The sequence below is a fragment of the Pseudomonas mandelii genome (assembly GCF_024138395.1).
GTDB lineage: Bacteria > Pseudomonadota > Gammaproteobacteria > Pseudomonadales > Pseudomonadaceae > Aquipseudomonas > Aquipseudomonas mandelii_E.
This window is the reverse complement of the sequence record NZ_JAMYDU010000025.1, coordinates 1-57,671: the sequence shown is the minus strand read 5'-3', so window position 1 is coordinate 57,671 and position 57,671 is coordinate 1. Positions and strand designations below refer to the sequence as shown.

Sequence of the window (57,671 nt, the reverse complement as noted above, 5' to 3'; positions counted from 1 at the left end):
TGACGAAGGCATGAATCGGCAGCAATTCCACGGTCGACACGCCGAGCTTGCGGATATGTTCCAGCACGTCATCGACCATCAACCCGGCGAAGGTGCCGCGCAGGTTCTCGGGAACGGCGGGGTGACGCATGCTGATACCGCGTACGTGTGTCTCATAAATGATGGTTTTGTCCCACGGCACACTGACCCTGTGGTCGTGGCCCCAGGTATGGGCCGGGTCGATCACTTTGCATTTGGGGACGAAGGGAGCGCTGTCTCGTTCATCGAAACTGAGGTCGGCGTCGGGGTGGCCGATGGTGAACCCGAACAACGCTTCGGACCATTTCAATTGGCCGACCAATTGTTTGGCATAGGGGTCGATCAGCAGTTTGTTGGGGTTGAAGCGGTGGCCGTTGGCCGGGTCGTACGGACCGTAGACGCGATAACCGTAGATCAACCCGGGATGGGCGTCGGGCAAGTAGCCGTGGTAGATCTCGTCGGTGTATTCCGGTAACTCGATACGCTCCAGTTCCACCTCGCCGGCATCGTCGAAGATGCACAGTTCAACCTTGGTCGCGTTAGCCGAAAACAGCGCGAAATTGACCCCCAGGCCATCCCAGGTCGCGCCTAGCGGGAAGGGCAAGCCTTCACGGATTCGCGAGGCCTCGGCACGAGGTTCGGGCGCGGTTTTCTTTGGGCTGCTCATAGATGCTCCTGCATGGGGTGACGGTACTCGACTGCGATGAACCGTGGCTCTGGTTTTTTATGAGGGCGAGCGCGCCCTCGGTGGCGCGGGATACGCCACAAATCAAGCGAGGCAAGGCGATAAACGCGTCAGGTCGTTGGCGGTTTACGCGCGGCGCGTGGCTTTTTCTCGACGTTTTTTTCGCCAAGCGGGGTCACTGTCGAAGCAGAGGGTTTGGCTTTGGCCCTGGTTTTGGGTTCGACGCCTTTGGCATTGAGCTTGCCGTCGGGCTTGCCGACCGTGGACTTGGCGCCGAGGCTTTTGCTACCAGTCGTTTTCGATGATTTGCCGGGCGCCAGCGCTTTGGCTTGGGCTTCAGCTTCGGCCAGTTTGCGGGCCATCTCCCAATGGCGCTCTTCCTGACCCTCGGGTTTTCCTTCGGATTCCCAGATTTGATAGGCAAATTCGCGGATGCGTTTATCGTCGGTACTCATCGCAATGCTCCTGAACTGAACTCAAGCTTGGGTAGTTTGGATAAAGAGATTGACCGGGAAATCCCCCAGCGCGGCGCTGACCATCAGTTCCCTGTGTTTTGTGACTGCGACGCTTGCGAAAAGTCCCTTCAGATTTTCTTCAGCGGTGGCAAACGGCAATTTGACTCGTGTATCGCCCCAAAGCGGCGCTTCAACCTGTGGTTCGGCACTGTCTTCCAGCAGTTCGGCACAACGTATCGGTACTATCACGATAGCCCGCTTTTCCTGCCATTCGCGAACAAATGCCAGTACCCGGTGAGCCTGGCTGCCGAGGATTTCCAAGGCTTGATACGTCCCTTTTTGAAACACCTCGGCATGCTCGGCACGCCGGTTTAACGCTTGGGCGATCAGGGTTTGCTTGATACGCCCGTCACGCCAGTTCGCCAACAGATCGGGCAGGTCCAACCGTAGGTGCATGGCCTGCTGACGGCTGGTGTAATCCACCGGCCGGCGATTGTCCGGATCGACCAGCGTGAAGTCCCAGAACTCGTTGCCCTGATAAAGATCCGGTACCCCCGGCACGGTCATTCGCAGCAAGGTTTGCGCCAAACCATTCAACGCGCCCGGTGCGGCGATGCTCTGCGCCGCCGCACCGATGGCCGCGCGCAGCCGCTCGCCTTCGGGGCTGAGCAGCAGGCGTTCGAGAAACCCATGGATGGCCTGTTCATACCCCTCGTTTGGCGCGCTCCAGCTGCTTTGCAACTTGGCTTCGCGCAGGGCTTTGCGTTGCCACTGCCAGAGGCGTTTGGCATAGTCCTGGAGCGCCACCTGATCATTGCTGCGCAGCTCCAGCGGCCAGCTGCCGAGGATCGCTTGATAAAGAATCAGCTCGTCGCCCGCCGAAGGCGCGCCGGGTTCGATGCGCAATTCATCGGCCAGGGTTTGCCAGTGTTCGACCTGTTCGGCGTACCAAGCGCTACGCTCGCTCAACACCGCCAGCCGCGCGCGGGTGTCTTCGCCGCGTTTGTGGTCGTGGGTCGCGGTGGCGAGCAGGTTGTCGGGGAATTCGGCGAGGCGATTGACGCAGGCAGCATGGAAGTCCGCCACCGGGGCACTGAACTGCTCGGTGTTGTAGCCGACATCGTTGCGCGACAGCAGCACCGCTGAGCGATAAAGCGCGGTGTCTTCCACTGCCTTGGCCGCCGCCGGTGAAGTCAGTTGCTGGAAGCGCACGCACGCATGCTTGAGCAGTTTGCGTGGGCGTCCCACCGGGAGCTTGCACCAGGGCTGGCCACCGAGCCAGCGAGCCAGGCAATCGAGCACTGGCCAGTCCGCCTCGCCAAGGGTTTGCCGGGCACCGTCCATGGCCTGCTGGAAAAACACTTCGTCCTGAGCGGCGCGGCCCAGCGCGCTGATGTAAGTGCGGTACACGGGGAAGTGCACGATCAGTTCCTGCAAGGCCCGACGGATTGCGCCGAGGGTCAGGTCCCGGGTCATCAGGTTGTCCCGGGCCACTTGCAACAACGCGTGGGCGACACTTTCGAAGTCCCCGGCGAGGGAGCCGTTGAGAATCTGCTGGCGCGCCAGTTGTGCTTCCTGACGAAAATCGGCGGGCCGCTCGCTGTGCCGGCTCCAGAGTTCACCCAAGGACTGGGCGCCTTCGGGGTCGTGTTGCAGCAACGACAACTGGTTCATGAATTCGTAACCGGTGCTGCCATCGACAGACCAGTCACGGTGCAGGGTTTCGCCGGCGCCGAGGATCTTTTCAACGTAGATCGGCAGGTGCCGCTGCGGTGCCAGGCTAGCGACTCGGCGGCGCAATTTGCGGCAGTAACCACGCGGGTCGGCGAGGCCATCGATGTGATCGATGCGCAGCCCGTCGACAAGACCTTCGGCCACCAGTTCGAAGATTTTTGCATGGGTCGCCTCGAACACCGCCGGGCGTTCGACCCGCAGGCCGCCGAGTTCGTTGATATCGAAAAAGCGCCGCCAGTTGATGTCGTCCGCCGCGGTGCGCCAACTGGCCAGGCGATAACTCTGGCGCTCCAGCAGGTTATGCAGACGCTGGAAACCTTCGGGGGTGAGCGAGTCGTAGGTGCCGAGCGTGTGCTCGATGGCGTGAAGAATGGCCGGATCGCTGGCGAGTTCATGCAGTTCCGTTTTCAGCGGAATCGCCAGGTTGTAAACGTCGGTCTGATAACTCAAGGTATTGAATCGGTCTGCCAGGGATTTGAGTTGCTCGACCTGCTCGGCATTCAATTGATCATCGGCCTTGAGCAGTTCGCCGTAGTCTGTGGGGCAAATTGGGAAGTGATGTTCGTAGTGCTCGACATAAAAGGCGCCGCGCCGGGCATCGAAACGCAAGGGCAGGGTGCCGTCCTGCAAGGCGATGCCGTAATCACTGCCCAAAAACGGCAGCAGCAATTGGCCTTCCATCAACGGGTCGGGCGAGTGCCATTGAATGTCGAAGAATTCGCCGTAAGGGCTTAGTCGCCCCCATTCCAGCAAATCGAGCCACCAAGGGTTGTCGCTACCGCCGACGGCCATATGGTTGGAGACAATGTCGAGGATCAGCCCCATGTTCTGTTCGCGCAACGCACCGACCAAACGACGCAAGGCAGCTTCGCCGCCCAGTTCAGGGTTGACCGTGGTCGGGTCCACCACGTCGTAGCCATGCATGGAACCTGCGCGGGCGGCGAGCAGCGGCGAGGCATAGACGTGGCTGATGCCCAGACTGGCGAAGTACGGCACCAGCGGCACCGCCTGATCCAGAGTGAACCCTTTATGAAATTGCAGCCGCAGAGTCGCCCGCAGCGGTTGGATGAACGGTTGATTCATTGGTCACGCTCGGCCGCCTGAAGTCGCGCACAGGCGAGCAGTTCCAGGCGTCGGGCGGCGTCCGGGTCGTCGAGCAAGGCTTCGCTGACGCCGGGCAGCCTGCGCGACCAGTTGGGATGGGTGTCGGTGGTGCCGGGCAGGTTGGCCTGCTGTTCGATACCCAAGGCATCTTCCATGGGCAGCAATACCAGCGGCGCGCGGGTATGGCCGAGGAACCGGATCGCGGCGTCGAGTACCTGATCGGTTTCGTGGGACTCTTCACGGAAATTCTGCGGGTCCTGGCTCAGCACACGGCGCAAGCCTTCGCGCTCGCGCTCACGATGCTGGCGCCATTCGATTTCACCCGGGGCGTCGACCAGATTCAAGCGCGCGCTCCAGTCGATATCGCGGCCATGCCACCAGCCATTGAGCGTCGGCAAGTCATGGGTGCTGGTGGTTGCCAGGGCGTTGTCCGGCCATTCGAGAATCGACTTGAAGTGAGTATTGTCCTGTTCGAACAGCAGCACGCGCATGCCGAGAATCGAGCGCGCGATAAGTTTCTCACGCAGCCCCTCGGGCACGGTGCCGAGGTCTTCGCCGAGGACAATGGCCTGATGCCGATGGGATTCGAGGGTCAGCAGGCGCAACAGGTCGTCCACCGGGTAATAAAGGTAGGCTCCGTCGCTAGGTGGCGCGTCGTTGGGGATCACCCAAAGCCGTTGCAGGCCCATGACGTGATCGATGCGCAGGCCACCGGCATGGGCGAAGTTGGCCCGCAGCATTTCGATGAATGCGCGAAAGCCGTTACGCACCAGACCTTCGGGGGAGAACGCGGAAATGCCCCAGCCCTGGCCGGAACGGTTGAGGATGTCCGGTGGCGCACCCACGGTCAGTGAGGCGAGCAATTCGTCCTGGCGACTCCAGGCCTGGCTGCCGCCACCATCGGCGCCCACCGCCAGGTCGGCGATCAGGCCAATGCCCATGCCGGAACTGCGAGCGGCGGTCTGAGCGCGCTCCAGGCTGCGCGCAATCAGCCATTGGCAGAACGCGTAGTAGCCGATGCGAGTCGAGTTTTCTTCGGCAAAATGCGCCAGAGCGGTGCTGCGCGGGTCACGCCATTGTTCGGGCCACTCGCGCCAGTCGAGGCTTTCACCGCGCCGCGAACGGGCCTCCTGGATCGCTTCGAAGCGGCAATGATTTTCCAGCGCTTCGCCACCGGCATGGCGGAAACTGCTGAAGTCTGGGTGCAAGGGATGTTCACCGTGGGTGAACCCTTCGTACAAGGCTTCGAGCAAGCGGTGCTTGGCTTCGGCGGCGGCGGGCCAGTCGATCAGTGGCAATGCCTCGAGGTGCTTGAGATCAGCGGCAAGACCGGTGGCGTCGATCGCGGTGCGCAGGGCACGTTCACCGAGAATCGCACCGGGCGCCGCGTACAGGCTGTTGAGGAACAAACGGCTGGAGGGCGAGTAAGGGCTGTAACGCTGGGTGTCGCCGCTGAACATCGCGTGTAGCGGGCTGATCGCCAACGCTTCGGCACCCCGTTCGCCAGCCACCCGGGCCAGATCTTCGAGGGCCTGGGTATCGCCGAAACCGCCATCGCCGGGACGGCGCAGCGAGTACAACTGCACGCTCAGGCCCCAGGCACGCGGGTTTTGACTGTCAACGGCATCGCCGACGCTGTAGCAGCGCTGGGGTGCCACCGCCAGGGTGAAGGATTGATCCTCGATGCTGACGTGCTGATAACCCACCGGCACCAGGCCGGGCAACACAGCGTTGTCATCGAGCTTCACGTTAATCCGTGAGCCGTCTTCGAGATGGATTTCACACGGGGTTTGCGGTTCGAAGTAGTGGGCCAGGTCAAGGCCGACGCCCACGTCGCAAGTCAGCAGCGGCGGCAGGTGCCGGGTTTGTTGCACTTCCTGCAATTGCAGCAGGCTGGCGTCGATCTCCTGGGCGGTATTGGCGGGATGGCCAAGTCCGCTGAGCACCGAGCGCAACACCGCCGGGGTCACTTTCTGTGGACGGCCATTGGCGTCGATCCAGTCGACGGCCAGGCCTGCTCGGTTAGCCAGTATTTCCAGTTGCGCATTGCTCATGGGCGCTCTCCATCCGGGGGTAGCAAAGGGGCTGCGGCCGTGAGGCTGACGAGCGCGCAATACGGGGCAAGTGTGCCCTGATTCAACAGACCGGCCGATTGTGGCGGGTGTTCGAACAGCAATGTCGCGTCGGCCTGTGGGGTGTGGACCACGGGCGCATCGCTGAGGTTCAGGTCAATGCGCAACTGACTGCCATTGCCCAGCCGCCAGCGCGCCGTCACCGCGCCCTCGGCCAGTACCTGCGCGCCCAGGGCATTGGCGCCGGGCAGGTGCGGGATGATGTGTCGATGGCGGATCTGCAGCAGTTGGCGATACAGGTCATAAATCGGTGATTGGCGGCTGGCGGTCAGTGTCGGCCGTGAAGCTTCGAAGGTCTGCGTCGCGTTCGGGTCGGGAATCTGCTCGCGTTTGTGCGGGTCGGCGAAGGCGCTGAACGCCGCGAACTCATTGCGTCGTCCTTCGCGCACCAGTTCCGCCAATTCACCGTGGTGGCTGGTGAAAAACAGGAACGGTTGCTCGGCGGCGAATTCGTCGCCCATGAACATCAGCGGGATCATCGGCGACAACAGCAGCAACGCGGTGGCGGCGTAAAGGGCATCAGGATGGGCCAGTTGATGCAGGCGCTCGCCAAAGGCGCGGTTGCCGATCTGGTCGTGGTTCTGCAGAAAAAGCACGAAAGCCGTGGGCGGCAAGTGACCGCTCGGCTCACCGCGCGGTGTTCCGTGGCGGGTGATGTGGCCCTGAAACACAAAGCCCTGGCCCAGGCAGCGGGCGAGCTTTTCGGTGGGCTGCTCGGCATAGTCGGCGTAATAGGCGTCGGTTTCACCCGTGAGCAGAACGTGCAGGGCGTTATGGCCATCGTCGTTCCACTGCGCGTCGAAACCTTGCCCCAGCAGGCTGGCCTGGTTGTGCTCGTTTTCCGCCACGAGCCACACGTGCCGCGCCGGATCGGTTTGCCGCCGCACCCGTTGCGCCAACTCTTGAAGAAAGTCCGGGTCTTCGATGGCATGCACTGCGTCCAGGCGCAGACCGTCGAAGCGGTATTCCAGCAACCACATCAGTGCATTGTCGATAAAGAAGTCGCGCACCTCGCGCCGCCGGAAGTCGATCGCCGCACCCCACGGGGTATGTTTGTCTTCGCGGAAAAAGCCTTTGGCGTAGCGATGCAGGTAATTGCCGTCCGGGCCGAAGTGGTTGTAGACCACGTCGAGAATCACCGCCAAACCATGGCCGTGGGCCGTGTCGATCAGGTGTTTGAGTTGTTCGGGCGAACCGTAGGAAGCTTGGGGCGCGTAAAGCAAAACCCCGTCATAGCCCCAGTTACGCTCGCCGGGGAATTGCGCCAGCGGCATCAGTTCGATGGCGGTGATACCCAGTTCGACCAGGTGCGCCAAGTGCTGCTCGACCTCGCTGAAGCCGCCGAGTGCACCGACGTGCAGTTCGTAGATCACCGCCTCATTCCACGGCCGACCCTGCCACGCGCTCTGTTGCCACCGATAGGCGAGGGGATCGACCACCATGCTGTGGCTGTCGATATCGCCCGCCTGGGCGCGGGAGGCCGGGTCTGGCACCGTAAGCTCGCCATCGATGTTGTAGCGGTAGCGGGTACCGGCGCGGCAGCGGGTCTTGATTACAAACCAGCCATCGGCCTGAGGCAACAGCGGCAGGGAGTGTCCATCTTCCAGTTCGAGACTGACGAAAAACGCATCTGGCGCCCACAAGGCAAAACGCGTGTGTTCTGCGTCCAGCATGATTGCGCCGTGGGGCCAGGTCTCAAGGGTCCGTAACGGCATCGTTGAAAGCCTCTTACTGTTTGCCCGATTTTCCCAGCGCTTTAGCCACCAGTTGTTCGTAGAGTTCGGCGTAGGGTTCGACGGCCTTGCACCAGTTGAAAGGCGCCGCCATGGCCCGGCAACGCATGGCGTTGAGCAGACCGGGGAAGGCGAACACCTTGAATGCGCGGCTCAGGGCTTCGCGATAACTTTCCACCGTGGATTCGTCGAAGAGAAAACCGGTCACGCCATTTTCAATGGTGTCCGCCAGACCGCCGGTATTGCGGGCCACCGGCAACGAACCGAAGCGCTGGGCGTACATCTGGCTCAAGCCGCAAGGCTCATAACGCGAAGGCATCAGCAGGAAATCACTGCCGGCAAACATCCTGCGGGCGTCGGTTTCATTGAAGCCGATGCGCACGCCGATTTGCCCGGGGAAGCGCAACGCCAGTTCACGCATGGCTTGTTCTTCTTCCGGTTCGCCACGGCCGATGATCGCGATCTGCCCGCCGTTGGCAACAATGTAATCGGCCACCGCTTCGGTCAGGTCCAGGCCTTTCTGGTAGACCAGTCGCGAGACCACGGCGAACAGCGGACCTTCGGAGTCTTCGAGGTCGAACAGCCTGCGAACGTGCGCGGCATTCACCGCTTTACCGTCCCAGTCGCCGATGCCGAACGGGTGGAACAGGTGCGGATCGGTGGCCGCGTCCCAGCTTTCATCGATGCCATTGGGAATCCCGCTGAGCAGCCCTTGCTGGGTCTTGGCGGCGAGAAAACCGTCGAGCCCGCAGCCGAAGGCCGGCGTGGTGATTTCCTGGGCATAGGTCGCGCTGACCGTGGTGATGTGGCTTGCGTAGGCCATGCCGGCCTTGAGGAACGACATCTTGCCGTAAAATTCCATGCCTTCCTGTTGCAAGGCATGCAGGGGGATACCGAGTTCGGGGCACGAGCCGAGGCTGGTAACGCCTTGGTACGCCAGGTTGTGGATGGTGAACAGGGTCGGGGTGCGTTGGCCACGCCAGTGCATATAGGCGGGAGCCAGGCCCGCCGGCCAGTCATGGGCGTGCACCAGGTCCGGGCACCAGTGAATTTGGGCGAGATTGGCGGCGATATCGGCTGCAGCGAGGCCGAGGCGGGCGAAACGAATATGGTTGTCGGGCCAGTCGCGGCCGTTGTTGGCGCCGTAGGGCGAACCTTCGCGCTCGTACAATTCAGGGCAGATCAACACGTAAATGACCAGGCCGTCGGGCATGTCCATGCGCCCGATCTTGCAGGGCGGCAACGCTGCGTGCCCGCCCAGTTCACCGATGATATGAATCGGGTTCTCGCTGTTCATCACTTGCGGATAACCGGGGATCAGCACACGCACATCATGCAGATGCGCCATGGCTCGCGGCAGTGCGGCGGAAACGTCGCCAAGACCTCCGGTCTTCACCAGATCGGCAATTTCCGACGTCACGAACAGAACTTTCTTTTTATTGGGATTCTGACTGACTACCGGTGCCAGTGGCTTGGGGATCGGCGCGTTGACCGATTTGGCGCTGAGGATACCGACGGTGCTCGTTTCCCCGACCTGCTGATGAGCACGTTCTCCCTGAATGTCTAAAGCCGCACTGATCATATGAATCTCCCGTGTTGTTGATCTAATTCTAGGTCTGGCACAAACGGTGTTCGTGGCCAAATCCTGTGGCCGGGCGCAAACGCGCTACGCATCGGTGAGCAAGTGCTGCCCATGCGCTGAAGCAGAATGGGTGAAGTGGCTGTTGCAAGGAATGCACCAGTCGCTGTGGCCCTACCTTTAACCTGACACGAGGCCAGCGCCGAAAGTTTCGATTATTTTCACCGAATGACCAGCCGGTTTTACTCCGCGAAAAGGAGTCTAGGCCAGAACCCAGAGCGGGGATGGTCAAGTGGGTAAATTGTTCGACAATCGGTTAGGAGGAGCCTACAAACACGAGGCTTTGTGGGGAAGATTGCACCGACGAAGGGCAGGTCTGTGTTCGAGGGTGGTTCAAATCGGGACCGGGAAGTCACGATAATCGGGCGTGATGGGAGATTGTGTGCGCCATATTGGTGCGCAGAATTTGGGGAGGTGTGGTGAGTTTTAGGGCCTCTTCGCGGGCAAGCCTCGCTCCTACAGGATTTGTGTCGTACGCCGGCAATGAGCACGACACAAATCCTGTAGGAGCGAGGCTTGCCCGCGAAGAACGATAACGCGGTCTTTAGGTGAGAACCCGAACCGGCTCCCCAGCCGCCCAGGCCTGTATGTCCTCGATCATCTGCGAAAAGAACAGGTGGTAATTCTGCCGCTGACATACCCGACATGAGGCGTGGCCAGCACATTGTCCAGCGTTCTGAAAGGATGATGGTGGGGCAACGGCTCGTGCTCGAACACGTCCAGCGCGGCACCCGCCAGGCGTTTTTTCTGAAGCGCCTTGATCAACGCCGACTCATCGACAATCGGCCCGCGAGCGGTATTGATCAGCCATGCCGTGGGTTTCATCCAGTCCAGTGCCTGAGCGTCCACCAGCCCTCGACTGCGCTCGCTGAGCACCAAATGGACCGACAACACATCGGCCTGCTCGAACAGTTCCTGCTTGCTGACATAGGTGACGTCGACTTCGGCTGCCCGTTCGGCGGTCAGATTCTCGCTCCAGGCAATCACCCGCATGCCGAATACCTGGCCGAACCGGGCAACCCGTTGACCGATGCTGCCCAGACCGAGGATCGCCAAGGTTTTGCCCTGCAGGTCGCCGCCCAACCCTTGTTGCCAAAAACCTGCGCGCAAGGCGTTGGCTTCGGCCACCAGGTTACGGGTCGCGGCCATGATCAGCGCCCAGGTCAGCTCGGGGGCTGCATATTTGTAACTGTCGGTGCCGCACACCTGAATGCCCAGCGCGGTGGCGGCTTTCAGGTCCAGGGCGGCGTTGCGCATGCCGCCGGTGACCAGCAGTTTGAGTGCGGGCAAGCGGCGCAGCAGGTCTTCGTCGAACCGGGTGCGTTCGCGCATCACGCAGATCACTTCGAATGCGCCAAGCCGTTCGGCCAGGGTTTCGTTGTCGGCAGGGTAGTCATGGATAAAACTCACCTGACCGATGCTGTCCAGCACCGACCAGTCCTCCACGTTGCGAGCCACGTCCTGCCAGTCATCGATCACCGCAATCTGCATCAGCCTTACCTCATCAAGGAACGGGATTGGTTTTGTTCAGCCAGTCGAGCAACGCCTGATGGAATTTCGCCGGTTCTTCCATTTGCGGCGCGTGGCCAAGGCCCGGGAATTCAACCAGCGTCGACCGGGGAATCAGTTTCGCCACTTGCTTGCCGAGTACGTCGTAACGACCGATTTTCGCCTTGACCTCGGGCGGTGCGATGTTCTTGTTGATGGCCGTGGTGTCGGAGGTGCCGATCAGTAGCAGGGTCGGCACTTTCAGGTCCTTGAACTCGTAGTACACCGGTTGGGTGAAGATCATGTCGTAAATCAGCGCCGAGTTCCAAGCCACCGCTGTTTTACCCGGCCCTTGGGCCAGGCCTGCGTACATGTTCACCCAACGGTCAAACTCGGGCTTCCAGCGGCCATCGTAATAGGTACTGCGTTGGTAATCGTGGATACCTTGCGCCGTGACTTTCAGCTCGCGCTCATACCATTGATCAACCGTGAGATAGGGCACGCCAAGGGCTTTCCAGTCTTCCAGGCCGATGGGATTGACCAGCGCCAGTTGTTCGACTTGATCGGGGTATTGCAGTGCATAGCGCGTGGCGAGCATGCCGCCGGTAGAGTGACCGAGCAGGGTGGCTTTCTGGATGCCCAGCGCCTTGAGCAGTTGCTGGGTGTTAGCCGCCAGCTGCTGGAAACTGTATTGATAGTGGTCCGGTTTGCTTGAAGTGCAGAAGCCGATCTGGTCGGGAGCGATGACCCGGTAACCGGCCTCGCTCAGCGCCTTGATCGAGCTGTCCCAGGTTGCGCCGCAGAAGTTCTTGCCGTGCATCAGCACCACGCTGCGTCCATTGACCTTGCCTTGGGCGGCAACGTCCATGTAACCCATCTGCAGGGATTTGCCCTGGGACTCAAAGGCGAAGTGCTTGACCGTGTAGGGGTACTCGAAGCCCTCAAGTTGCGGACCGTATTCCGGCGTTTCGGCCTGGTTCGGGTCCTGGGCGTGGACGAGTATGGGCAAAGCTGCCGTCAGCAGCAGGCCGGGTAACCAGCGGGAGAGGATGGGCGACATGGGTAAACTCCACAGGAAATCCGCCGATGCTGGATCGGCATGATTAGGGCGACATTACCATGCCGGTCAGTAAAGCGATTTCAGCGACGACGCTTTCTTTGTAGCAGCAGTCGAGCCTGCGTTCGCCTGTAGCAGCTGTCGAGCCTGCGAGGCTGCGTTCGGCTGCGCAGCAGTCGTGAATGCGGCTGGCGCGGTCTGCCTGATGCACCGCAATCTCTGGTTTTACGACTGCTGCGCAGCCGAACGCAGCCTCGCAGGCTCGACAGCTGCTACAGCTGCTACAGCCGAATGCAGTCTCGGCAGCTCGACGCCGATCGGTTAACCGCTTAGAACCAAAAATTCAGGCCGAGCATTAATGACTGGGCGCTGTAGTCCGTGCGCACATCGCCTTGGGGCAGGCCTTGAATGTCGCCGAAGTGCGCCTCGCGAGTTTTGAGGTATCGATAATCCAGGGACATGGACCATTGATCGGTGAGTTCGAAACTTACCCCGGCGCCGAGTTGGTAGGCCGATACGGTGTCGCGATGAGTATCGCCGAACTGCACGCCGCCGGCTTCCAGGCCACTGACCGACAGGGTGGTGTAGCCCAGGCCGCCGCCAATGTAGGGGGTGAACCGACTGAAAGGGGCGGGCAGGTTCAAGACGTCATACCAGAGGTTGGCCATCAGGCTGGTGGCTTCCTCTTCGCCTTTGCCGTCGATGCTCCCGCCGCCTTCGTAGACCCGGTTATTGAACTGGGTCAGGGAGTTTTTGCGGTAGCTGAGTTCCACTTCAGGTCTGAGCCCGATGGGAAATCGCCAGCCCAATGCCAACCCCGTGGCGTAGCCGGAGTCTAACGGTTGATTGAACTCCATCTCGACAAAATCGAGGTTGTTCTGGTTAAGGTCCTGCGGAGCAACCCAGTTCAGGCCGCCCATGACACTGATGTAGGGGCCGAGCGTGCCGGCGGAACTGGACTCTGGGGCGATAAAGCCCATGCCAATGACGCCCATCACGAGATACTGAGGTTTTTTTAGTAGGTTCATGCTCGGTCCGAAGTGTGCCGTTATCAATAAGTAAGCGAAGGGTTCGGAAGCGAGCGTTCAACACGCTCCCTCCCGAGGTATTTCATACACGGTGCAAATGTGTTCCAGGTTTTTCGAGCCTTTGGGTGCTGATGGCATTCGCTCGTTGTTCAGCCAACGCGCACAGGTTGTCCAGTGCGGTGCTCATTGCTGCGGTGAGCATTTTGCGTAGCAGCCCACGGTATAAAAAACTCAAGGGGCCAGCGATTTTGGCGGTATGGATCACATGGGTTTCATTCGGGGAAAGCCTGCGCATCTGGTGATCGAACTCAAGGTCGATCCAAAGCAGTCTTGCCGTGTTCCGATAACTTTCATGCATCCTCACCTCTTCCAGTTTCAGCGGCATGTTCAGGCCATTTTTGAGGATGCATTTGCCTTGGGTTCCCGATTGAAACGGGCCATTGAGTTCACAATGGCTGACGTCGGTATCCCATAACGGCGCTTCGGAAAAATTGCTCCAGATCTTCCATATTTCTGAAGGCGGCGATTTGACTACGACTTGCACTTTGACATCGTTCACGGCGTCACCTGGGTTGTTGAGGGCACGGTCATGCTGGAAAGGGAGATCAATTCAATGCCTCAGGCAGCGGGAGCGGATTGACTCAGCACTTGAGCCGTAATATTGGCTTGGCCAATTTTTTCGCCCCGGTTGAACAGATCGATATAGACACGGTTGGTTTTGAATGGCTGATCCTGCGCGTCAAAACCGGTTTGCGGTGCCAATGACAGCGGGCTGTTCCTGGGGATTGGCCGATCCAGGGTGAAACTCAAGGCCAGCAGATTCATCGGGGTGTTGAGTGGAATCCGCAGATAGCTGTGGGCAATCTGCATGTAGCACTGGCGGGCGACTTCGAGGAAATACACCATCGAATAGTGCTCGGGGTCGCCCTCCTGGAAGAAGTGCTCATCCGGCAACTTGAGCGTGTCCACGCTCAAGCCCTGAGCAATGCCGCTCATCTCACTGACGATGACGTTTTCTTCTCTGGCCTTGTGCAACAGGGCCTTGTCGCGGCAACGAGTGGCAGTGAACTCGCCGGCGGGCGATGTCTCGAACGCCGAGCTGTAGGCCATCCCAAGGACACAGGTGCACATCAGCTTTCCGGCCTGCATCACCTTCGCATTGAATACCTGGGGGTCTTGGCCTTGTTCCACATGCAGATCAATCACACCCTGCTTTTGTACGTATTGCTGGAACTTGATAGTCAGGGTTTTGACATAGGCGACTCGCCCGCTCAGTGGGGGCATGGCGAGTTCAATCAGTTGCAACACGCCCTCAAGCAATAAAATGCCGGGGATGTGATCAAGAGGGTGATCGAAGAAATAAGGGTGCGCTTCATTCACCACGAGCTGGGCGTGCAGTGACTGGGGGCTGCGCTGGACGTTGGCGATCACGATGTTTTCCGGGCAACGTTGCCAGTGCGCCGGGCGCTGGATTTCAGCGCCACGGTGCAGGGCAAAAAGGCTCTCCATCGCGCGAACCCGGACACGCAGCCCGGAGAGCAGGGTGTTGGTCAGCGTGTCGCTGAGTTGCAGCACGTCGACGCCGTCGTTTTGCGGTTCACGGACAACGCTGACAGGACGGGCAGGCGGGATGACCTGTTGCAGTTCGTGGGGAGCCGAGTGAGCAAAACGCAACGTGAAGGGATGCTTGATGGCAGGGGCGGGCTCGGCCGCCGGGCTCCATTCCTGAAGCTTTTCAGTGAATAACCACATCACTGCCTTGCCGGCTTCGCGCACCTCGATCACCGTGTGAGCCGACGCACTCAGCATCACCGCCAGCAGGGTTTCGACACCACTGGCTTCTGCCAGAAAGCCGGTCATCTCCTGCAGTGATCCGCTTGCAGGAGTCGCATCAGGCCGCAGCTCGCAGACTTCAATGTTCTGGTAATGACGGCGCTCTTTGCCCAGCAGTTGGCAAGCCTCATCCAGCGAGTTCGCGGCATGGGCGAGGACCGCCGCGCGGATCACCAGCAAAGGTTTGTCGCTGGAATCCGGTTGATAAGGACGCAGCGCAATCAGCCCCAGTCCTTCACCTTGCGTGGTGGCGGAATGTCGGGCGCGTTCGATCTCGATTTCAGCACTGATAAAGCGCCCGGCACCGAGCAAGAGCGTGGTAATGCCCTCCTTGAACCATTGCTGCGATGCCAACAAGGTCTGCCAGAACAAGCCTGGGGTGCCGACCAGTGTTTGATGGAAACCCTTGAAGTCAAAAATCTGCGCCGGGTAGCCGGATAACATATTCGGCAACATGGTTGCCACGTCCGCCACCTCCACGCCCGGTGGCATGCCTTGAGCCCGGCCGTAAAAGTTGTGAGCGCTGCTATACGCATTGCTGAAGCGTTCCCCACCCATGTTGCAGCACATGACCATCGCCGTGCCGGATGAGCCGGCTACACCCGGCAGGCGTCGCAGTAAATGGTTGACGCGATCGGTGATCAACAGCTTGAACGGATCGACATGGGCCAGCGGTTTGGGGCCCATGCCGAAACCGTCGATATCAATGACGCGATCCTGCGCCAGGAATTTTCCCAGTAACGGCTGAGCTGGAGCCGCGGTGTAATCAACGAAGCGCCCATAAGGGAAAATGACTGAAGGTGCTGCTGGCTGATCGAGCTGTTGCTTGAATGACTGCAATGAGCAATGACTGCCGATCGCCGCTTCAGCCTCGACAATGGCCAGGTCCAGCATCAGCACGCCGGGGGTGGTTAAAGGACCGGCCAGCTTGGCGGCGGGGCGGCTGTCGGGAATGTACTCATCCACCACCAGATGCGCATTGGCGCCACCAAAACCAAAACTGGAGATGCCGATCCGGATTGCCGACTGACGATCAGCAAGGGGCTGTACCTGCTCTGTGGCGAGCTTCAGGCAGGTCTCGTCGACTTTTGCGCTGGGACGGTAGTCGGGCTGAGGCGGAATACCTTTGTGCCGCAAGATCATCAACGCCTTGGCGAGCGAAGCGCCTCCGGCGGCGGCCAGTGGGTGACCAATGACGGACTTGATCGAACCGATGGTAATTTTTTTGCCGTCTGTGCGGTGTGGGGCAAAGAAGCTGTTCAACGAGCCCAGCTCTGTCGCATCACCCAGCGGTGTGCCGGTGCCATGGGTCTCGATGTAATCCACATCATTGGGATCAAGACCAATATAGGCACGCTGGTAAGCCGTGTACTGGGCCTGTTTGCCAGGGGCAAACACGGAGCCTTCGGCGCCGTCGGCGGAAAGTCCCAATGCCCGCAAAACCCCCAGGGGGCGGCGCTGCGCAATCAGGGCCTGGGATAGGGGTTCGACCAGAAAGGCGACTGCACATTCGCCCGGCACAATGCCGTCAGCGTCCTGGCCGAACGCCTGCATTTGGGCCCGGGAGGAAAAGGCGGTCAACTGCGAGAACCCCAGGAACAACGCCGGTGGCAGCACGGTGTTCAATGCCATGACAATCGCGTTATCCGCCTGTCCGCTCTTGACCAAGGCTTGAGCCATATCGATTGCATAGGGGAACGAACTGCAGGCGGTGTCTACCGATAACGCCGGACCACCGAAGGCAAACGCCGCTGCCAGCTCAGCCACTTGTTCACCCGGCGTATAGCCTGGGGATGAAGAGCTCCTTGGGGCATCGGCTTTCGCGGACATGCCTATGACGAAATAACTCTCGTCACTCCAGGACGTCGCGACCACCAAGGCGGTGCGTTCCTTGATCAGTGCCGAGCCTTGTCCGGCAAGCTGGGTGAGGAGCGCCTGGAGTACTTTCTTGCCGATGGCGACTTGCCGTCCTTCATGCCGTGAAGGAATTGATACGTCATCGGTCAGGCAAAAAGCACTGTCCAGGTAAACGCGATCCTTTTCACCTGTTTTTGCTGAATAGATCGACGCCTTGTTCAGTTCCCAGCGTGTCAGCATCGAATGGATGGGCGCTATCTGCCCTTGCGAAAGCAAGTGCCAAAGCGCATCCGTTGACGGTGCCCCAGGAAACTCGCCAGCCATTGCGCTGAAGCAAAAATCGCCCTCTGTTGTTACCGCGCCACTCATACCCTGTCTCCTGGTTGCCAAATGCTGGGTGATCTGTTCGATCACCCGGATTCCATGCCATTTTTTTCAGCGGCTCAGTGCTCAGCTCAGTCTTGTCAGAAGCGCCAAGGCGTCCTGCGGCGTACGACGCGACATCAGCGCTTCACCGGCAAACTCGCTGGCGGAGCACTGTTGCGCCATTGATTGGCAGAGCGCTTCTCGGGCGAAACCGTTGAGCCCCAACTGTGCAAAGGGCGTCTCAATGTCGATCGACTGCGGGGCGTCCGGGATCAGGGGTGACAGGGAGTTGAAAAGCAGATCGCTCATCTGCCCGTGAGCGTCCGTTGTGGCAGGTGATTGCACTTCAGAGGGGGTTGCTGATGTCGACTCGGGGCTGGCCAGGGCGGCTTTAATCAGGGCGATGGTTTCCTGTGGCAACTTGGCGTTGGCCAGCTCAGTGCTGTGGGCCTTGAGTTGCGGCCACAAGGCGACGACCGACTCCAGAAAGTCCAGCTGTACCAGGGAGTCCAGGCCCAGGCTTTCATAGCTTTGTTTCAGGTCGATCTGCTCAACGGTAAAACCGGTGATATTCGCCAGTTGTTCAATTACCCATGCTTCGACATCCACGGCAGGCGCCTGCGGATCGGCTTCAAGCCGCGCGAGCAAAGCGGTAGGCGTGGGGGCATTAAAGAGCTGCGAAGTGAGTTCTTTCTTTTCCGGAAAGTGCTGGCCCAGGGATTCGAAAATATCGACCAGCCCAAGAGAATCGATACCCAGACTCTCGAAACTTTGATCGAAGTCGATCTGTTCCTTTTTGAACCCTGTGACCGAGCTTATTTCACTGCGCAACCATTGCCCGTAGCTCAGTGCAGGTATTTGTTCAGCAACAGGTGCCGATGCCAGTATTACCGAGTTCGAGTGTACGGGCTCCAGCACCGGAAGGTTTTTAGCGACGGGAGCTTCAATCCCATTGGCATAAACGCCCTCGAGGACTTGTTGATGAGCATTGAAGTAATGCGCGGTGACGGATTCGGCCTGCTCCAGCACACGCATCAATATAGATTCTTTTGCTACATTGGATTCGCAAAGTGAATCAATGATCTTTTCTGAAAGAGAGAAATAGCTATGAGCTATTTTTCCATTGGACACGATGAATTCCTGCACAACATCGTTGAGTTGGAAGCGCATGAGGTTCTCCTAACCAAAGTCGGTCTAGTTTTCTATAAGTACGAAATCAAAAGTCATGGCCCACGAGTGGGCCTTGTGTGAATCAATGAGCCAAACTGGAAGTAGCGATATAGAGACTTAGAGTTGGAGTTGCACTGCGTCGATCTCGAAAGATGTTGTTTTTTTGGCGCCCTTGAGCAGCCCGGATCTTACGTTCAGATAAGTGAAGAGCGTCATTGCATCGGCCCCCTGGAAAGCGATGTAGCCGTCAGGGCGAATCAGCATCAACGTGCCCTCTTTGGCATGGTAACGCTTGTGCAACCGCCAATCGGGGTCCAGCAACGTCGAGTGCCAGGAAGGCAGCTCGGCGCTATTGAGTGCATCAATAACGCAATAAGCCTTGATGCCTGGGTAATCCTTCTCCACCGACTCGGCCAGCGAGTAATAGCCCGGTAACAAAGGAGAAAACTGATCGGCTGCGCTGAAAATCAACAGCGTGAAAGTTCCGTGGAACAAGTCGATCAAATGTTTTGGTGGCATACCTTGCAGTTGCCACAACTCAACATCGGGAGCCAGTTGACCTGCGCGAGGCACAGAGGCCTGAAATTCGGATTTCTTGCCTTTTTTGTTCCAGTTCTTGCGCTGCTTTTTCGTCAGTGATTCTTGAATGTAATCACTTTTGCCGTAGTGGTACTGATGGCCGGAAATCATCGAAGGCAGTTTGCGCTGAACCTTGCGCCGGTTGCTCAGCAGTGGCAGAACATTGTCGCGCAGCCAGACGAGGGCGCGGTGCTTGACGGTAATCAGGCCGGTCAGTCGGTGTGCCGTGTTCTCGACTTCCAGGGCGACCGGGTAGCGCTCGTCGTTGTAGCTCTCCAGCAATGATTGATCCGCCAGGCCCTGATCGACATAGGCCATTTTCCACGCCAGGTTATAGGCCTCGGAAACCCCAAGGTTCATCCATTGGCCACCGATCGGGCTGCCAATATGCGCCGAGTCGCCCACCAGAAACACGGAGCCCTGTTGCATCGACTGCACGCGGCGATGTTGAAAAGAGGCGATGGTGGTCGATGAAATATTGGACAGCGTCATCTTTTGCCCGCGTCCTTCGCACAACCGCTGAAAGTTCTCCAGGCTCAAGGACGGGCGCTCGCCTTCAGGTGGCAGGTTGTAGGGCATCTCGATGAAAAGTCGATAACGGGATTGGTCGCTGATCGGCGCGACCGCCACATAACCGTCCTGTGCACCGAGGAAGAAAGCGCCTTCATCCTTGCTTCCAGACCACTCGATGTCGGCATCGGCGAGCATGAAGAATCGGTCGTAGGACGATCCTTCGAAGGTCATATCAAGGCGTTTTCTGATGTTGCTGCGAGCACCGTCGCACGCGACCACCCAACGACTGGAAAAGGATTCGTCGCTGCCGTCCGCATGATGAAGCGTCATCTGCACTGATCCCGGCTGGTTTTCTATATCGACCAGCTCGGTATTCCACTCGACATCGGCTCCCAACGTGTTCAGTCGCTCGAGCAGAATCTTCTCTGTTTGCGGCTGTGGCAGGCTGAGGAGCAGGGGATAGGTAGCATCCAGGTTGGAGAAGTTGTAGTTCAGCACCCGTTTGGCGTTCGACTGCACCGAAAATTGATTGATCGTGAACCCGTCGTTGATGGCTTGATCGGCAACACCCAGATCCCGAAAAATTTCCAGGGTTCTGGAGTGGATGGCCATCGCTTTGGTAGCGGTCGAGGGACCGGCATTCTTTTCAATAATGCGAAAAGAGACGCCCCACTTTTTCAGCATGATTGCCAGGGACAGGCCAATAGGGCCGGCGCCTACGATCATGACTGTCGGGGTGTTACCGGGTTGCCTGAAGTGCTTGGGGGCCAAAGTGCTCAGCGTGTTCATCTGTCAGTACCAGTTTCTGTAGAAGGGAGAGTTGGCAATGCCGAGAAGAGCATCGTCACCCGATGAATCTCCGTAGGCATAAATGTAAAAGTCATCAAGGTTGCTCAGGCAGCTTTTAAGCCGTGTGACTTTTTCTCTCTCAACACAGTTGGTCCCGGATATCCCGCCCGTCAGTTTGTTCTTTGCAGTCGCCAGGCGGGTGCCGCAGACATAGTCAAAACCCGCTGCCTGTCCCCAGGGAATCAGATAGTTCTCCGGCGAGTTGCTGACCAGCGCAGTGACATGCCCCATGGATTGATGCCATTGCAGCCGGCGCAGGGCTTCGGGCCTGAGCCAGAGTGGTAGCTGCTCGGTAATGAAGTACTTGGCATGCTCTCGCTCTTGCTCGACTGACAGACCGCCCAGGTAACAGGCGATGAACGCCAATCGGGCTTGCATCAACGGCGTGATACCAAGGATCACACTAAGCATTTTGGGCAGCAGGGGAATGATCCTGAGCCAGAACGTTCGGGTGCCCACGATAAAACGCATGTAGCGCCAGAACGTGTGTCGGTCGGTCAATGTGCCGTCAAAGTCGAAAACGGCCAGTACCGGTTGTGTGGCATTAACTTGCATGAATCTCTTCCTTGAGAGAGATGATCTCGATGGTTTTGGGCAACTTGAAGCCCGAGAGGTAGCGCGAGAGCAGGGTAGAGACAGTGCTTTGAGTCACGTCACCGCTCCCTTCAACGCACAGGTGCAGTACGTTGACCTCTTTGTTGTCCGGGACGATGTAAGCTTTTGCGCGCAACACGTCCGGATGCTTCAACGCAATGGATTCGATTTCAGTCAGGTCGACCATTTGCGCTTTGATCTTCGAGATTCGCAGGCGTTGGCAATAGAAGAACACATGTCCATCGTCGTCCCGCCAGACCAGATCACCCGTGTGCAGCCAGCCATCACGGAAGAACCGGGCATTGGCGTCCTCTGCATCGTTATAGCCGTCAATCACCATCGAGCCGCGTATCAGCAGTTCGCCGATACGTCCAGGTACGACATCCCGCCCCTCGGCATCAACGACCCGCAGTTCTACGCCCCTAATCGGTTGACCCATGGCGCCGCGATGGACCTTGCCGATCGAGCTCTGGACAATCACCGGCATGCTCTCGGTCAATCCATAGCCTTGCAGCACCGGATTGCACCCCAACAGCCGACCCAGTTTCTCGGCTTCGTCTGCCGGTAGATGGCTGCCACCCGAATAAATCATCAGTTGCGGGTGCATCGGCAAAAGCGCGCCTTTGCGTTTGGCCAGTCGCGTATTGAAGTAGCGAATGACGTCCGGCACCAGGCAGGCAAAGGTGACCTTATGTTGCGACAAAACTTCTGCCAGATCCCTGTTGAGCAGGGTATTGGTCATTAACAGGGTGGCGCCCACACTCAAGGGGAAAACCATCATCACGGACAGTCCGAAGATGGCATACAGCGGCAGCGTCACCAGATGAACGGACCCGACGCCTTGAAGATGAAACTGCTCATGCAGCCCATCGCTCGATTGCGTCAGGTCAAGGTAGCGGTGAGAAACGGCCAGCGGTTTACCAATGCCCCGATAAGTGAACTGTACCGAGACGATCGGATTGCCCTCGGGCAATAACAAGGGCTCGGCTTGTCGAGGAAGCCGAGAATCTGCCGTTGCGTTGCCGGGCAGGGGCGATGACGGCTCGCTTGCGGCGTTCAACACCAAGGAGTGCCGAACGCCGTAGGCAGGCTGAAATATCTCGCGATGCTGCTCGAACAGCGTTTCGGTCGTCACTACCAGCGTCGGTCTGGCGATGCTGATGACGCTGTCCATTTCGAATGGCGTCAGTTTGTAGTTGAGGATGACCGGAACCGCACCGCGCCCGATGATCGCCAGATAGTAGGCGATGAACTCCACCCCATTGGGCAGAATAAGCGCAACTTTGTCGCCCGATAATACATTCAATGCTTTGAGGGCACCGTTGCACTCTTCAGCTTTTATTCGCAAACCTCGGTAAGTGACAGTTTCTTCTTCCGCGTCCAGATTCCTGACAGCAATGTGATCAGGGAAAGACTTTGAAAAACCGACGAACCGATGCAGAAAACCTTCTTTATAGGAAAGGCTTTTCATTTACCAACCTCTCTCAATCCTTGAATTTTATGGTTATACAAAAAGTATTACAGAGGCAGGCTGTATATGAGTTTTTTCAATTACGCATCTGTGTAGTTGTTTTTCCGATACCAGTCCAGCGTATCGCTCAATGTTTCAGCTACGGGGCGGAAGTTGCACTTCAGCTCCTGTAAACTTTTGTGATGACTGAAATGGGTGCGCCCTTGCTCTTGCTCCATGAGTTTGACAGTGGAAGTACTGATGAGTACCGGTTTTTTGGTAATTCGATAAAAGCCTTCATACATCAAGGCAATGATGCGCAGCATGAACAGGGGTACTTTTCGCTCCGGTGCTTTCACACCACTGACACTGGAAAGTGCCTGGAAAATACTGCTCATGTCCATATGATTGCCGGCCGCCAGATAACGTTCTCCGGATCTGCCGCGTGTGATGGCCGCGAGTTGATGTTCCGCCACATCCCTGGCATCTACAACGGAAAAACTTCCAGGCAATACGCCGGGTAATTTCTTTCCGACAAAGTCGAGCAGGAACTGTCCTGATGAGGTGGGGCCGATATCCCCGGGGCCAAACATCCAGCCCGGTAATATCATGGCGATGAACATGTCCGGGTGCTGCAACAGAAATTCCTGAACTTTTTGTTCAGACATTATTTTACTCAAGTAATAATCGTCAGCCTCCGACTCACTGCGAGACATTGTTTCATCGATGACTTGATCTCTGTTGCCCTTCAATACTGCAATGGATGAAGTATGTACTGCACGACGGATGCCAGCGGCATAAGCGGCTTGCAGTAGGCGCTCGGTCCCGGTCACATTAGTGTCATACAGTTTCTGCCAGTGCTTTCCGCCTTTGTAACTATCGCGGAAATAAGCGGCTGTATGAAACAACGCATCACAGCCTTGTAAGGCATGGCTGAAGGCATCGACATTGAGCATGTCGCCTTCGACAAATTCGACAGGCAGATTGCCGAACTGCTTCCGGGCTTTTTCGACGGAACGGACCAGCGCTTTTACTTTGATGTTTCGCTGTAAAAGCGCATGAACCACATTATTACCGAGCAGGCCTGTAGCGCCTGTAACAAAGGCATATTCCATTAAAAATCCAGCTCCTGTGAGTAACCTGCTACTGCTATGAGATTGATGTCACCGGGTTCGATGCTAGATCAGGTGCTGGTACATCAACGGTGGCAAGTAAAAACCATTTGGTATCTGAAAATCAAGTGGTATTTCATGACAGTTGCAAAGGAGAGGTCATTGAGCCCGATCTAAAACTCGAAAATTCAGCGGTTTAGAGCGTTGTGCCCATCGGCTGCCTCCCTGAAGGGCTCACCCCACAGCGTGGCAGGGGAAGCACATCGACCTCTTCAAGAGTTGTAAACGCTTGCAATACCAACGAAAAATCCTCGGGGAGGAGTCTATTTGGATCCCTCCTCGGCGAGGTCAATACATGGCATTTACATGGCACTTCTTAAAAGTTTAAGCGTAAAGTTATTAAGAAGGCCTGGTATAAGATATGATAGTTAAAACAGATTTTGCGCAGTGAGTAGCAGGTCTGTTTCATCCAGTTGCAGATTGATTTTTTGTTTGGCTAAAAGGAGCCGAAGGCGTGATTAAAAAGAGATTAGGTCGAGAAGAAAGCCAGCAAGTAACAAGAGATAAATTGTTCGACACCGCCACTGATCTTATGGTGAGGAAAGGCTTTCACGCGGCCAGCGTCAACGCTATCTCCGAGGAGGCCGGTTTTTCGAAGGGCGCATTCTTTTCAAACTTTACCAGTAAGTCAGACTTGCTTCTGCAATTGACTCAGAGGTTCAAGAGAGTTGAAATAGATCGATTGAGCGTTACCCTGAGTTCGGGGTATTCATCTGAACAGCTGACCCATGGGTTGAATGCTTATATTGACACACTTAAAAATAATACCAGCTGTGCGATTCTTGATGCTGAGCTGCAACTGATTGCCTTGCGCGATGAAGAGTTCTCAACGCATTACTACGATCTGCATCAGGAAAATAGTGAAGCCTTGGGCAAACTGATTACCATCATCTTTAATCATGCAGGCAAGAAGCCTCCTTTGGCGTATGCCGCTCTTGCAAGAACCTTCACCGCCCTGTCGGAAGGTTTGATACTGCAAGGACATAAAGATCCGGCCTCTGAAATAAAACTTGTGTTGAACTCGCTTATCCAGACAGCAGAGCCTTTATAGTACGCTGCCATTCTCGTGATACATCCGGCATGTCCGGGGCTCAGACCTCGGACAGGATGCGAAAAGGCCCCTCTGTGTTCATGCCCAGAGTTTCAGGCCATCTTCACCCGCGCCGAACATCAATGGGCGGGGTAGTCCGCCACCACCACATCAGTGCCATCCTTTTTCAGACCGATCACTTGATAGGCATCGCTCACGCCATCCGTTTCCATGCCGGGCGAGCCCATGGGCATGCCAGGAGCGGCAACACCCAACAGATCGTCCCGCTTGCTCAAGGCCAGTACTTGATCGGCCGGCACATGGCCTTCGACGAATTTGCCGTTGATCAAGGCAGTGTGACAGGACGCCAGGCGAGGTGGCACGCCGTGTTGTTGCTTGAATTGGCTCATGTCGGCTTCGAGGTGGTCTTCAACTTTGAAACCGTTGGATTCCAGATGGCTGACCCATTTTTTGCAGCAACCGCAGTTGGCGTCGCGGTGAACTTCGATGGGAATCAAGTCGGCGGCCTGGGCGAGGGAGGAGATGAAGAGGGCGCTCAAAGCGATCAGACGCAGGTAGGTTCGCATGGGAATCTCGTCTTGGGTTGCGGCAAAAAATGTATTTTGACCTGAAAATCGGGGCGTCGAAAGGGTATCGGCTCGCCAAGGTGAAGCGTTAGGTACGATCGTACACGATCTGCCTGAGGTGATGAAGAAATATCCTCATTGATACAAGCACTACTAACCAAAGAGTACAAAAGCCTGATGAGTTATCTGCCCCTATCGAAAAGTTCATGTAGGCCCATGAAGCCAAGCGATTTTGGTTATGTGTCACAAATGTACAAGAATTGTAAAAAGCGGAAATATCTGTTGGTGACGTTAGAGCGTGCATCGATACTCGCCCGCACTTAACTCGGTTAAACAAGGAACTTTTATGGTCGCCTCACAAGGACGTCTGTGTATTTTGGATAATCAGCATTCCGTCACGCAGCCGGGAGCCCGGTCATGACAATCGGCTACACAGGTGCCTGGACTAGCAAGGCAGGTTTACTGGTCAAGGATATGGGCAACGGCAAGCCTGTGGCTCATAGCGCCAGGGTCAAGCAGATGCTGGCACTGGTGGGGACCAATCCCAATGCGCTGAATACGGCGAAAATGGATGAGCAGAAACTGCACAGGAACATCAAAGGCTTCGATCCGGAGAATGTCTCCGCCAAGCAACTGGGCAATCTCAGTGCTTTCTTGAGAGGCAAAGGCCTGATTTCCGATATTACTTCGATGACCTTGCTTAACGCCGGTGACAAGTTTGATCGTTTTGGCGTACAGAAAGACCCGGATGCGAAGTTTAATGCACTGGAGTATTTCGCCACGCAACTGGACACCATTCAGAACAACAATATCAAGGGTGACAAGTACGCCGCTGGCCTGATCCCTGAATACAAGACGGCGATCTACGTATTGCAGAACTTGCAAACTTACGGCAAGGGCAACGGTACGACCCCGACCGACAAGGGCGTCCAGTCCAGGGCGTGATATTTGCCAGCACTGGCCCGCTCAACTATCGAACGGGCCAGACACTTGTTACTGGTCAAGCAACTTCATGACTTCTTCCGAATAACGCAGGCCTGCCGTCGCCTTGGCCGGGAATATCGCTTCTAGGGCCCGCAACTCTTCGCGGCTCAGCTTCACGTCCTCGCCCGGCTGCTGAAGGAGGGGCGATTGGTCGAGGTCCTGAGGGAGATGCCGCCACCGGATATGCCGTTGACGGCGCTCTATCCTCCTCACCGCCAATTGTCCCGACGAGTACGTGTGTTCGTCGATTGGATAGGAACTCTGTGCGCAGTCGGCTAATGGTTTTAACAGACAAGACTCATGCGGCTGAGCGGGTGCCGACAGGAGTGTCGGTGCAGTGGGTTCTCATTGCGTTGGCGCTCTGTTGTAAGTCGTCATGCAAATGTTGCATGTGCGCGCAGTTCAGGTTGAGGGATCGAACCTGCACGCCTCGATGAAACAATGCGAACCAGCCATTGCCGCCTGGCGTGGGCATCAGGCCCGTGAAGACGAAGCCCAGCGTCGAAAAATTGCGCAGGTTCCGGGGAAAGTGCCGGGACAGTTCGAGTCGTACCGATATCAGCCAGTGCTTGGGCAATTGCCAGAGTTGCCCAAGCAAATCTTTGTTTAAATATTGAATGACAATATCGAGCCGATGCTGGTGTTGCTTGATCTGCAAGGGCATCGCGGGGCGCGACTTATTGTCCTGATGGGTTCCGAATACCGAGCTCAAGTGCAGCATCAACGCACGGCAGTTTTCGGGCCAGGGAATGTCGGGGAGCGGACGCCTGTGTCCGCCAATCATGTGATAGCCCATTACGATGGTTTCCGGTAGCGGATCAGCAAATGGCGAAGGAACATAATCGGGTAGCAGGCCCGTGCTGAGGAAGCCGATTTTTTCTGCCATGCGTTGTGTGTAGGGATGGTGAGTCACTTGCTTGATCGAAACGCTCTCTAGCCCCAAAGAGCCTGATTGCATCAATAGCTCCCGACCCAGACGAGTCGCGATGCTTTGCCCCTGCGCGGCGGGATGCACCACGCTGAGAGCCAGCTCCGCAGTATTGGAATGCACAGTTCGGTACAGCGCGGCGTGCCCCAGAACATGTGCATCATCCACCGCTAACATCGATTGCCAGCGACCCTCGGCATTGTGCTGATTGATCATATGCGGCAGGTAGACATCCGGCTGAACGTAATGATCGCCATAGACTTCGCGAAACAACGTGCTCACGGCATTAGCGTCACTGGGGCGGTAGGGTCTGAAAATCAAACGAGTCATCGCACAGGCTCCAACGGGGAAATGTCATACATCCGCAAATCCATCACTCGTAATTGTTTGCCCGAACGAGGGTGAAGCTTCAGGTCCAGGGGCGCGCAAGGCAGCACCCGCAGTTCCAGCAGACCGTCACGGCTCAGGTCCTCGATGATGGGGTAGTGGGCAATCAGCGCCTCATGCAGTGCCCGGCGCACCGGTTCAACGGTTTGCGATCGAGGTTCGGGAACCCATTTCACGCTCAATAGATCCTTGTGGTCGATCTGCTCGATCAGCAATTGCCATTGCTCGCTGTGGGCAACACGCCGAACGATCTGCTGTATGTCTTCGATAAACAGCGACAGCACACCTACTCGTACCCGCTGACTGTTGGCACTTCGCCCTTTGAGTGCAAATTTACGCATCGGGGTTGCGCTCGGTTCACGCCAACAGGCACGGTCGCCTACCGGGTAACGCAGCAACGGCATGAGCCGGCGCGTCAGGTTGGTCAGCACCAACAATCCTGTGCGATCACATTCTTCAATCACTTCACCCATGTGTTCATCGACGATTTCCAGCACTGTATGTTGATCGAACACCCGATGTTCGCCCAATGCGCAATCGCGATTGCTGGCACCTATGAGCCCTGCATCTACGCTGGCATAGCCGATAGAGGCAATACGCGCGTTGGGGAACACTTCTGCGAGGATTAGCAACTGCGGGGCAAACAGGCTTTCGCCGCCATACAATATTGTCTCGATCCCGCACAACACTCGCCGATGCTGCGCCAGGTAGGCCGCGAATCGCAGTAACTGCGCCGGTACTCCGGCCAGGACGTTGATCCGGTGTTGCCCGATGGCAACCGCCAAGACGTCCAGATCGACTTCTCCGGTAAACGGAAATTCACAGATGGATCGTCCGACATGGGCCAGAGAGTCGTGGATGAACAGAAAACTGGCGTAGAGATCCCCTGAAAAGAACAGGTTGGCGACCCGGTCACCGTTGTTCAGTTGAGATGAGAGGCTGGCGCCGAAAGTACTGACCAATGTGTGCCATTCCTCGTAGGAGTACACCGCAAGTTTGCCCTGACTGGTCGAACCTCCTGTCTTGAATATCAGCGCATCATCGACGTTTCCTGTCAGCACCGGCCAATGGTTCAAGTCGTTGCTGCCAACCCAATAGTTGGCGACGTCAGTCAACGGTAAATCTTTTAAAGTAATACCTTTCGAAGGTAAATGTTCCAGGTGTTTACTGTAGAAGGGGGAATGTTGTCTTATATAAAATACTAGCTGTTCAATCGAATAGGTTGGTTCCATTGGGCTCTCTTTTTATATTAGGCATCAGGGTGGAAATAGTTTTTATTTTCTATGGTCGATAATTAAAGGGGTTTTGCCGCTGTGTTTGTTTTTGGTAAATGCCTGTTCGGCGCATGTCGTCACTTCCACAATTAAAAGTGCGGCACTCACTGCGTTAGCCAAGGCTTCATGGGTCAGCAGTTTTTCTCGTACCCAGGCGGCATCTGCCTCCGCTCGAACTTGCATTCGTTCGACTCCGCTGGCGGCGTGGTCCAGAACAATTTGTATAGGGACTCCCACACTATCTTCCAGCGCCGGAGGGGAAATGAATTCCGTGCCAATCCGTACCAGTTTGCCGTGCCGCTGTAGCAGTTCGAATCGCGGCGTCTCCAGTCCGCAAGGGCAGGTTCCAGGTATCCAGCGGCCAGTGTCGCCGATGTCATAGCGGTGCACGCGCTGACCTTGTCGGGCGCGGGAGGTAAATAGCAGACGGCCGATCTCGTTGGCTTGTACCGGTACATCCTCTTCAAGCTGAACGATTTCCAGATGCTGGGTTTCGCACATCAAGTGAAAAATACCATCTCCCGTCGCCCGGCAAGCATGCCCCAGAGGACCCGCATCGACGGAACCATAGAGGGCAGAACGAATGGTCGACACTGCGCAACTTTCCATCAGGCGCTGACTGGCCTCACCCGGATGCTCACCGCCAAGGAACACTTTGGCGATACCGGCATAGTCGCGAAGTCGGGCCTGCTCTTTGAAAAACAGACGATGCAGCGTACTGGGCATGCCGATCAGCACGGTGACACGCTGCTCCACGATCATTCGGGCGATTTCACTGAAGTCATCGTCCTGGGGAGCCCCCATGGGCAAGTGTGTGACTCCCATCTGTTCAAGGACATTCGAAAAACTGAAAAACCCCCCGTACAGATTGCCGCCATAGAACAGGTTCATCACCCGGTCCTGTGACGGATCGAGCCCGGCAGCAAACATGCCATCAGCCGCGGCGCGCATTTGTCGTTGAAAGTCTCGATAGGTGAAACCGGCCAGGGTCGGCGTTCCGCTGCTACCGCCGGAGCGGAAGTACAGCTGTGCAGCGGGGCTGATCGGCTGAGTCATGAAGGCGGCTTTGTCCATGATCGGGCCATGGGCTGTTTCAGGGGCCGACGGCAGCGGATCGAGCGTTGCGCGACCAGTCGAGACATCAGCAGCCAGGCTCACGGAGAGGCGGCGACTCAGACGCGACAGCGCATAAACACCATCGTGAGGCTCGCCGGCGTAGCCATCGTGAATCGTCTCGCAAGGAGCAATACGAGTGACGCCGGCGTTGACCAATGTACGAACAATCCCGGGTGTGTCTGCCGGGGAGGCTATCAGCGCGCAGCTTTGCAGGACCGTTCGCCACGGCAACAATGATTCGGCGAGCAAATGCCGTGGGACTGGCTTGAGCAGCACTGTACGAAACAGCGGTGATGGCGCGAGGCTCTGATGATGCTCCCAGATGACGCGCCATCCGGGGCCGCTCCAGACTTGACCGGTCTGATCGGTAAAACATTGGTCCAATCGCGCCATGGCCGTATGGGTGGTGATTTCCGATGCTTCCTGATCTGTCGGGAGCAGCGCCGGCCAATGAGAGGCGCGACGTCTGAATGCTTCGGCGAGACGTTCCCCCAAGTCTCGCAGGAGGGTTGGATCATTGCTGTCTACCAATACCCATTGAGGGCTGGAGCACGCTTGTTGATCCAGTCGACAGACTTCATCCACCAATGCATCGAGCGCCGCAGGATTCGCCGCTTCAGGTGACAGATAGGCGAGGCTGATCTTGTGTCCCCAATCGATCCAGCGGCATCCCGCCGGGATCTGTTGGCGGATCGCCTTGAGCGCTGTTTCACCGCCCCAGGCCGATACCCCGTCTGCCGTGGTGCAAAGTCGAGCTATCTGTGAGGTGTCAACGGGCAGAACCGCAACGAATTCTGCGAGTCTGCCGCTGCTGTCGCATTGCACAAGGGCGGCCAGCAACCGAGCACTCAAACCTTCATCGCTGGTGCTGGGGCGCAGCCAGTTGATATTGCCGGCCAGCAGGCTTTCGAGTATTGCGCAGAACGCCAATAACGGCGCATTGCCTGGGGTGATATGCACTACCAGCCCCAAAGGATGCCAGCTTTCGAAACATGGCTGCCGATAGTCGATACGCCGCAGCGAACGCGGTTGCAGACCCAGCTCTCGCTCAAGTTTTGTCTCCAGGTTGCTGCGCTGGCAAAAATCGATCAGCCCCTGACAATGATCGTCATCGAGCGTCAGGTCCAGGCTGCGAGCCTGCAATTGCGTAGCAAAATGAGTGGCGGACTCGATAACGATGTCACTGTCGATCGGTGCAGCCAGCAATCGGGGTAATTGTTTTTGCAGGAGGTCGAGTGCGCTTTCCAGGGTAACGACGTCATGGAGTTGGCCATTGATCAGGTACATATCAAGCCCTCCCGATCAGTTCTGAAGCGGCCATGGCGCAGCTGCGACTGGCAGAGGTGCCGGCACGTCCATGGAGCTCGAACCAATCGGTTGGCAGGCCGCATCCGCAACTGGCGCCGGGATGCAGTGTCGCCAGATCGCCCATGACTACGGCATGGGCAGGGCTCGACGAAATGTACGGCGAAACAAATTCCAGCAAGCCGCGCTGGCCGTAGGGCTGAACAGTGAAATCGGATGGGTTGCGCACAAAAACCTTCGAATAAATCGGGACATGAAAATGATGGTGAGAACACTGGATATAGGGCACGGCATGCTCTACGGCGCCGTAGCCGTCCCGACAACGAGAGAGGTCGATGCCCAATTGCCGATTGATTCGGGCATACAGCTGATGCAGGGGTATCTCCTGTGCTGCCTGGGTTTTCCAGCCGCCTCCCAGAAATACCAATGACTGGTCGGGCAACTGCAAATTGGCCACGCAGGTGTCTTCCATGTGCTGCAGCGCATGAGAAAGAAACGCCGGAAAACCCAGGATGCGAACGGGCAATCCTTCCTCGACAAACTCCTGCAAGGCCCGAATCACACCAAAAAGGTCGAACGCGTGGCCTTTGCCGGTGAGGCGCAAGCCATAAGCGACACGGTTGACGGGGGCGTAGCTGCAAAGAAACTGATCGGTATAGGCAGTGCCCAAGGTGATGGCCGCCTTGGGCTCATAGCTCAGGAGCAGGTAATTGCAGGGGCTGTCCGGGGTATCCCAGCCGTAGTGCCGGAAAATGTGGTTCACCATGCCTTGTGCCGCGGCCATGCTGCGATGGTCGTAGCGCATGCGACTCTTCTGGCCGCTGGTGCCGGATGATGTGAGCTCCAGCGCCCCTTCGCCTGTGGGACCGAACACCAAATGACGTTTGAAGTAATTGGCGAAAATCGGCGGCAGCCTGGACCAGTCATCCAATGTCTCCAGGGCGTTGGCATCCAGGTCATTAGCGTTCAGCCAGCGTTCGTATCCGGGCGTGTGATGACAATGAAACAAACTGATTTCCCCCATGGCCCGGTTGAACAGGCCTTCCGGCACGGAATCCAGGCAATAAGGTTGCGTTAACGCACAAAGCGCATCGGTGTGAGGTAGATGGATCATCAAAAGACCTACTGATTTGGTGTCAGACCGTAAGCGGGATGTGAGAACGGCGCAGAAATGGTCTCAGGGGCACCAGGCACAAAAGGCCCATGAGACCGACCATCAGAGCGAAGGCCTCAAGACTGTCACCGGCGCCCAACGCAGCGATAATCGAGCCGCCCCCACCCATGACAGCGATGGAGATCATGCCGATCGCGGCTGAAACCAGCCCTTTACTGTCATCGCTGGAAAACAGCGCAAGCCGGTACAGCGCAGCGTTGCTCATGCCCAGGCCAATGGCGTAAAGCGACAGGCAACTGATCAACAGGAGCGTAGAAGCACCGGTGAAAGTGATGACGGCCAATGCGATGAGCCCGCCGCAAAATGGCCAGAGCGCGTATCGAATCAGTTGAGGCAATTCAGTGTTGGCAATCAACTGGTTGAGTATCAAATTACCGAGAATGACTGCCGCAAATACCGGGATCTGCCATAGGCCGTACTGCAAAGTGGAAAGTCCCTGGTTCTGGATCAGCAAGAGTGGCGCGAGCCCGATCCAGGCAATCAACGGCAGACTCATCAGGCCCAAGGCGATGGTGGCGCGCAGGAATTGCGTGTTGGTGAGCAAAGCAGCGTAGCGGCGTACCGTGCCGCCCCATTCAAAGGGCACGGCAGCCAGCCGTTGCCCGTCCTGGCGCAAGGTGTCCACGGTTTCCGGCATGAACCAATACAGCCCCAGCCAGACCATCGCGCCGCCGACACCCAACAGTAAAAACAGCTCCCGCCAAGAGAGCCACTCCAGCATCAGGCTGCCGAGCAATGGACCCAACAGCGGGGAGAGCAGTGCAACGTTCCCCAGCAATGCCATGATCTTGACTGCGTCGGCTTCACAGAAGACTTCTTGCAGGGCTGGATAACTGACCGCGATGACAAATCCCAATCCCATGCCTTGAATCAGGCGCAAAGCATTGAAAACAAGGATGCTCTGCACGTAAAACGCCGCGGCACAGGCTAGAGCGAATAGCGCGCAGCCGATGAGCAGCATCCTGCGACGACCGAAATGATCGGACAGCGGACCGATAAGCCATTGCAGAAGAATGCCGCCAATCAAGTAAAGGTTGAAGGCATAAGGAACGTGGCTCGGACTGGCATCCAGTTGACGAGTTACAGTCAACATGGCGGGCATGATCATATCGCTGCCCATATAAGTCAGCAGTTCGAAAAGAGTAATCGCAAGGCAAAAACCAAACAAATGATGAGGGCTGATATTGATTAAAGGTTTGAACATGACATCCCTGTTTTACTCGTGGTTTGAGGATTGATTTATTTGTGATGTATCGAGAATAGACATCGATAGCGAACAGCTCAAATGCATGATTGAGACTTAAAGCTTCAATGGTTTTCGCTATATTTCGAGTTGGGGGAGGAAGTCGAAAAGCAATAATTACGGTGGATTAAACTGACAGACGGATGAGAATAGTCATGTACGAAAAATGCCCGCTAGAGAGCGGGCATTTCTTCAGTGGAGCAGAGATCGGTTGTTTTCTTACAAGTGAACGGCTGAATAGGCGTTGTTTACGTCAGTCATTCAAATTATCAATGTTGATAATAGCCAGGTCCGCCACGGTCGTAATTGTGGCCGTCATGCCAGCCGCCGTGGGGAAAAACGATGCAGCCACTCAGGGGCAGGAGAGCGAGCAGGGGAATCAGCCGTGTGATTCGACGGAACATTTTGAAATCCTCATGGGTTATCGCCGCAATGAAGTCAAAACTCTTCATCGGCTGTAACATGAGACCCTGTTTGCAGCCCCTCATTCCCGCAGAACGGTAGGGGCTTGGCATGCAATCGGATACAAACCGGATATATTTTTTTTGGTTCAGGAACCCGCAATGACCCAGTCGCAACGTTTGAAATACTCGATTCTGATTTCCCTGGTGGTGCTGGGGATCATGTTCGGCCTTTCCTGGCTGCAAAACGCAGGGATCATCACAGAGCAGTTGTTCCAGTACATCGCCATTGGCGTGGCGGTGCTTGTGGTGGTGATCAATGGCGTGATGCGTCGCAAGGTCAAGCCTTGAGCGACGCCCCCTGGCCGGATTGCTCGCTATAAAGGACAGCGGCAGCCTGTGGATGCAGGCTGTAGCTTTTGTCCGGATTGAGGGTGATCACGCCTTCGCCGCACAAGCGTTTCAACACTTCACGGACACTGAGAAAGGACAGGGGAATGTCCAGGTCCAGCAAGTGGCTGTGCACGCCACGCACTCCCAGGCTGCGGTCGCTTTGGGCGGCGGTCAGCAAGGCGTCGATGACTTTCAGGCGAATCAGACTGGTTCGCAGGCCAAAGCTCTTGAGCAGAAACCTGATCCGTTCGTTACCGTGGCGTTCGGCTGGTTGATTGAAAGCGCCGGAGCCCAGAGTGCTGGCCTTTGGTGCATGGCTACCGTCCGTTGGCAGTTGCGAGTCGTACATGCAAAAACTCCTTTTCAGAGCCTGATCCGGAAAAATGTGATGGGTGCTCTCAATCAATAAGACGAACGAGCCAGGCAAATAATGAAGACCCGCATGTAGAAAATTTGTCGCCGTTGCGTCAGCGGCCCGTGAGCCGGGCGCGGGGATACCCTCAAAGGCTTAAATTTTTGCTGTTTGCTTCGTTTTAAGGGGAGGCGCATTGCGTAATGTCAGTCAGTTAAGCAATTTCAGCCGCGACGCACCTCTTTGTAGCAGCTGCCGAGCTCGCGAGGCTGCGTTCGGCTGCGAAGCAGTCGCAAAATCAGAAATTGCAATGGGTCAGGCAGACCGCGTCCGCCGAATTCACGACTGCTACGCAGCCGAACGCAGCCTCGCGAGCTCGGCAGCTGCTACGGATCGCACGGCTTAACTGACTGGCATTAGGCGCATTGCGTGTCATACGTCTTTTCGATCAGGAGCGAGCGTGATTATTTCCGGGCAGTTAACCAGGTTGAGCCTTGCGGGTGTGTTTCTGGGGCTGAGTCTTGCGGCAAACGCACGCAGCCAGCCAGAGCAGGCGACGGCCGAGATTCGTCGAACCAGTTTCGGCGTGCCGCATATTCGTGCCGACAACGAGCGCGGCCTCGGCTATGGCATTGGCTATGCCTATGCTCAGGACAATCTGTGCTTGCTGGCCAATGAGATCGTCACCGTCAATGGCGAGCGTTCCCGGTATTTCGGCCCGGAGCAGTTTACGGTCGAAGAGCGCGGGAACCTGGCCAGCGATCTGTTTTTCAACTGGCTGAATACCCCGCAGACAGTCGCCGCTTTCTGGCAGGCGCAAACGCCTGAAGTCCGTGAACTCATCAAAGGTTATGTGGCGGGTTACAACCGTTCGCTGACGGAGCGTCGGGCGCAGGGTTTGCCGCAGCAATGCCAGGGAGAATGGGTGCGCGCGATTACTGCGCAGGACTTGGTCAAGTTGACCCGTCGTCTGTTGGTCGAAGGCGGCGTGGGGCAGTTTGCCGAAGCATTGGCCGGCGCTACTCCGCCGAAAACCGTTGCGCATGTGGCGGATGAATCGGCGTCTTTCCAGCTGGCGGCCTCGCGCGTGCAACGTTTCGCTCTGGATCGCGGCAGCAATGCCGTGGCGGTTGGCAGCGAGCGTTCGTTCAACGGCCGCGGGATGTTGCTGGCCAATCCGCACTTTCCTTGGGTCGGTGGGATGCGTTTCTATCAGATGCACCTGACCATTCCCGGCAAACTGGATGTGATGGGCGCCGCGTTGCCTGGTCTGCCCATGATCAATATTGGATTCAACCAGCACTTGGCGTGGACCCACACGGTGGACTCGTCCAAGCACTTCACGCTATACCGTCTGCAACTCGATCCCAAGGATCCGACCCGTTACCTGCTGGATGGCAAGTCCTTGCCGATGAACAAGCAGACGCTGGCGGTGAATGTGAAGCAAGCCGATGGCCAGACCCGGCAGATTTCCCATGTGGTCTACAGCTCGCAATTTGGCCCGATTGTGCAATGGCCGGGGAAACTCGACTGGGACAACCAGTTCGCCTACAGCCTGCGCGATGCCAACCTGGAAAACGACCGGGTCTTGCAACAGTGGTATGCGATGAACCGTGCCGCCAGCCTCAAGGATTTGCAGGCATCGGTGCACAAGATTCAGGGGATTCCGTGGGTCAATACCCTGGCGGTGGACGATCAGGGGCAGACGCTTTACATGAACCTGTCGGTGGTGCCGAACGTCAATGCCGACAAGCTGGCCAAGTGCAGCGATCCGCGGGCCGGATTACAGATGATCCTGCTTGACGGCTCCAACAGCGCCTGCGCCTGGGACATCGACCCGCACGCTGCGCAAACAGGTATTTATGCCGCCGACAAGTTGCCGCAACTGTTGCGCAAAGACTTTGTGCAGCACTCCAATGATTCGGCCTGGATGGCCAACCCGGCGCAACCGCTCACCGGTTTCTCGCCGTTGATCAGTCAGGACGGTCAGCCATTGGGGCTGCGTTCGCGCTTCGCACTGGAGCGTCTGGGCACCTTGAGCAAGGCCGGCCCTATCGCTGCGGCCGATCTGCAACGCATGGTGATGGACGATCAGGTGTATCAGGCAGCCCAAGTGATGCCGGACCTGCTGCAATTTTGTGCCGAGGATCTCGGCACCGATGCGCCGACGCTTACGCCGTTGTGTGCCAGCCTCAAGGCCTGGGATCGCCGGGTGAATCTGGACAGTGGATTGGGCTTTGTGCATTTTCAGAATGTCATGGTGCCGTTACAGCAAGTTCCTGATATCTGGCGTGTGGCGTTCGATCCGAAGGATCCGCAACACACACCGCGTGGCCTGGCAATTGAACGGCCAGATGTCGCCAAAGCGGTTCGGGCGGCGATGCTGGCCTCGGTCGAACAGGTAAAAATCCTTGGCCTGAAAGCCGATAGCCGCTGGGGCGATATTCAGATAGTGAGCAGTGGCGGGCAGCAAACGCCAATCCATGGCGGGCCGGGCACGCTGGGTGTGTATAACGCGATCCAAAGCGTGCCGAGAACCGACGGTAAGCGCGAAGTTGTCAGTGGCACCAGTTATTTGCAGGTAGTGACGTTCGATGACAAGGGGCCGCAGGCTCAGGGCTTACTGGCATTCTCGTTGTCCAGTGACCCGGCGTCGAAGTATTCCCGGGACCAGACACTGGCCTTTTCGAAGAAGCAGTTGAGTGTATTGCCGTTCACCGAGCAGCAGATCATGTCCGATCCGCAGTACCAGGCTCAGACGATTCGCGAGCGGGATGAAAAAGCCGGGAAGATCGCCGTGCAATAGTCGTGACGGCGTTTGAAAAAACCTGAAGGCCGCACCCCGCAAGGGTGGCGGCCTTCAGCTTTTTGGGGTTTGTTGCGGGATCGAATTGAGGACCGGATTGCCGTCCTTGTTGCGGGTCAGGTAGACCGGCAGCACCTTGGGCAACGAAGCCACCAGGTTATTGAGCTCTTTGATGTTGTAGATACCGCCGAGGCGAATCGAGCCGGTGCTGTGGTCGGCGATCATGACTGGCTTGTTCAGGTAACGATTGATCAAGGGCAGGGCATCGGTCAGCGTCAAATCATCGAGCACCAGTTTGCCGCTGCGCCACGCCAGCGAATGGTCGTTGGCAGAGGTCTGGCTGATTTGCGGCGTGAAGTCACCATGTCGGTAACGTGCCTGCATGGCAGGTTCGAGATGTGAACCTTCGCCCGGCAGCGCACCGTTGCTGGTCACCAGTACGGAACCTTCGATCAGGTTCACGCGTACCTGGTCTTCATACATCCAGACGTTGAATTGGGTTCCGGTGACGCGAATCCTGCCATCAGCGGCCCTGACGATGAACGGATGCTGCAGGTCATGACTGACGTTGAAAAAGGCTTCACCTTTTTTCAACGTGACACGACGCTGATCCTTGTAATTGCTGAAGGTCAGTTCACTGCCAAGGTTCAGCTCCACTTGGCTGCCATCGCTCAGCGTCACCTGACGAGCATTGTCAGTCGCCTCGAAATGCTGATAGGCATTGGGCAGCCAACCCAGGTTCCATCCGGTATAGGCCGCCAGCGGCAGCGCCAAGGCGCAGACGGTGGCGGCAATGCCGAAAGTGCGCCAAGGCATTGCCGATTTGCCGCGAACAGCTGTCGCTGGAGATTCGGGACGAGGCAAGTCGCCCGCCACCTCCCAGATCTCCAGCATGGCTTCGTACTCGAAGGCGTGCAGAGGATGGGTATCACGCCACTGCTCGAATGCCTGACGCTCTTCGGCCGTGCAGTCGATGGCATGCAAACGCATGCACCAGTGCGCAGCGGCATCGGTGATGGCGTCGTATTGAGCTTGCGAGAGAGAGTGGTCGGTCATTGACTCATCCTGATTTCCTGCATTCTAACCTTGAGGGGAAGTCTGCGAGAACAACCGTCATGGCAATTGCCCATCAAAGTACGACTTATTTTTCACCCGGACACCCTTAAAACAGGTGTCGGGGGGCAGTATCCATAAATGGAGTGAAAAAATGGTCAAGATCAGCAGGGTGGAATCAGAATGTGTTGCGGCTGAAATTGCTTATCTGCGGTTCAAATCAAGGAGTCGTGACGGGTACCGGATCCAGCTGTCGCCCCATTTCACATATCAACCGAGCGATTGAGTCGGCGTTGTGCAAAATGGTGTCGATGCGCAGGTTCGCATCCAGTGGATTGCGGAAGGCGTCACGAGCTTCATCCATCGTCTTGCAGCCCGTTGTTTTGAGGATGTCCTCACCCACATGCTCCAACCCGGCAACCGAGTCCAGACTGATCCATGACTTCAATGTATCGTTCCAGCGCGCAAACAATTCTTCCCTTGGGGTGTCCAGGGACAGTGCCTGTCGCTGGAAATCCCCCTGCGTCTGTTTGGTTTCCGCACCGAAACGGGTGACGGTGGCGATGAGATCGGTGTACGGACGCCTTGATTCAAGCGACGCAATATCCACGGTCTTTGAAAAAGCATGGGAGAACTCATGAATCAGGGTAGCGGCCCGGGCATGGTCGTCGACGTCGAAAGGCTCAGTCAAACAAGACTTGTACAAATCGAGTTGCGGATCAAAAAACCTCTCCGTGAAATGCACACGCTTCTGTGCATCTTCATGCACAACAAATGCAATCGTAGTGTCGAGTCCATTTTTGTTTGAACCGACCACAAAACGATCGGTATTCATCAAATCATCATTTGGATCTACCAACGCTTTGCAAATGGGAACGATGACCTTTTTGATTTTTTCGAGGGTACTGGCGTCGATGTTGCCAACATCAAAAAAGGCCTTGAGAAAGGTATCCAGCCGCGTCCCTGGGTTCGAGTGTTTTAGCTGCGCCAGGTTATGCAGGCTGTAAAACGCGTAGTTGCGAGCCAGATCGACGGCTTGCACGATCATGCGTGCTTTTTCCGGGTGTCTTGCCCGAATGTCGTCCATTCCCTGGGCTTCGACATTCAGGACCTCTCTGACCGTGAGGTTGGACACAAATTGATTGTGCATTTTTGACAGGGCTTTTCCATAGTGGACGGTATGGATGTCCGGATCGAGCACCAATTGCTTGTCAGGGGTAGTCAGGAGCGCAGGGCCTTCTTTCTTGTCTTTGATCATCTGCCAGATCGCCCCGGGTTTGGTCACGCGGTATACCTTGCCCGCGATGGGCGCATAGGTTTGTTTGCTGGTCGCTTCCAGGTAAGTGCCATTAGCGCTGTTCTTCTTCAAATCCTTCAGCTCGACGGCGGTGGTTTCGAAAGACTGCAGTGACGTGCGCGTCGGTGCAGTGGATTTCACTTGTGACCATTGCGGCGCGGCCACAGGCGTGGCCTTCGGTTCGGCGAGGGTGTCGGTTGTCGCCTGCGCAGTGCTGACTGACTCTTCCAGTGACAACTTGCCCAGTGACACCATCTGCACTGCACCGGCAATAAAATCTTGCAATGCCGGTTTCCAGTGGTGGTCCTGCAGCGCTTCGGCCGAGTCCTTGAAGTCTTTGTAGGCTTGCCACAGAAACAGGCCATAAGCGAGTTTGCCGGGTAACAGCCCCGAGATCCTCTGGATGCCGGAGCTGAACAGGTTTTTGGCTGCCTCCCAGTCTGCCTGGCCGCCGACTTCAGACTGAGCGCCGAGCATTTGCGACAGCAGGAGGCTGTTGTCACTGAACAACCGGATCAGCAAGTTGCCGCCGATGGGGTTAGAGGCGAGGGTGATTTCGCTCGCTTGTCCGACGGTGGACTCCAACAAGCTGCGAAACCCGGATTGTTCGCTTGCTGGAAGGCGACGTATCAGCAGCTCCTGTAACGATCCCGGCGTATTGAGCGCCGAGACAACGCTTGCCTCATTGTCGAATTCGGTGAATGGCGAGCCTGCATGGTAAGGCGCATACAGGACGTGCGGACCTTTCTGCCCGGAGACGGGGCCGATCAGGTACAGGCCCAGTGTCTTGACGGCAGCAGCGCCGGAAGTTTTGATCAGCTCCAGCGGGCGGACAATGGCGTGGGCGCCGTTGACAGCGGCCCGGGCGATAGCGTCCGGCATGTCCATAACCTGTCGAATCAAGTCGAAGCCGCTGTCGGAAATACGTTGCTGCAGTTTTTGTGCATGAGCGTGTTGCATCAATTGCCAGGGCAATTGCCGAATGAAGCGCAGCCTTCGAATGTCGGCATCGGCGCTTTTGTTCGACAAACTGTCTGCTACCAGTTTTGCGTAGGTTTTTTGAATGTTCAGTGACAGCAGGAGTTGCCTGACAGCGGACTGGTCCAGGCCTTTCGGAAGGGATTGAGGAGTTTTCGAAGCGATCTTGAACCCTGTGCCCTGGGCAACGTTGACATGGTTCAAGGCAAACTCGGTCAGGGATCGAGCGGGGCCGGCCAGGGTCAGGTTGGGGGTGATTTCGATGTCGTCGGGGTCTGGCAGTGTCCCCAAGAAGCGTTTACCGAGCAGTGACGCCAATGTGTCATGCACATAGGACTTCAACGTCTTCAGGCCTTGCAGGTAGTCTTTGTCATCGTCCACGCTGTTGCGGTATTGCTCCAGCAGTTCGATGTGCAGTTGCTGTTCCTCGACGGGGGCCATTGCGAGCCAGGCAGGCAAGGATTGCTGTAGGGTGATCGCCTGCGCGATCGAAGTGGCTCTGCGCAAGTTGGTGTCGACCACCGTTTTTGTCAGGGCTTGAAGGGCTTTGGTCTGTTTTGCATCGTCCAGCTTCAGGGTGCGCAGGTGATCGCAATGTCCCAGGAAGTGATCAATGGATGATTGCGATAACTGCTGCAGAACATGACCTTCAATCAGTCGCAATGCACCGAGCGAATAGCGCTGGTGGTAGGTGCGTTTGACAGGGGAGAGGTTTTCCAATAGTGCCAGACGTTTGTGCGGATCAAGCAGGCGCCGTTCCAGTTCCTGCTTCGCACGGCTGACGGTATCAAACACTTCCAGGCCCCGCGCAGGTGTCCATAGAACTGTTCGGCCCGACTGCTGAGGGTCGAGCCCGCCACGCTCGGTCAACAGCAAGCAATTGGCCAAGGGCAGGATGTTCGTTTGGCCGGAGCACTCAAGGGTCAATGAATAGGCGTCAGGCCGAAATCCCTTGAGTGAACGACGACTTTTACGATCCGGCTGATCCGGATTGAGCACCGTATCGACAATGGCCCGCTCCGTGTCACCCAATGCGGCGTTGAGCAGCCGAAGGCTGGCTTCCCCACGTATGCCTATGGAAAGAGCATGAGCCAGCCGGGGTTTCATGTTCTCCAGATAGACCCGCTGCAGTGCCGACAAGGTGAGGGGTTGAGAGGCAAAGTCCGCACTGATCAGCGCCTTGATATCGCTGAAGGTTTTCACGAACACCCTCGCCGTATCTGCCAGCACCATGGACGGCTGTTGATTGCCCGACAATACCGGTCGGGTACTCCAACGCCCTTGGGCATCCAGCGTCAGCAGGTGCTCGCTGATCATAGAGCGGATGTCCAGCGCCTTGTCGAACAAGGCGTTGATGTCCACGATGCCGTCGCTGTGACGGAAAATCTGCAGGGCATACTCCATATTCTGCTGTTGTTTGGTGATGATCGCCCCGAACAGCTTGTTGAAGATCGAACCGGAAATTACTTCCCCGGAGACATTTGGCTGATCAAAACCGATGAAGCGCTGGCGTTCCTCCAGGCTCAGGAGTCCGTAGAGCTCATCCTCGTGACTGGCCGCGCTGAATTTGCTCAGCAAGGTGTCTTTGAGATCCTTATAGTCTTCCAGCACCTGTAGCCCCTGAGCGGGAGAGTAGAGAAATGCATTGCTGCCACTGATCATCAGCGAGCCAGCCAGCTCAACATAGTTGGCCTTGTATTCCCAGAGACGCACGGTTTCGACGGTCAGTGTCTCGTACGTTCTGCTGGTCGGCTTGATCAGCGAATGCAAGTCCTGGCTTTGTTCAGGCGTAATGATCTCGGCTTCGCGTTTGAGCAGGAGCTCCGCTTGCGCCTTTTGCGCGATGGCCTTGCTGAAAAATTCGCGACGTGATGCGCCATCGGCACTCCCGGCGTCCCAGTAGTCTTTCATTTGCCCGGACAGCAGGCTGATCAGTTTTCTGGAGGCCGTGGCTACAGCAGTTTCCCAGTGTTGCTGGTCAGTGCTCGCGGGGGGCTTTTTCGGGTGGGAAAACTCATGTGATTGCCCCGAGGGCCAGCGTTGATTTCGGTAGTAAAACAGCACCGCATCACTCAAGGACATGGTGTTGATCCAGCGCCGCGCGGGGGGACTTTCCTTGTTTTGTTCATCGGCCACTGCCGTGAAATAGAAACTGACCTGGGTCTGGCGCTGATCCAGGCCGGGGAAGGCTGATTTCAACAGTCCATTGAGCACCGCATTCAGCAGCGCAGTCAGCGTCGGCAACGCTTTCAACTCGTCGAGCATGGCCTGGTCGTTCTTTTGCTGGTGTGCGGTGATGGTGCTGCTCTGGTCTTCGAACACCTCGCCTTCGATGGTTTGAAAGCTCACCTTGATATCGGCGGCATCCACAAGCGTTTTGCGCTGAAACAACGACATGAAAGCGAGCAGGTCGTCGTCCTCGGTTGCACTCTTCAGCTGGCTGTTGAGCTGTTCGGTCAAGGTGGCGCGGCTGTCGAACTTCTTTATGCCGGCGTACGGGGTATAGAGAATCACGCCATTGTCATCCGGTGTGGCGCTCAGCACGAAGCTGCCGGCCAGGGGCACGGGGTCCAGGTCGTTGGTTTTGAGCAGGATCTTTTCGGCGAGCATGGGCGGCTTTTCTTTACCGCGTAGTGTTTGGCTGGCCAATTGCAAGTGGCTGAACCATTCGAAGTCTTTTTGCGTCAGCCCGTGGGTTTTACCAAGTTTCCTCCACAGGCCGCGAGACTTCAGGGCCTGGGGGAAAAACATCGGAGTCACTATCGGAGTCACTGTCGGAGTAACGGGTATAGGCATCGTCGAGTCTCGTTCAGGGCGCGATTGAAATGCGCGCCAATGGATTGAGCCTCGAGACTAAAAGTCAGTGGAGCCTGCAAGGTGGTAGATAGTTACCGCACAGCCTGCCGGTGATCGTGCAAGCCTGAAAAAAGCAGAAGCCCGCGATACGGCATGCGTGAAATCAAACCAAAAGTTGACAGGTCGCTCGCCGCGCGTTGTTAATCGGCGGGTCTTCCTACGCTGTTGCCCCCTCCAATAATTACTCTGGAGCTTCAGATGTCTGTGCCACACGATCATGTGTCTACCGCGGTTTCGCAAAACCTGTCCTTCGAAGCGCTGACGGCGTTGCTCGAACAGATTTTCCTGCGCCACGGCACCTCAGCCGATGTCGCCAAAACCCTGGCCCTCAACTGTGCCGGTGCCGAGCGTGACGGTGCTCACAGTCACGGTGTTTTTCGCATTCCCGGTTATGTGTCGACGCTGCAAAGCGGCTGGGTCAATGGCCAGGCAGTGCCGGTGGTCGAGGACGTGGCCTCGGGTTTCGTCCGGGTTGACGCCGGTGATGGTTTTGCTCAACCAGCCCTCGCGGCCGCACGACCACTGTTGGTGGAGAAAGCACGCAGTGCCGGCATTGCGGTGCTGGCCATCCGCAATTCCCACCATTTCGCCGCCTTGTGGCCAGACGTCGAGCCGTTTGCCGATGAAGGTCTGGTGGCACTGAGTGTGGTCAACAGCATGACTTGCGTGGTGCCGCATGGTGCTGATCGACCGTTGTTCGGGACCAACCCGATTGCCTTCGCCGCGCCCCGGGCCAACGGTGATCCGATCGTCTTCGACCTGGCGACCAGCGCCATTGCCCATGGCGACGTACAGATCGCCGCCCGTAAAGGCGAGCGTTTGCCAGCGGGGATGGGCGTGGACAGCCTCGGCCAGGCGACCCAGGACCCCAAAGCGATCCTCGAGGGCGGCGCCTTGCTGCCGTTTGGTGGGCACAAGGGCTCGGCGCTGTCGATGATGGTGGAGCTGCTGGCGGCAGCGTTGACCGGAGGCAATTTTTCTTTCGAGTTCGACTGGTCGAACCATCCGGGGGCGAAAACACCCTGGACGGGTCAGCTGCTGATTGTGATCGATCCGAGTAAATCGGCGGGGCAGAATTTTGCCGAGCGCAGTCAGGAACTGGTCCGGCAGATGCACGGTGTCGGGCTCAAGCGGTTACCGGGGGATCGACGTCACCGGCAGCGCGCCAAAGCCAAGGTCGAAGGCATTGCGCTCGATGCTGAGACGCTGGCAAATCTACGGGAACTGGCAGGGCTCTGAGCTCAAACGCAATCCATGTGGGAGCGAGCTTGCTCGCGATGAGGCAACCACATTCAATATGTATGTTGCCTGTTACACCGCCATCGCGAGCAAGCTCGCTCCCACAAAGTCCACACCGGCACCAAGCGGCGCCCAATGGCTTAACGCCGACCCAACAACAGCCCCACCACCAAACCGAATCCGGCGCAGATGGCCACGGTTTGCCAGGGATGACCGCCAATGTAGATTTCGCTGGCCTGGACTGCGGGCCTGGTGCGGTCACGCATCGTGGAGACTGAGCCCCGGGCCTGCTGGAGCTTCTGGGCGATTTGCCCACGAAGGGTGTCTGCTTCCTCACCGACCAGTGCCGCGCTGCTCTTGAGCAGTTTTTCCGACTCCTCGATCAGGGCCTGAAGTTCGCTGAAGACCTGATCCTTGATTTGATCCTCGGCGACTTGATCGATGATTTTGCGGGCCATTAGAGTACTCCTTGCAGATAAATGGGCAGTGAACAATGGAGTCTGGCGCCATGGCAAAAGTTGCAGCCATTTTGCGTGGCGGCGCCACCCTGAAGAAAAATCCAGGGCAGGACATTTCCTCCTACAGTGTAAGATGTCGCCTATTTTACGCAGCAGGTAATCTTCCATGAGCTTCAATCTGGCCGACAAACCCCTTGCCGAGCGCGCGGCGCTTGAAGATGAAAAATCCCGTCTGTTCGAACTCTGGCAAAACAACCTGGGTAAATCCAAGGGTGAAGCCGCACGGTTGTTCGGTGAGCGTGCCAAGCGCAAAGGCAAATGGGCCGAGTGGGTCCGCGCCGAACTCGACGGCATGTCGCCCCCGGAATTCGCGAACATGGTGCGCAGCGAAGTCAATCGTTTGATGGCGGCTAAATAAACTCGACCCCTACGGGTGGGAAAAGGTCGCGATAATCGCCTCGCGCACTTTCAGCACCACCGGATCGAGTTGCGTACTGGTGCGCCAGCCCAGCTCGATCGGATAGCGTGGCAGCGCCAAAGGGCAGGGCAGCAGCGCCAGCCCGCTGAGCGCGGCGATACTCCGAGCCGCATGGGCTGGAATAGTCGCCACCGCCTGACTGCCCTTGAGCAGATGCGGCAACGCAGCAAAGTGCGTGGTCGACGCGCATACCCGCCGACTCAGGCCCAACGCCGCCAGGCCTTCATCGGTGATCCCGATAAAACCGCCCGATGACACCAGAATGTGCTCACGGGCGACGAACTCTTCAAGGCTGAGAGTTTCCTGTCCCTCGGCCAGACTGAGGGGATCCACCAGGCACAGATAATCGCCTTCACCCAGCACCTGACGACTGAGCAACCGCTCGGCGAACCCGCCTGCCGTGATCGCCAGATCAATGCTGCGTTCCATCAAGGCCCCGGCGACGATCTGGCTATGAGTCTGGCGAAAGATCAGCCGCAGTTTCGGCGCGCGATCAGCGATCTCTTCGATCAATCGTCGGCCGTAGGCGATTTCGAAATCATCCGACAAACCCACCGTCACCGAACGTCCCTCGTAATGATTCGCCGCCGGATCGACCATCGCCAGGCTCTGGCGGCATTTATTCAACGCATCGCTGACCACCGGTTTCAACTGATTGGCCTTGAGCGTCGGTGCAAGACCTCGGCCGGTGCGCACGAACAACTGATCGCTATACACCTCGCGCAATCGACGCAACGCCGCGCTGACCGCCGATTGCGTCACGCCCAGACGCAGCGCGGCACGGCTGGCGCTGGATTCTTCGTGCAGGGCTTCGAAGACTTTGAGCAGATTGAGATCGACGGCAGCGATATTCATTTGGTTCATATCATTCAGCAGTGAGTCGGGCTTTATTCATGATCCTGTGACGCCGGAGAATGGGCAACACCTCATTACTGACGGAGTTACCGCGATGCCCAAGTCCATCGTTGCTGCCCTGCAAATCGGCGCCTTGCCCGGCGGCAAGGCCGACACCCTCGATCAAATTCTCTCCTGGGAAATCGCCATCGTTGAGTCCGGCGCCGCCTTGGTGGTCATGCCGGAGGCATTGCTCGGCGGCTACCCCAAAGGCGAGGGCTTCGGTACGCAACTCGGCTATCGACTGCCGGAAGGTCGTGAAGCGTTTGCGCGGTATTTCGACAACGCCATCGACGTGCCCGGTGCCGAGACTGAAGCCTTGGCCGGTTTGGCCTCACGTACTGGTGCCAATCTGGTGATCGGCGTGATCGAGCGCGTGGGCAGCACCTTGTATTGCACCGCGCTGTATTTCGATCCGCAGGCCGGGCTGGTTGCCAAGCACCGAAAACTGATGCCCACCGGCACCGAACGACTGATCTGGGGCAAGGGCGATGGCTCGACCTTGCCGGTGATCGACAGCCAGGTCGGGCGAATCGGCGCAGTGGTGTGCTGGGAAAACATGATGCCGCTGCTGCGCACCGCGATGTACGCCAAAGGCGTGGAGGTCTGGTGCGCGCCGACTGTGGACGAGCGGGAAATGTGGCAAGTCAGCATGCGCCATATCGCCCATGAAGGACGCTGTTTTGTGGTCAGCGCCTGTCAGGTCCAGGCCTCACCGCAAGCCTTGGGCGTGGAAATCGCCAACTGGCCGGCGCAGCGTCCGTTGATTGCCGGCGGCAGCGTGATTGTCGGGCCCATGGGCGACATTCTCGCCGGGCCGCTGGGTGACGAGGCGGGTTTGCTCACCGCCGAAATCGACACCGATGACCTGATCCGCGCCCGTTACGACTACGACGTGGTCGGGCACTACGCGCGCCCGGACGTGTTTGAGTTGACGGTGGATGAGTGGGCCAGACCGGGTGTGCGTTTTATCTGAGGCGCAGCCACTCTTCGCGGGTGATTTCCCAAAGATCCTTTGGGAACCGCCCGCTGACGAACTCGCCTTCTTCGGTCTGTATCAAGCGCATGCCGGTACGTTCCGAGAGTTTGCGCGAGGCGATATTCGGCGCCGCTTTCGGCACGCGCAGCAACGACCGGCCGAGTGTTTCGAACCAGTACTCGGTCACCGCCGCACTGGCTTCAACCATCAACCCCTGGCCTTGCCATTGCGGGGCCAGCCAGAAACCGCGGTTGTTGTCCTGTTCATTCATCAGGCTGACATTGCCGATCAGTTGATCGGGGGCCGACTTCAAGCGGATCGACCAGTGCCATTCTTCGCCACGGGCCATCGCCGGCAGCGCAAAATCACGCAGATAAGTCAACGCGCCATCGGCGGGATAAGGCCACGGCACCAGGACGTTCAGATAACGCACCACGTCCCATCGGGGGAATTGTTGCTGGATGGCCTCGGCATCGGCCAGTTCCAGCGGGCACAAAATCAGTCGTTCGGTGTAGAGCGTTGGAGCGGCGTGCATCGTGGGTAACCTCCTTGTAGGGACGGGCACTGCGCATCATGCGCAGCGTCGATTGTCCGTCTAGTCTGTAGGCGTTCACACCCCTGTCAACGGATGGACTGTCCATGAGTTTGTTACTCGGCCCGATTCTGCAGTTTCGTGGCATCAACAGTAATGTCTATAACGTGTCGGCTCTAGTGGTTTTACCCTTGGGCGCGTCATCACCCAGCGTAAAAGTACCCGGCGGTGTTACTGCCGGCAAACCGTTGGCCACCGCTGATATCCCGTTGCTCAATCCTCAGTTCCGCGTCTGGCGCATCGATTTCAAAGCGCTGCAAGACCAGGCTGTTGCCGGCACGTACACGATCAAGATCGAGGGCGCGGAGGCCAACTTCGTCGTTCCGGCCGAGGGCCAGTCGCCGCGCATGGCTTATGTGTCGTGCAACGGCTTTTCGGACCCCAAGGACATGGAGAAGGTGGACAGGAACCATGAGCGCTGGGAGCACATGTGGGGGGCTCATCAAAGCAAGCCGTATCATCTGTTGTTGATGGGGGGCGATCAGGTTTACAGCGACGATATGCGCAGCAATCTGTCGTCGATGAAAACATGGTTTGCCAAACCCTTCGCCGAGCGTCGAAAGGCGGTCTACAGCAAGGTGATCGAAGCCGATCTGGACAAGTTCTTCGCCAGGCTCTATCTGGAGCGCTGGAAACAGCCTGAGGTCGCGAAGCTGCTCAGCGCCGTGCCGACGGTAATGATGTGGGATGACCATGACATCATCGATGGCTGGGGTTCCTACGATGAGATTCTGCATTCAAGCCCGGTGTTCCAGGGGCTATTTGCCACGGCCAAACGCTATTTCAGGATTTTCCAGCAGCAACTGATCCAGACTCATCCGCACCTCAAACCGTCCGCCGATACTCATCCCTGCGCGATTCCCGACACCGCTGACGGCTTTCACCTGGGGTTCACCGGGCTAGGCGAGTTGGCATTGCTGGTTCCCGACTTGCGCAGCGAACGTGCGCCGGATTTGACGACCCCGCCGGCTCGGCGAACCCGGATCATTTCGCCCGTCAGTTGGGATGGGATTTATGCCTGGCTGAGCAAGGTCAAGCGGCATAAGCACTTGCTGCTGATGTCGAGTATTCCCGTGGGTTACCTTGATTTGCAGGCGGCCGAAAAGGCACTGGACCTGATTTCCGGGCAACAGGAACTCGAGGACGATTTGCGCGACCATTGGCGAAGCCTGCCCCATCGAGATGAACGCAAGCGGTTGATCATGCGGCTACTGGATTTCGCCCATGCCGAGTCATGCAAGGTCACGCTGGTGTCCGGTGATGTTCATGTGGCGGGGGCCTGCGTGATCGAGTCGACATTGTCCCGGCATCGCAATGATGGTTCAGGATTGATCTACCAATTGATTTCGACCGGGGTCGTGCATCCTTCGCCGCCGGTGTTGGCGGTGCAGTTTCTGGAATCCATTGGCAAGCATCAGGAACAGATCGACTACGGCATCACCGGAACCATGTTGCCCATCGGTGCCCGAGGACGTTACCTGATCGCCGCTCGAAACTGGCTGGCGATAGAGCCGGATGAAGACAGCACCGGCAAAAGTCGGTTGTGGGCCAACTGGCACGTAGAAGGCCTCAAACATTGCGTGACCCAGGTGATCGATCCGGTTAAGCCGCGGGCCGAGTCGTGAGCATTACCACGTGCGGGTAATCGGCCCCGGCAGGCTGAGTTTGCCGCGATCAACGAAACGCATCGTGCCGAACACGCCACTGGCCAATTTGCCCCGAAGCACATAAGGCAGATTGTTCAGTGTCTGCGTCTGACCCAGCCCGAGGGTCTGACGCAGCACCGAGAAGGCTGAAACGCTCACCGGCACCACGATCACCGCTTCGGAAAAGCGCGGGATCGAACCCGATTGGTCGCTGACACCGGAGGCGAGTGATTGCCCGTTCACCTCCAGATCCAGGGCTACGCCGTTGTAGTCGATTGCCGTTTCATTGGGGTTTTGCACGCGCAGTTTTACCGCGAAACGCACTTCCAGTTCCTGGCTTGGCAGCGGCTCGATACCGACCACGTTGATGTTCAACGGGTCGCGTTGAGGGAACAGGGCGCAGGCGCTCAGGGAGAGCAGCAGAAAGGACAAAGTCAGGGCGAACAATCTGCGCATGGACAGGCACTCGAACAGGAAGATATTCAGCACGATAGCGCACAACGCGCCGATGGTGATCGGCGATTCGAAGATGTTGTGCAGCGTCTTCGGCAGCTCGCGCAACACTTCAGGCACCGCCGGAGGCGCAGGATGCCAGAACGGTCTGGCCACGGGAAAAGCAAGGTCAAAAGATCGCAGCCTCGTTTCACTCGACAGCTCCTACAACAAATTGCCAAACCTGTAGGAGCTGTCGAGTGAAACGAGGCTGCGATCTTTTGATCTTCAGGCAAACGCCGCAAGCAGATCCTCTTCAAAGGCTTTTTGCGCATCCCCCGGCACCTGCGCGCGATGGCGGGCCAGATGGAACGCCACCTCAAAACTCATATCGCCCTGGCGCACGGCGCGCAGCAACCCTTTGTCTTCCCAGCCGCGGGCAAAATGATCGGGCAAGTAGCCGACATGCTTGCCGGAAAGAATGAAGGCGAGGGTGCCTTCGACCTGCTCGGAACGGGCGGAACACATCTTCCCTTGAAACGGCTCGTCGCTGCGCAGGAAACGGTAGGGGTGATCGACCCGGTCGCAGGCCTGAAGCGCTTGATCGTCAGGCGCCCCATCGGTGAACAGCGGATGCCCGCTGGCGCAGTACAGGTGCTGGGTTTCAGTGAACAGTTCGCGGTAGTCGAAAGCGCTTTGCGCCTGTGAGAAATAACCGATCGCCAGGTCCAACCGTTGTTGCAGCAACAGCCGCTCCATTTCGCCGGGCATGGCGCTGATCAACTCGATACGCACCGATTCATCTCGCTCGCGAAAGCGCCGGATCGCCTCGGCAACCCGTTGCAGCACTGACTGATCAAGCGCTTCGGACAAGCCCAGGCGCACTTCGCCGATCAAGCGTCCGGCCACGCCGTTGGATTGATGACGGAACGCTTCGATGGACTCGAACAAGGCGCGAATGGCAAGGAGCAACTGCTCGCCCTTGGGGGTGATTTTGAACCCGCCCTTGCCGCGACTGCACAGGCGATAGCCGAGTCGGGTTTCGAGCTTGGCCATCTGCTGGCTGATGCTCGACTGGCTCAGCCCCAGTTCACCTTGCGCCGCGCTGAAGCCACCGCATTCCACCACGCTGACAAACAGGCGCAGCAGATGCAGGTCGAGGTCATGCAGTTGACCGAGCATTAAACATTACTCCGCAATAAAGTCAGGATAATTAACTTGGTATTTTTCCAATGTAACTGACGACGCATCCTGCAACCACTTCCTCCGGTCAGGTGTTCGTCATGGCTCCGCTCTTCAAGCTGTGTTTACCCGCGCTGTTCCTCGCCATGGCCGTGCCGGCCCAGGCTGAGGAAAAAGTCCTCAATCTCTACAGTTGGGCCGATTACGTCGCGCCCGAGACCTTGCAACGGTTCGAAAAGGAAACCGGCATCCATGTGCGCTACGACACGTTCGATGCGCCGGAAGTGCTGGAAACCAAGCTGCTCACTGGCGGCAGTGGATACGACGTGGTGGTGCCGTCGTCCAGCGTCCTGGCGCGTGGGCTGGCGGCGGGTGCGCTGAAGGAAATTCCTCGCGATGGCCTCAAGGGCTACGCCAACCTCGACCCGTACATGCTGGAAAAACTGGCGGCGGTCGACCCCGGCAATCGGTATGGCGTGCCTTACACCTGGGGCACGTTGGGCTTGGGGATGAATGTCGAAGCAGTGCAGCAGCGCTTGCCCGACGTACCGCTCAACAGCCTGGACCTGCTGTTCAAACCCGAATACGCCAGCAAGCTGAAAGACTGCGGCATCGCGATTCTCGATTCGCCGCAAGAGGTGATCGGCTTGGCGCTGCATTATCTGGGTAAAGATCCCTACAGCACCGCCAAGGCTGATCTGACAGCCGCCGACGCGCTGTTGCGTCAGTTGCAGCCGTCGGTGCTGTACGTCGCCACCGGCCGGCAGATCAATGATTTGGCCAATGGCAGCATCTGCCTGGCATTGACCTACAACGGTGACGCGAGCATGGCCGCGGATCAGGCGCGCAAGGCCAATAAGCCGTTCGAAGTGGCGTACCGCATTCCGCGAGAGGGCACGCTGGTGTGGCAGGACAACCTGGCGATTCCCAAGGACGCGCCGCACCCAGAAGCCGCCCGGGCCTTCATCGAGTTCATGTTGCGCCCCGAATCCGTCGCGGCGCTGACCAATACGTTGTTCTTCGCCACGGCCAATCGGGCGGCGACGCCGTTGGTGGATGAGGCGGTGCGCAGCGATCCCGACATTTACCCGCAAAGCGAAGTGCGTGAGCGGCTGTATGCCGACCGCAGCATGAGCCTCAAGGACATGCGTCAGCGCACCCGCTTGTGGACCACTTTCCGTAGCCGCCAATAAGCCAATAACAAGGAATACACCATGGACGTCCCTGCACAGAACGATCAGGCCATGACCCGTGACAGTCTTTACGGGACTGCCGCCGAAAGCACCTACGCCGGTATCACCAGTTTCATGCGCCGTCGCTACAGCCGCGACTTGCGTGGCGTCGACGTGGTGGTCAGCGGCGTGCCGTTCGACACCGCCACCAGCAACCGCCCCGGCGCGCGTTTCGGACCGCGCGGCATTCGGGCGGCATCCACCGGGATCGCCTGGGAACGCCATTGGCCGTGGACGTTCGACCCGTTCGATCACTTGGCGGTGATTGACTATGGCGATTGCGCCTTCGATTACGGCACGCCGCAGTCGGTGCCGGACAGCATCGAAGCCCACGCCGAGCACATCCTGAGCGGCGGTTGCGCGATGCTGACCTTCGGCGGCGATCACTTCATCAGTTATCCGCTGCTCAAGGCCCATGCCCGTCAGCATGGCCCGTTATCGCTGATTCACTTCGACGCGCACAGCGACACCTGGCCGGATGAGGAGGGCAAGCGCGTCGACCACGGCACGATGTTCTGGCATTCGGCCAAAGAAGGGTGGGTGGATCCGTCGCGCTCGGTGCAGGTTGGGTTGCGCACCACCAATGATGATCATCAGGGCTTTCAGGTGCTGGATGCGCGGCAGGTGCATCGGCAAGGGTGTGAAGCGATCGTCGAGGCGATTCGTGCGCGGGTCGGGGATCACCCGGTGTATCTGACCTTCGACATCGATTGCCTCGACCCGGCCTTCGCGCCGGGCACCGGAACGCCGGTGTGCGGCGGCTTGAGTACGGTGCAGGCACTGGAAATTCTCGGCGGTTTGCGCGGGATCAATCTGGTGGGAATGGACGTGGTGGAAGTGGCGCCGGCCTACGACAGCGCGGACATTACCTCACTGGCCGCGGCGACATTGGCGATGGAGATGCTGTGTTTGTATGCGGCCAGGCATAAGGTCGATCGGTAATTTGGATTTGCGGTGCCTGTTATGACGCCTTCGCGGGCAAGCCTCGCTCCTACTGGTACAGCTATTGCCTCATGATTTGCGACACGACACTAAACCTGTAGGAGCGAGGCTTGCCCGCGAAGCTTTCAGACTGGCCAATTGCTCCTGCCAGTTTCTGACAACAGCCTCTGCTAAGCTCTGACGACTTTTCAGGAAAGAGCCCGCCGACCGTGTCGCGAACCAGCCGTTTACTGACGTTGTTACAAGTGCTGCGGGGCAAAAGTCGTCCAGTGACTGCCGCGACATTGGCCAGCGAACTGGAGATTTCCGAACGCACGCTGTACCGCGACATCGCGGAACTCACCGCGCTCGGCGCGCCGATCTTTGGCGAGGCGGGGATCGGCTATGTGTTGCGCAGCGGTCTGTTCCTGCCGCCCTTGATGCTCAATGCCGATGAAACCGAAGCCATCGTGCTCGGATTGCGCTATGTGGATCAGCGTGGCGATGAGGTCCTGGGCAAAGCCGCGGCCGATGCCTTGGCCAAAATCGCCGCGGTACTCGACCCCGCCGCCCAGGAGGCCTTGCGCAACCCGACGGTGCTGCCGGGCCCACCGGGTTATGGCTATCCGCAAAATGCCGTGCCCTTGAACGTATTTCGCCAAGCCATCCGCGATCAGGCCAAGCTGCACATCGACTACGCGGACGCCAATCAGGTGCCGAGTCAGCGGTTGATCTGGCCACTGGCCCTGGGGTTTCTCAACGAGGTGCGGATTATCGTCGCCTGGTGTGAATTGCGCAGTGCCTATCGAACGTTCCGCACCGACCGGATCTCGGCCGCCAGCGAGCAGGGCGAACGCTATCCGGGGCGGCGTAGCGACCTTTTGCGCACCTGGCGCAAGCAGATGCAACTGGACGAAGCAGGGCGTTTCACTCCTGACAAGAACTGACACAGGCTTGTTTTAGCATGGCTCCAGAATCAACTCACAAGGAGCCGTAAACATGTCCAATCCAGCCTCTTCACTGGCCCCCGCCATCGCCGCCTACATTGCCGCTGCCAATGCTCGCGACACATCGAGGGTTGCCAGTTTTTTCGCTGAGGATGCCAACGTGTTCGATGAGGGGCAGCATCAGGTCGGCACGCAAGCCATCGCCCAATGGATGCAAGACACCGCACAACGTTATCAGCCCCGGGTCGAGGTACTCGACGTTCAGCAACGCACCGGCAAAGTGCTGGTGCACAACCTGATCTCCGGCACCTTTCCCGGCAGCCCGCTGGAACTGCGCTACATGTTCCGCCTCAATGAACAGGGCAAGATTGCGCGGCTGGATATCTCGCTGTAACCACCGGCCGATGTAGCAGCTGTCGAGCTTGCGAGGCTGCGTTCGGCTGCGCAGCAGTCGTAAATCCGATTGACGCGGTATGCCTGATGCACCGCATGTTCTGGTTTGACGACCGCTGCGCAGCCGAACGCAGCCTCGCAGGCTCGACAGCTGCTACGGCCCAGGCTTCACCAGCAGCCCCAGAGACGTATACTCCGCGCATGAATGTCGACTCTCCCTTAAGCGCCTGGCAACACGCCATCGAACAGAAGGGTTTCGTCCAGGACGAAGCCCAGGAACACGCCGTGTGGGCGTTGCAAAAATGCCACGAAGCCTTGCATGAAGCTCGCACGCCCATCACCGGCGTGTACCTTTGGGGCCCGGTCGGGCGGGGAAAGACCTGGTTGATGGATCAGTTCTACGAAAACCTGCGCGTCCCGGCGCGGCGCCAGCACTTTCATCACTTCATGGGCTGGGTGCATCAGCGCTCCTTTCAATTGACCGGCACCGCCGACCCGTTGAAAGCCTTGGCCCGCGAACTGAGTCAGGAAGTGCGCGTGCTGTGTTTCGATGAACTGTTCGTCAACGACATCGGTGACGCGATCATTCTCGGGCGTTTGTTTCAGGTAATGTTCGAGCAGGGCGTGGTGGTTGTCTGCACCTCCAATCAGCCGCCGGATCAGCTGTACGCGGATGGCTTCAACCGTGACCGCTTCGTGCCGGCCATTACCGCGATCAAGCAGCACATGCAGGTGATTGCGGTGGATGGCGGGGAAGATCATCGTCTTCACCCTGGCGCCGGTCTGCAGCGTTACTGGGTGAACGTCCCGGGTCAGCCCGACGCCTTGAGCGAGGTGTTCAAGGCCTTGACCGTCGGCCAGTCGCTGTCCAGCGATCCGGTCCAGGTCGGTTACCGTTCGGTCAATGTGATGCAGGCCAGTCAAACCGTGCTCTGGTGCTGTTACGCCGAGCTCTGCGAGCAGCCATTTGCCGCCATGGACTTCATGACCCTATGCGACTCCTTCAGCGCTATTCTATTGAGTGACGTGCCCAACCTCAGCGCGCAGAAACGCGAAGGACGCATCGCTCGCGGCACTGAAGACGGTGTCGAGCGGGTGGCGGCAGGGGACCGCCAGTTGCCGCAGTTGTCGGTGCATGACGACGGCGTGCGCCGGTTCATCGCCCTGGTGGACGAATGCTACGACCGCAAGGTGCCGCTGTACCTCGAAGCGCAAGTGCCGATGGAGGCGTTGTACACCGAGGGCTATCTGGAGTTTCCGTTTCGCCGCACCCTTAGTCGTCTGAAGGAAATGCAGCTACAACGTTTCGCCGAGGTTTGATATCCGGGAGGAACGAACATGAATCAGCCCTTGTCCCACCATTTGCTGACCATGGCCTATCAGAACGCCTGGGCCAACCACCGACTGGCCAAGGCCTGGCTTCAGTTAAGCCCGGCCGAGCTTATGGCGCCGCGAGTCAGTTTCTTTCCCAGCCTCAGCGCGACCCTCAATCACATCCTGACCTGCGACTGGTTCTATGTGGATGCCCTGGAGCGGGAGTTGCGCGGCGACGAACCACATCCCGATTGCTACGTGTTTTTCAACGAAGACGAACCGTTCACTAAGGGGGCCGATCTCAAGCGCGAACAAGCGCTGGTGGACCGGCGATTGATCGCCTACTGCGAGCAACTGCGCGACGCAGAGCTCGGGCGGATCGTGACCATCGCGCGCGACACCCCGCAACATGACAGCCGTTTGCGCCTGCTGTCCCACTTGTTCGAGCATCAGATTCATCATCGCGGGCAGGTTCACGCGATGCTCAGTGGCACCTCGGTCAAGCCGCCGCAACTGGACGAATTCTTTTGTGCCGGTGAAGCAGGGTTTAGGGCCGAGGATTTTGCCGAGTTAGGATGGACCGAGGCATTGATCTGGGGCGATTGAGAGGGAACGATCACAACAGGATCCGGTTGTCGGCACCCCGGCACTCGCGATAAGGTCGCTGGACCTTTCAGTGCGCAAGAAGCGAACTGGGGCAACTTGTGTGATTGAGGGTGGAAATGGAATCCGCAGAAATTCTTGTGCTTCAGGCCAGCTACTCCAACCCGGTGCATGCCGAGGCGATTTGTCTTGTATTGAACCACTACGCCGAAGACCCGATGGGCGGCGGGCATTCGTTACCCGCCGGCAGGTTGCAACAACTCCCTGGGGAACTGGCCAAACGTCCCCATGCTTTCAGCGTACTGGCGTTTGTCGGCGGCGAGCCGGCGGGGCTGGTCAACTGCTTTGAAGGTTTTTCGACCTTTGCCTGCCGGCCGCTGGTCAACGTGCATGACGTGGCGGTGATGTCGAAGTTTCGCGGGTTGGGGCTGAGTCAGAAGATGCTGCACAAAGTCGAGGACATCGCGCGTCAGCGCGGCTGCTGCAAAATCACCCTGGAAGTACTGGAAGGCAACGCGGTGGCTCAGGCGTCCTACGGCAAATTCGGTTTTTCGCCAGGCATGTTCGACCCGGCGCATGGCCGGATGCTGTTCTGGACCAAAGCGCTTTAATTCGCAGTCCTAATGAACCGCTTTTTGTAGGAGCCAGGCTTGCCGCAATGCCGGTCAGTTAAGGCGGAATCTGTAGGAGCGAGGCTTGCCCGCGAAGAACGATGACGCGTAATACCTGAAAAACCGCGGT

The 57,671-nt window shown here is 57.7% G+C and carries 45 protein-coding genes and 3 pseudogenes (1 of these 48 running past the window's edge); 17 read left to right on the top strand and 31 right to left on the bottom strand.

The annotated features are described in order from the left end of the window. The 16 genes and pseudogenes from glgX to NHU87_RS24405 all read right to left on the bottom strand — a co-directional run. On the bottom strand, nucleotides 1–685 hold the 5' portion of the coding sequence (gene glgX / locus NHU87_RS24480) for a glycogen debranching protein GlgX (protein ID WP_253553110.1). The gene continues 1,475 nt to the left of window position 1, outside the view; 685 of the gene's 2,160 nt are visible here — the first part of the coding sequence; the start codon lies at nucleotides 683–685; its stop codon lies beyond the left edge, outside the window. Nucleotides 686–813: 128 nt separating this feature from the next. Further along, nucleotides 814–1,158 (bottom strand): DUF2934 domain-containing protein, encoded by a 345-nt coding sequence (locus NHU87_RS24475; RefSeq protein WP_253553107.1) that lies wholly within the window; start codon nucleotides 1,156–1,158, stop codon nucleotides 814–816. 21 nt (nucleotides 1,159–1,179) lie between these two features. Further along, nucleotides 1,180–3,975, bottom strand: coding sequence for a malto-oligosyltrehalose synthase (locus NHU87_RS24470; protein WP_253553105.1), 2,796 nt, complete (start codon nucleotides 3,973–3,975; stop codon nucleotides 1,180–1,182). Continuing rightward, a complete protein-coding gene (malQ, locus tag NHU87_RS24465; RefSeq protein WP_253553103.1) occupies nucleotides 3,972–6,050 on the bottom strand; it encodes a 4-alpha-glucanotransferase in 2,079 nt (692 codons plus the stop codon). The genes NHU87_RS24470 and malQ overlap by 4 nt, the downstream gene beginning before the upstream one ends. Continuing rightward, on the bottom strand, nucleotides 6,047–7,843 hold the full coding sequence (gene treZ / locus NHU87_RS24460) for a malto-oligosyltrehalose trehalohydrolase (protein ID WP_253553101.1): 1,797 nt from the start codon (nucleotides 7,841–7,843) through the stop codon (nucleotides 6,047–6,049). Before treZ ends, malQ begins: the two co-directional genes overlap by 4 nt. Nucleotides 7,844–7,856: 13 nt before the next feature. After that, entirely contained in the window at nucleotides 7,857–9,443 is a 1,587-nt protein-coding gene (gene glgA / locus NHU87_RS24455) for a glycogen synthase GlgA (RefSeq protein ID WP_253553100.1), read from the bottom strand. A gap of 601 nt (nucleotides 9,444–10,044) precedes the next feature. Then, nucleotides 10,045–10,991, bottom strand: a pseudogene (locus NHU87_RS24450) (D-2-hydroxyacid dehydrogenase family protein). A gap of 13 nt (nucleotides 10,992–11,004) precedes the next feature. Continuing rightward, nucleotides 11,005–12,048: an alpha/beta fold hydrolase gene (locus NHU87_RS24445; RefSeq protein WP_253553099.1), complete on the bottom strand. Its 1,044-nt coding sequence runs from the start codon at nucleotides 12,046–12,048 to the stop codon at nucleotides 11,005–11,007. Between the two features lie 326 nt (nucleotides 12,049–12,374). Then, nucleotides 12,375–13,073, bottom strand: coding sequence for an outer membrane protein (locus tag NHU87_RS24440; protein ID WP_253553098.1), 699 nt, complete (start codon nucleotides 13,071–13,073; stop codon nucleotides 12,375–12,377). Between the two features lie 82 nt (nucleotides 13,074–13,155). Beyond that, nucleotides 13,156–13,632 (bottom strand): SRPBCC family protein, encoded by a 477-nt coding sequence (locus NHU87_RS24435; RefSeq protein WP_253553097.1) that lies wholly within the window; start codon nucleotides 13,630–13,632, stop codon nucleotides 13,156–13,158. A gap of 59 nt (nucleotides 13,633–13,691) precedes the next feature. Beyond that, nucleotides 13,692–17,132 (bottom strand): beta-ketoacyl synthase N-terminal-like domain-containing protein, encoded by a 3,441-nt coding sequence (locus NHU87_RS24430; RefSeq protein WP_253553096.1) that lies wholly within the window; start codon nucleotides 17,130–17,132, stop codon nucleotides 13,692–13,694. Between the two features lie 81 nt (nucleotides 17,133–17,213). Beyond that, nucleotides 17,214–18,299, bottom strand: a complete 1,086-nt coding sequence (locus NHU87_RS24425) for an acyl carrier protein (protein ID WP_253553094.1) — start codon at nucleotides 18,297–18,299, stop codon at nucleotides 17,214–17,216. Between the two features lie 117 nt (nucleotides 18,300–18,416). After that, nucleotides 18,417–20,180 carry an FAD-dependent monooxygenase gene (locus tag NHU87_RS24420; RefSeq protein WP_253553093.1) on the bottom strand — a complete coding sequence of 588 codons (1,764 nt, stop codon included), beginning with the start codon at nucleotides 20,178–20,180 and terminating at the stop codon, nucleotides 18,417–18,419. Between the two features lie 3 nt (nucleotides 20,181–20,183). Beyond that, a complete protein-coding gene (locus tag NHU87_RS24415) occupies nucleotides 20,184–20,795 on the bottom strand; it encodes an HAD-IB family hydrolase (RefSeq protein WP_253553092.1) in 612 nt (203 codons plus the stop codon). Continuing rightward, nucleotides 20,785–22,305, bottom strand: a complete 1,521-nt coding sequence (locus NHU87_RS24410) for a class I adenylate-forming enzyme family protein (protein ID WP_253553091.1) — start codon at nucleotides 22,303–22,305, stop codon at nucleotides 20,785–20,787. The genes NHU87_RS24415 and NHU87_RS24410 overlap by 11 nt, the downstream gene beginning before the upstream one ends. A gap of 80 nt (nucleotides 22,306–22,385) precedes the next feature. Beyond that, the gene (locus NHU87_RS24405) at nucleotides 22,386–23,399 is read right to left on the bottom strand and encodes an SDR family oxidoreductase (protein ID WP_253553090.1); all 1,014 of its coding nucleotides are present in this window, start codon (nucleotides 23,397–23,399) and stop codon (nucleotides 22,386–22,388) included. A gap of 511 nt (nucleotides 23,400–23,910) precedes the next feature. On the opposite strand from NHU87_RS24405, the gene NHU87_RS24400 reads away from it, so the two are divergent. Continuing rightward, a complete protein-coding gene (locus tag NHU87_RS24400; RefSeq protein WP_253553089.1) occupies nucleotides 23,911–24,507 on the top strand; it encodes a TetR/AcrR family transcriptional regulator in 597 nt (198 codons plus the stop codon). Nucleotides 24,508–24,626: 119 nt separating this feature from the next. Here NHU87_RS24400 and NHU87_RS24395 read toward each other — a convergent pair whose 3' ends face one another. After that, nucleotides 24,627–25,073 (bottom strand): DUF411 domain-containing protein, encoded by a 447-nt coding sequence (locus tag NHU87_RS24395; RefSeq protein WP_253553088.1) that lies wholly within the window; start codon nucleotides 25,071–25,073, stop codon nucleotides 24,627–24,629. 417 nt (nucleotides 25,074–25,490) lie between these two features. On the opposite strand from NHU87_RS24395, the gene NHU87_RS24390 reads away from it, so the two are divergent. Further along, entirely contained in the window at nucleotides 25,491–26,018 is a 528-nt protein-coding gene (locus NHU87_RS24390; RefSeq protein WP_253553086.1) for a hypothetical protein, read from the top strand. A gap of 48 nt (nucleotides 26,019–26,066) precedes the next feature. On the opposite strand, the pseudogene NHU87_RS24385 reads toward NHU87_RS24390, so the two are convergent. After that, nucleotides 26,067–26,177 (bottom strand): annotated as a pseudogene (locus tag NHU87_RS24385) (aldo/keto reductase); the annotation flags it as partial. Here NHU87_RS24385 and NHU87_RS24380 point away from each other — a divergent pair. After that, a pseudogene (locus tag NHU87_RS24380) lies at nucleotides 26,178–26,367 on the top strand (LysR substrate-binding domain-containing protein); the annotation flags it as partial. Here the strand turns inward: NHU87_RS24380 and NHU87_RS24375 are convergent. From NHU87_RS24375 to NHU87_RS24355, 5 genes are read right to left on the bottom strand one after another with little or no spacing between them, the layout of a single operon-like run. Continuing rightward, nucleotides 26,356–27,315, bottom strand: coding sequence for a GNAT family N-acetyltransferase (locus tag NHU87_RS24375; RefSeq protein ID WP_253553085.1), 960 nt, complete (start codon nucleotides 27,313–27,315; stop codon nucleotides 26,356–26,358). The pseudogene NHU87_RS24380 and the gene NHU87_RS24375 overlap by 12 nt on opposite strands. Next, nucleotides 27,312–28,604 carry a phenylacetate--CoA ligase family protein gene (locus NHU87_RS24370; protein WP_253553084.1) on the bottom strand — a complete coding sequence of 431 codons (1,293 nt, stop codon included), beginning with the start codon at nucleotides 28,602–28,604 and terminating at the stop codon, nucleotides 27,312–27,314. The genes NHU87_RS24375 and NHU87_RS24370 overlap by 4 nt, the downstream gene beginning before the upstream one ends. Nucleotides 28,605–28,646: 42 nt before the next feature. After that, the gene (locus NHU87_RS24365) at nucleotides 28,647–31,049 is read right to left on the bottom strand and encodes an aldehyde dehydrogenase family protein (RefSeq protein ID WP_253553083.1); all 2,403 of its coding nucleotides are present in this window, start codon (nucleotides 31,047–31,049) and stop codon (nucleotides 28,647–28,649) included. A 1-nt stretch (nucleotide 31,050) separates the two neighbouring features. Beyond that, nucleotides 31,051–32,181: an acyl-protein synthase gene (locus NHU87_RS24360; RefSeq protein WP_253553082.1), complete on the bottom strand. Its 1,131-nt coding sequence runs from the start codon at nucleotides 32,179–32,181 to the stop codon at nucleotides 31,051–31,053. 22 nt (nucleotides 32,182–32,203) lie between these two features. Next, nucleotides 32,204–33,445, bottom strand: a complete 1,242-nt coding sequence (locus NHU87_RS24355; RefSeq protein WP_253553081.1) for an MFS transporter — start codon at nucleotides 33,443–33,445, stop codon at nucleotides 32,204–32,206. Nucleotides 33,446–33,639: 194 nt separating this feature from the next. On the opposite strand from NHU87_RS24355, the gene NHU87_RS24350 reads away from it, so the two are divergent. Continuing rightward, nucleotides 33,640–33,945, top strand: a complete 306-nt coding sequence (locus NHU87_RS24350) for a hypothetical protein (RefSeq protein WP_253553120.1) — start codon at nucleotides 33,640–33,642, stop codon at nucleotides 33,943–33,945. 102 nt (nucleotides 33,946–34,047) lie between these two features. Beyond that, entirely contained in the window at nucleotides 34,048–34,236 is a 189-nt protein-coding gene (locus NHU87_RS24345) for a hypothetical protein (protein WP_007901365.1), read from the top strand. Here NHU87_RS24345 and NHU87_RS24340 read toward each other — a convergent pair. After that, nucleotides 34,226–34,627, bottom strand: a complete 402-nt coding sequence (locus NHU87_RS24340) for a fe2+ zn2+ uptake regulation protein (RefSeq protein WP_253553080.1) — start codon at nucleotides 34,625–34,627, stop codon at nucleotides 34,226–34,228. The two genes, NHU87_RS24345 and NHU87_RS24340, sit on opposite strands and share 11 nt — an antisense overlap. 463 nt (nucleotides 34,628–35,090) lie before the next feature. Here NHU87_RS24340 and pvdQ point away from each other — a divergent pair, with 463 nt between their 5' ends. Further along, a complete protein-coding gene (gene pvdQ / locus NHU87_RS24335) occupies nucleotides 35,091–37,436 on the top strand; it encodes a bifunctional acylase PvdQ (RefSeq protein ID WP_253553079.1) in 2,346 nt (781 codons plus the stop codon). 54 nt (nucleotides 37,437–37,490) lie between these two features. Here pvdQ and NHU87_RS24330 read toward each other — a convergent pair whose 3' ends face one another. Together NHU87_RS24330 and NHU87_RS24325 are read right to left on the bottom strand one after the other, a co-directional pair. Further along, nucleotides 37,491–38,492: a FecR family protein gene (locus tag NHU87_RS24330; RefSeq protein WP_253553078.1), complete on the bottom strand. Its 1,002-nt coding sequence runs from the start codon at nucleotides 38,490–38,492 to the stop codon at nucleotides 37,491–37,493. Nucleotides 38,493–38,709: 217 nt separating this feature from the next. Next, on the bottom strand, nucleotides 38,710–43,515 hold the full coding sequence (locus NHU87_RS24325) for a dermonecrotic toxin domain-containing protein (RefSeq protein WP_253553077.1): 4,806 nt from the start codon (nucleotides 43,513–43,515) through the stop codon (nucleotides 38,710–38,712). Nucleotides 43,516–43,818: 303 nt separating this feature from the next. Between NHU87_RS24325 and NHU87_RS24320 the strand changes: the two genes are divergently transcribed. After that, nucleotides 43,819–44,859, top strand: a complete 1,041-nt coding sequence (locus NHU87_RS24320; protein WP_253553076.1) for an Ldh family oxidoreductase — start codon at nucleotides 43,819–43,821, stop codon at nucleotides 44,857–44,859. A 140-nt stretch (nucleotides 44,860–44,999) separates the two neighbouring features. On the opposite strand, the gene NHU87_RS24315 is transcribed toward NHU87_RS24320, so the two are convergent. Further along, nucleotides 45,000–45,317 carry a DUF883 family protein gene (locus NHU87_RS24315; protein ID WP_253553075.1) on the bottom strand — a complete coding sequence of 106 codons (318 nt, stop codon included), beginning with the start codon at nucleotides 45,315–45,317 and terminating at the stop codon, nucleotides 45,000–45,002. Nucleotides 45,318–45,483: 166 nt separating this feature from the next. On the opposite strand from NHU87_RS24315, the gene NHU87_RS24310 reads away from it, so the two are divergent. After that, nucleotides 45,484–45,735 carry a hypothetical protein gene (locus tag NHU87_RS24310; RefSeq protein WP_007897387.1) on the top strand — a complete coding sequence of 84 codons (252 nt, stop codon included), beginning with the start codon at nucleotides 45,484–45,486 and terminating at the stop codon, nucleotides 45,733–45,735. A 9-nt stretch (nucleotides 45,736–45,744) separates the two neighbouring features. On the opposite strand, the gene NHU87_RS24305 is transcribed toward NHU87_RS24310, so the two are convergent. Then, nucleotides 45,745–46,659 (bottom strand): LysR family transcriptional regulator, encoded by a 915-nt coding sequence (locus NHU87_RS24305; protein ID WP_253553073.1) that lies wholly within the window; start codon nucleotides 46,657–46,659, stop codon nucleotides 45,745–45,747. Nucleotides 46,660–46,744: 85 nt separating this feature from the next. Here NHU87_RS24305 and NHU87_RS24300 point away from each other — a divergent pair, with 85 nt between their 5' ends. After that, nucleotides 46,745–47,665, top strand: a complete 921-nt coding sequence (locus tag NHU87_RS24300; protein WP_253553072.1) for a carbon-nitrogen hydrolase family protein — start codon at nucleotides 46,745–46,747, stop codon at nucleotides 47,663–47,665. On the opposite strand, the gene NHU87_RS24295 is transcribed toward NHU87_RS24300, so the two are convergent. Then, the gene (locus tag NHU87_RS24295) at nucleotides 47,658–48,203 is read right to left on the bottom strand and encodes a GNAT family N-acetyltransferase (protein ID WP_253553071.1); all 546 of its coding nucleotides are present in this window, start codon (nucleotides 48,201–48,203) and stop codon (nucleotides 47,658–47,660) included. The genes NHU87_RS24300 and NHU87_RS24295 overlap by 8 nt on opposite strands. Before the next feature lie 104 nt (nucleotides 48,204–48,307). Between NHU87_RS24295 and NHU87_RS24290 the strand changes: the two genes are divergently transcribed. After that, nucleotides 48,308–49,885 carry an alkaline phosphatase D family protein gene (locus NHU87_RS24290; RefSeq protein WP_253553070.1) on the top strand — a complete coding sequence of 526 codons (1,578 nt, stop codon included), beginning with the start codon at nucleotides 48,308–48,310 and terminating at the stop codon, nucleotides 49,883–49,885. A gap of 3 nt (nucleotides 49,886–49,888) precedes the next feature. On the opposite strand, the gene NHU87_RS24285 is transcribed toward NHU87_RS24290, so the two are convergent. After that, nucleotides 49,889–50,362: an LEA type 2 family protein gene (locus NHU87_RS24285; protein ID WP_253553118.1), complete on the bottom strand. Its 474-nt coding sequence runs from the start codon at nucleotides 50,360–50,362 to the stop codon at nucleotides 49,889–49,891. Nucleotides 50,363–50,626: 264 nt separating this feature from the next. Next, a complete protein-coding gene (locus NHU87_RS24280; protein ID WP_253553069.1) occupies nucleotides 50,627–51,520 on the bottom strand; it encodes a LysR family transcriptional regulator in 894 nt (297 codons plus the stop codon). A gap of 101 nt (nucleotides 51,521–51,621) precedes the next feature. On the opposite strand from NHU87_RS24280, the gene NHU87_RS24275 reads away from it, so the two are divergent. The 7 genes from NHU87_RS24275 (at nucleotide 51,622) to NHU87_RS24245 (ending at nucleotide 57,541) form a co-directional block, all read left to right on the top strand. Next, the gene (locus tag NHU87_RS24275) at nucleotides 51,622–52,713 is read left to right on the top strand and encodes a polyamine ABC transporter substrate-binding protein (protein WP_253553068.1); all 1,092 of its coding nucleotides are present in this window, start codon (nucleotides 51,622–51,624) and stop codon (nucleotides 52,711–52,713) included. A gap of 21 nt (nucleotides 52,714–52,734) precedes the next feature. Beyond that, on the top strand, nucleotides 52,735–53,694 hold the full coding sequence (gene speB, locus NHU87_RS24270; RefSeq protein ID WP_253553066.1) for an agmatinase: 960 nt from the start codon (nucleotides 52,735–52,737) through the stop codon (nucleotides 53,692–53,694). A 209-nt stretch (nucleotides 53,695–53,903) separates the two neighbouring features. Further along, nucleotides 53,904–54,620 (top strand): helix-turn-helix transcriptional regulator, encoded by a 717-nt coding sequence (locus NHU87_RS24265; protein WP_007897371.1) that lies wholly within the window; start codon nucleotides 53,904–53,906, stop codon nucleotides 54,618–54,620. A gap of 52 nt (nucleotides 54,621–54,672) precedes the next feature. After that, nucleotides 54,673–55,014 (top strand): nuclear transport factor 2 family protein, encoded by a 342-nt coding sequence (locus tag NHU87_RS24260; protein ID WP_008010768.1) that lies wholly within the window; start codon nucleotides 54,673–54,675, stop codon nucleotides 55,012–55,014. A gap of 200 nt (nucleotides 55,015–55,214) precedes the next feature. Then, complete coding sequence (zapE, locus tag NHU87_RS24255) at nucleotides 55,215–56,333, top strand: cell division protein ZapE (RefSeq protein WP_253553064.1); 1,119 nt, start codon at nucleotides 55,215–55,217, stop codon at nucleotides 56,331–56,333. 18 nt (nucleotides 56,334–56,351) lie between these two features. Continuing rightward, nucleotides 56,352–56,933: a DinB family protein gene (locus NHU87_RS24250; protein WP_253553062.1), complete on the top strand. Its 582-nt coding sequence runs from the start codon at nucleotides 56,352–56,354 to the stop codon at nucleotides 56,931–56,933. A gap of 116 nt (nucleotides 56,934–57,049) precedes the next feature. Beyond that, nucleotides 57,050–57,541, top strand: a complete 492-nt coding sequence (locus tag NHU87_RS24245) for a GNAT family N-acetyltransferase (RefSeq protein WP_253553060.1) — start codon at nucleotides 57,050–57,052, stop codon at nucleotides 57,539–57,541. Nucleotides 57,542–57,671: the final 130 nt, after the last annotated feature.

Excerpts from the sequence above, each read along its gene's own strand:
- NHU87_RS24475 (WP_253553107.1), bottom strand. The coding sequence starts at position 1,158 with ATGAGTACCGACGATAAACGCATCCGCGAATTTGCCTATCAAATCTGG.
- NHU87_RS24470 (WP_253553105.1), bottom strand. The coding sequence starts at position 3,975 with ATGAATCAACCGTTCATCCAACCGCTGCGGGCGACTCTGCGGCTGCAA.
- malQ (WP_253553103.1), bottom strand. The coding sequence starts at position 6,050 with ATGAGCAATGCGCAACTGGAAATACTGGCTAACCGAGCAGGCCTGGCC.
- treZ (WP_253553101.1), bottom strand. The coding sequence starts at position 7,843 with ATGCCGTTACGGACCCTTGAGACCTGGCCCCACGGCGCAATCATGCTG.
- glgA (WP_253553100.1), bottom strand. The coding sequence starts at position 9,443 with ATGATCAGTGCGGCTTTAGACATTCAGGGAGAACGTGCTCATCAGCAG.
- NHU87_RS24445 (WP_253553099.1), bottom strand. The coding sequence starts at position 12,048 with ATGTCGCCCATCCTCTCCCGCTGGTTACCCGGCCTGCTGCTGACGGCA.
- NHU87_RS24440 (WP_253553098.1), bottom strand. The coding sequence starts at position 13,073 with ATGAACCTACTAAAAAAACCTCAGTATCTCGTGATGGGCGTCATTGGC.
- NHU87_RS24430 (WP_253553096.1), bottom strand. The coding sequence starts at position 17,132 with ATGAGTGGCGCGGTAACAACAGAGGGCGATTTTTGCTTCAGCGCAATG.
- NHU87_RS24425 (WP_253553094.1), bottom strand. The coding sequence starts at position 18,299 with ATGCGCTTCCAACTCAACGATGTTGTGCAGGAATTCATCGTGTCCAAT.
- NHU87_RS24420 (WP_253553093.1), bottom strand. The coding sequence starts at position 20,180 with ATGAACACGCTGAGCACTTTGGCCCCCAAGCACTTCAGGCAACCCGGT.
- NHU87_RS24415 (WP_253553092.1), bottom strand. The coding sequence starts at position 20,795 with ATGCAAGTTAATGCCACACAACCGGTACTGGCCGTTTTCGACTTTGAC.
- NHU87_RS24410 (WP_253553091.1), bottom strand. The coding sequence starts at position 22,305 with ATGAAAAGCCTTTCCTATAAAGAAGGTTTTCTGCATCGGTTCGTCGGT.
- NHU87_RS24405 (WP_253553090.1), bottom strand. The coding sequence starts at position 23,399 with ATGGAATATGCCTTTGTTACAGGCGCTACAGGCCTGCTCGGTAATAAT.
- NHU87_RS24395 (WP_253553088.1), bottom strand. The coding sequence starts at position 25,073 with ATGCGAACCTACCTGCGTCTGATCGCTTTGAGCGCCCTCTTCATCTCC.
- NHU87_RS24390 (WP_253553086.1), top strand. The coding sequence starts at position 25,491 with ATGACAATCGGCTACACAGGTGCCTGGACTAGCAAGGCAGGTTTACTG.
- NHU87_RS24375 (WP_253553085.1), bottom strand. The coding sequence starts at position 27,315 with ATGACTCGTTTGATTTTCAGACCCTACCGCCCCAGTGACGCTAATGCC.
- NHU87_RS24370 (WP_253553084.1), bottom strand. The coding sequence starts at position 28,604 with ATGGAACCAACCTATTCGATTGAACAGCTAGTATTTTATATAAGACAA.
- NHU87_RS24365 (WP_253553083.1), bottom strand. The coding sequence starts at position 31,049 with ATGTACCTGATCAATGGCCAACTCCATGACGTCGTTACCCTGGAAAGC.
- NHU87_RS24360 (WP_253553082.1), bottom strand. The coding sequence starts at position 32,181 with ATGATCCATCTACCTCACACCGATGCGCTTTGTGCGTTAACGCAACCT.
- NHU87_RS24355 (WP_253553081.1), bottom strand. The coding sequence starts at position 33,445 with ATGTTCAAACCTTTAATCAATATCAGCCCTCATCATTTGTTTGGTTTT.
- NHU87_RS24350 (WP_253553120.1), top strand. The coding sequence starts at position 33,640 with ATGTACGAAAAATGCCCGCTAGAGAGCGGGCATTTCTTCAGTGGAGCA.
- NHU87_RS24345 (WP_007901365.1), top strand. The coding sequence starts at position 34,048 with ATGACCCAGTCGCAACGTTTGAAATACTCGATTCTGATTTCCCTGGTG.
- NHU87_RS24340 (WP_253553080.1), bottom strand. The coding sequence starts at position 34,627 with ATGTACGACTCGCAACTGCCAACGGACGGTAGCCATGCACCAAAGGCC.
- NHU87_RS24330 (WP_253553078.1), bottom strand. The coding sequence starts at position 38,492 with ATGACCGACCACTCTCTCTCGCAAGCTCAATACGACGCCATCACCGAT.
- NHU87_RS24325 (WP_253553077.1), bottom strand. The coding sequence starts at position 43,515 with ATGTTTTTCCCCCAGGCCCTGAAGTCTCGCGGCCTGTGGAGGAAACTT.
- NHU87_RS24320 (WP_253553076.1), top strand. The coding sequence starts at position 43,819 with ATGTCTGTGCCACACGATCATGTGTCTACCGCGGTTTCGCAAAACCTG.
- NHU87_RS24315 (WP_253553075.1), bottom strand. The coding sequence starts at position 45,317 with ATGGCCCGCAAAATCATCGATCAAGTCGCCGAGGATCAAATCAAGGAT.
- NHU87_RS24310 (WP_007897387.1), top strand. The coding sequence starts at position 45,484 with ATGAGCTTCAATCTGGCCGACAAACCCCTTGCCGAGCGCGCGGCGCTT.
- NHU87_RS24305 (WP_253553073.1), bottom strand. The coding sequence starts at position 46,659 with ATGAACCAAATGAATATCGCTGCCGTCGATCTCAATCTGCTCAAAGTC.
- NHU87_RS24300 (WP_253553072.1), top strand. The coding sequence starts at position 46,745 with ATGCCCAAGTCCATCGTTGCTGCCCTGCAAATCGGCGCCTTGCCCGGC.
- NHU87_RS24295 (WP_253553071.1), bottom strand. The coding sequence starts at position 48,203 with ATGCACGCCGCTCCAACGCTCTACACCGAACGACTGATTTTGTGCCCG.
- NHU87_RS24290 (WP_253553070.1), top strand. The coding sequence starts at position 48,308 with ATGAGTTTGTTACTCGGCCCGATTCTGCAGTTTCGTGGCATCAACAGT.
- NHU87_RS24285 (WP_253553118.1), bottom strand. The coding sequence starts at position 50,362 with ATGCGCAGATTGTTCGCCCTGACTTTGTCCTTTCTGCTGCTCTCCCTG.
- NHU87_RS24280 (WP_253553069.1), bottom strand. The coding sequence starts at position 51,520 with ATGCTCGGTCAACTGCATGACCTCGACCTGCATCTGCTGCGCCTGTTT.
- NHU87_RS24275 (WP_253553068.1), top strand. The coding sequence starts at position 51,622 with ATGGCTCCGCTCTTCAAGCTGTGTTTACCCGCGCTGTTCCTCGCCATG.
- speB (WP_253553066.1), top strand. The coding sequence starts at position 52,735 with ATGGACGTCCCTGCACAGAACGATCAGGCCATGACCCGTGACAGTCTT.
- NHU87_RS24260 (WP_008010768.1), top strand. The coding sequence starts at position 54,673 with ATGTCCAATCCAGCCTCTTCACTGGCCCCCGCCATCGCCGCCTACATT.
- zapE (WP_253553064.1), top strand. The coding sequence starts at position 55,215 with ATGAATGTCGACTCTCCCTTAAGCGCCTGGCAACACGCCATCGAACAG.
- NHU87_RS24250 (WP_253553062.1), top strand. The coding sequence starts at position 56,352 with ATGAATCAGCCCTTGTCCCACCATTTGCTGACCATGGCCTATCAGAAC.
- NHU87_RS24245 (WP_253553060.1), top strand. The coding sequence starts at position 57,050 with ATGGAATCCGCAGAAATTCTTGTGCTTCAGGCCAGCTACTCCAACCCG.